The sequence below is a fragment of the Arthrobacter sp. NQ7 genome (genome assembly GCF_029581595.2).
In the GTDB taxonomy this organism is placed as follows: Bacteria; Actinomycetota; Actinomycetes; order Actinomycetales; family Micrococcaceae; genus Arthrobacter; species Arthrobacter phenanthrenivorans_B.
On record NZ_JARFXU020000005.1, the window covers coordinates 54979 to 112649 of the forward strand.

Sequence of the window (57671 nt, forward strand, 5' to 3'; positions counted from 1 at the left end):
CTGAGCCGTTGTAGCCGTAGCTGTTGATCGAGTTCTGCACGCCCTCGGAGCTGGTGCCGATGAACCACGGGCCGCCCGAGGAACCGCCGGTCATGTCACAGGGAATGCCCTGGGTGCCGAACTGCGGGTTGTTGGGATCCTTGGTCGCGGTGCCCGTGCAGCTCCACAGGGTCTTTCCGTCGAACGGTGCCGCTGCCGGGTAGCCGAAGGACTTGTAAGTGAGGCCGTAGCCCTGGTTGAAGGCCACTCCCGAGCCGCCGACGACCGACGTCAGGTATTTGCCGTTCAGGGGGGCGACGACGGCGAATCCGGTGTCGTAGGTCATGTCACCGTTCGCCACCCACTGGCTGGGGGCGTAGAGGGAGCGGGCGGTCCACTTGCCGTAGGGTGCCGCGCCGTTGTCATAGGCGGGCACGAAGACGAAGTTCGTGGCGTAAGCGCCGGGACCCTCGTTGACGCAGTGGCCGGCGGTGGAGACCGTGCTGCCGTTTACCGAGGAGACGGCGTTGCCGGAGCAAACGTAGTTCGTTCCGCCAAGGGTGAAGAACACCTTGCCGATGTGATTGACCGGGGTTTCGCTCTTGGCAATGGTGGGCTTGCCCTTGGTTGCCTTGGTGGTGGACGGCTTGCCCTTTTCGACCAGGGCTGCGTTGGAGCGGTTGCCGCGTTCCAGCGCCTTGCCGGCCAGGACGTCACCGCTGACCGCGCTTTGCATCCGTTCCGGAGTCCAGTAATCCGCGGCGCCGGCAGTGTCAACGCTGACGCTGGCCACCGAGGGGCTGGTTTCGTCGCCGGACGGTGCCGGGGCGGCGGATGCGCCGCCGGCCGAAGTGAATGCCAATACAGCCGCTGCCGAGAAGGTCAGGAGGCCGGAGGCCAGGGACCGGGTGCGTGTCATTGTTGTCCTGTCTGAACGGGGTTGGGCCCGGGTTGGGAGTGACCTAGCGAATTTATCGCCATATGACAGGTTTGTAAACAGTAGTGACGTATCATGTAGGGCCGTGCAGGCGGGCTGGTGCCGGCTCCAAAGGGGAGCGGCCGCCGCGTTCCGGCTCTGGGGTGCGTGCCGCCGTCGGCCGTTCTCCATCGCTGTAATCCTGCCCACTGAGGGGGTAACGCTGGGGCTCCGGTACGGTTCAACGCCGTGTCCTCGGGTAAGTTGTACATGGTGAAATAGACCGAATTTTCACAACCAAGCCGACCCACAGGGAGACGCCCGCGCATGTCCAAGATTATCTACACCCACACCGACGAAGCGCCGATGCTGGCTACCTATTCGTTCCTGCCCATCATCGAGGCGTTCGCTTCGACTGCAGGTGTGGAGGTGGAGACCCGCGACATTTCGCTCGCCGGCCGCATCATCGCCGTCTTCGGTGACTACCTGACCCCCGAACAGCAGATCGGTGACGCCCTTGCTGAACTCGGTGAGCTGGCGAAGACGCCGGAAGCCAACATCATCAAGCTGCCCAATATCAGCGCATCCATCCCGCAGCTGAAGGCCGCCATTGCAGAACTGCAGGGCCAGGGCTACGCACTGCCGGACTACCCGGACAACCCTTCCTCGGATGAGGAAACTGCCATCCGCTCGCGCTACGACAAGATCAAGGGCTCCGCCGTGAACCCGGTCCTGCGTGAGGGCAACTCGGACCGCCGCGCACCCCTGTCGGTCAAGAACTACGCGCGCCAGAACCCGCACTCCATGGGCGCCTGGACCCCGGAGTCCAAGACCAACGTGGCCACCATGGGCCAGGATGACTTCCGCTCCAACGAGAAGTCCGTGGTCATCGAATCCGAGGGCACCATCGCCATCCAGCTGGTCCGTGAAGACGGCTCCGTAAAGGTCCTGAAGAAGGCCTTCCCGGTTCTCGCCGGCGAGGTCATCGACGGCACCGTGATGCGCGCCGCCGCCCTGGACGAATTCCTCAAGGCACAGGTGGCCCGCGCCAAGGAAGAAGGCGTGCTGTTCTCCGCCCACCTCAAGGCCACCATGATGAAGGTCTCGGACCCCATCATCTTCGGCCACGTGGTCAAGGCCTACTTCACCGAGCTCTTCGACACCTATGGCAAGCAGCTCTCGGCAGCCGGCATCAGCCCCAACAACGGCCTCGCCGCCATCCTCAGCAGCCTCGAGGACCTCCCCGAGGACGTGCGCGACGGCGTCCAGAACCTGATCAAGAAGGGCCTGGAAGACGGCCCGGCCCTGGCCATGGTGGACTCGGACAAGGGCATCACCACCCTGAACGTCCCCAGCGACGTCATCGTCGACGCGTCCATGCCTGCCATGATCCGCAGCTCCGGCCACATGTGGGGCCCGGACGGCAAGGAAGCGGACACCCTGGCGGTGCTGCCGGACAGCTCCTACGCGGGCATCTACCAGGTGGTCATCGATGACTGCCGTGCCAACGGCGCCTACGATCCCACCACCATGGGCACCGTCCCGAACGTTGGCCTCATGGCCCAGGCCGCCGAGGAATACGGCAGCCACGACAAGACCTTCGAGATCCAGGAAGCCGGCAAGGTGCAGATCGTGGACGGCACCGGCAACGTCCTGGTCGAACACGAGGTTTCCGTGGGCGACATCTGGCGCGCCTGCCAGACCAAGGACGCCCCCATCCGCGACTGGGTCAAGCTGGCCGTCACCCGTGCCCGCGCCTCCCAGACCCCTGCCGTGTTCTGGCTGGACGAAGAGCGCGCCCATGACGCCAACCTCATCGCCAAGGTCAACGAGTACCTGAAGGAACACGACACCGAGGGCCTGGACATCCAGATCATGTCCCCGGTCAAGGCCATCGCCTTCACGCTTGAGCGCATCCGCAAGGGAGAGGACACCATCTCCGTCACCGGCAACGTGCTCCGCGACTACCTCACCGACCTCTTCCCCATCCTGGAACTGGGCACCAGCGCCAAGATGCTCTCAGTCGTCCCGCTCATGAACGGCGGCGGACTCTTCGAAACCGGTGCCGGTGGGTCCGCCCCCAAGCACGTCCAGCAGCTGCTCAAGGAAAACCACCTCCGCTGGGACAGCCTGGGTGAATTCCTCGCCCTGGCCGTCAGCTTCGAGCACCTGGCCACCACCACCGGCAACGCCCGCGCCCAGGTCCTGGCCGACACCCTGGACCGCGCCACCGGCACCTTCCTGCTGGAGAACAAGTCCCCGAGCCGCCGCGCCGGCGAGCTGGACAACCGTGGCAGCCACTACTACCTCGCCCGCTACTGGGCAGAGGAGCTGGCAAAGCAGGCGGACGACGCCGACCTGGCCGCCGCCTTCAGTTCGGTCGCCAACGAGCTTACCGCCAAGGAGGAAACGATCGTGGGCGAGCTGGCCGAGGTCCAGGGCTCACCCGTGGACATCGGGGGCTACTACCGTCCGGATGACGCCAAGGCTTCCGCCGTCATGCGTCCGTCCGCCACGTTGAACAAGGTCATCGGCAGCCTGGCCTAACAGCACGGCGGCCTGGGGCCGGGAAGCGGTGTTCCGGAGTTACCGGAGCACCGCTTCCCTATGTTTGGGGCGCCGGGCCCTAGTCTTTGCCCTTGCCTTTGTCCCCGTTGTTGCCCTTGCCGGCGTCCGCGCCGTTTCCGGATCCGTTTCCTGGCGCCGGTGCCGGTGCAGGCTGGGCGGAGGTGGGTTCGGGGGAGGGGGAGGAGCTTTGGCTGGCTGCTTGTTCCGCAGCGGTCCGGGCGTCTTCGGCTGCTTTGGCCGCTGCCGCCTGCTGCGCCGCGATGGCGTTGTTGAGGTCTGCGCGGACGGCGGTGGCCACGGTGGTGATGCTGCGCCGCCGTTCCTCGGACACCTGCCCCTTCGCCCGGGCCGCTGACAGGTCCGCTTCGAGGCCGTCGAGGGCTTTCAGGGCGGATGCTGGATCATTCTGGGACGAGGCCTGGGTGACTTCCAGGACCCGGGCCTGCAGTTGTGTGGCGACTTCCCGCTGCAGTCCGTTGTTGTTGGTGGCGCAGCCGGTGAGGATGGCCGCCGCGGCCACAAGCGTGACGCAGCCGGTCAGGACCCGGCCGCGGCAGCGTGCCGACGGAAGGGTCACGGCGCGACGCTCTTCTGCAGCTCCTGCAGGTGGTCGCCCAGGACGCCCGTCACCGTGGGGTACGGGACGACGTCGGCTGGCCGGGCGGAGATGCTCATCATCACTGCCGCGGCGGCCGCAGCAACCACCAGGATTCCGAGCACCACGGCAAGCCAGATCCGCTGGCTCCGTGACAGGAGGGGCTTCCGGGCGGTGTTGGCGGCTGATGTTCGGGCCGGGTCGATGGATTCCGGTGCCGCTCCAGGTTCCGGGGCAGCCGGGGCTGGAGAGTCAGCATTTGAGTCCGGGGCTGCCGCTGCCTCCCGGACTTCCTCCACCGATTCCTCGGCAGTGATGGTGGGCGGATGGAAGGGCATCGCGGGCAGCACGCGGGTGGTCTCCGGCGCCAGTTCGCCCGGCGTTGAGGCTGGGGAGACCAGGGCCTGGCGCAGTGCCGTCTCGATGTCGGCGGCCGTCGGCCGCTCCAATGGTTCGATGGCTGTCATGGAACGGATGAGGTCCGCCCATTCGGAGGGCACGTCATCGGGGATTTCCGGGGCGCGGTGCAGCCTGGCGACGGCGGACTCCACGGCGCTGCCCGGATACTCCACGGTGCCCTTGATGCACTCCAGCAGCACCAGTCCCAGGGAGTAGATGTCCGTCGCTGACGAGAGGGGCTTTCCCAGGGCCTGTTCCGGACTGAGATAGGCGGCCGTCCCCACCATGGTGCCCGTGGCAGTTAGCCGGGTGGAATCGACAATCCTGGCGATGCCAAAATCGGTAAGTTTGGGCCGCAACGGCTCACCCGGGCGGATTTGGACCAGGAGGATGTTCCCCGGCTTGATGTCGCGGTGGATGATGCCCAGGCCGTGAACGTAGGCCAGGGCGTCTGCGATTCCGGCGCCGATGACGGACAACTCCTCCAACGGAACACGGCTGTGCCTGATGCGGCTGCGCAGGTCCTGGCCCTCCACGAGCTCCATGGTCAGGAACGGCCGTGGTTCATCCGGGATCCGGTCGTCGATGCCTGCGTCGAAAAGTGTCACCAGGCCGGGATGGTTCAGGGTGGCGAGAAGCTGGATTTCCGCTTCCTGCCGCTTGAGTTCCTCAGCGTCAGGAGCCTGCGGGGCGAACAATTTCAACGCAACGTCGCGGCCAAGGTTCTCATCGCGGGCGCAGTAGACGGATGACATTCCGCCCCGCCCAATCACCTCACCTAAACGGTAGCGACCGCCGACAACTTCATTCTTGATGGAGCTAGGCGATTCCGCCACCATGACCGTTCCTCCCGGTGCTCTGCGGCACTGTCGTACCTCAAATTATACGGGCGCGACGGGGGAACCGGCGATTGACCGGCGCCTTTCCCGTAGCGGCAGGCCGACGGTCCGGCGGTGAAAGCGGATACCTTCACCGCCGGACCATGGGCTACAAGGACATGTGTGCTGATGACATGTTTTGTATGGTTGCTTCGTCTCCGGGCTGGTGTCCTCCTTCCGTCAGCCCGCTGAGTGCTGCCGCTTCAGGCGCCTCGTTGCGGGCATTTCCTGTTGCGGTGAAGTCAAGACACTTTGCGCTTGCGGATTACCAGGAGCCCGGCCGCCAGGAGCAGCAGGGCCAGGGGAACCAGCGAACCGTCCCAGCCGGTGTTGGCGAGCCCGGTGTGGGCGGAGCCGGTGTTGGCGAGCCCGGTGTGGGCGGAGCCGGTGTTGGCAAGGGTGGAACGGCCACTGGCCGGGGTGCTGCGGGGTGCCGTGACGGTGCTGATTGCTCCGCTGACGGCTGTCGATCCTGCGGGTGCAGCTGAAACATCACCCGTAGTCCCGCTGCCGCCGGTCATGCCGGTGGAATCATTCCCAGCCGTGCCGCCGTTGCCGGCCGTGTTGCCGTCACCCGGAGTGCTGGTGCCGGGATCGAGGGTTCCGGTGTCACCGGTGGTGCCGTCACCCGGGGTGCCGGTGCCCGGACCTGTGGTGCCCGGATCGGTCGTGCCGGATGTCCCGGTGCCGCCGCCGACACCGAGGTCGATGCCAAGGTCCACGCCGGCATCAATGCCGCCGGTTCCGGAGGTACCCGTGCCGAGATCAGCACCGAGGTCTACGCCGGCACCAATTCCACCGGCGGTGTCACCGGTGGTGATGCCTCCAACCGCGAGGTCGAGGGCGGCATCAACAGTAGCGCCCAGTCCGGCGGTGTCGCCGGTGGTGACGCCGCCCAGCCCGAGGTCCACGGCTGCATCCGCGGCGAGATCGGCCGTCGTACCGTCCGTGACTGCGGTGCCGTCGGTGACGGTGCCGAGGCCGAGGTTGACGTCCGCGGCGGCTGCCAGGTCGGCGGCCGTTGGGTCTGTGGTGGTGCCGCCCAGGCCCAGGTCGACGATGGCTGCTGCGGCGAGGTCGGCCGTCGTGCCGTCCGTGGCTGCGGTCCCTGTCCCGGTGCCGTCAGTGACGGTGCCGAGGCCGAGGTTGACGTCCGCGGCGGCTGCCAGGTCGGCGGCCGTTGGGTCTGTGGTGGTGCCGCCCAGGCCCAGGTCGACGGTGGCTGCTGCGGCGAGGTCGGCCGTCGTGCCGTCCGTGGCTGCGGTCCCTGTCCCGGTGCCGTCGGTGACGGTGCCGAGGCCGAGGTTGACGTCCGCAGCGGCTGCCAGGTCGGCGGCCGTCGGGTCTGTGGTGGTGCCGCCCAGGCCCAGGTTCACGGCTGCATCCACGGCGAGGTCCGCCGTCGTGCCGTCCGTGACTGCGGTCCCTGTCCCGGTGCCGTCGGTGACGGTGCCGAGGCCGAGGTTGACGTCCGCGGCGGCTGCCAGGTCGGCGGCCGTTGGGTCTGTGGTGGTGCCGCCCAGCCCGAGATTCACGGCTGCATCCACGGCGAGGTCCGCCGTGCCGTCCGTGACTGCGGTGCCTGTCCCGGTGCCGTCGGTGACGGTGCCGAGGCCGAGGTTCACGTCCACTGCGGCGGCGACATCCGTTGAGCTTGCCGGCGTTGGGTCACCCAGCAGGCCCAACGACGTCGAGTCAGCGGGTGCCGCCGCCGAGATGAGGGCGGAGGCGGAAAGGTCCGTCCCGCTGGTGGTATCCGCTGCATTGGCGGCAGCGGTGCCGAAGGCCAGAAGGCCGCCGGCAAAGAGGGTGCTGAGCAGCCCCCTGCGAAGGGTGCAGTTCATGATGATTCTCCTGAAAGTTGAATTGTGCGGGCGCTGGTCAGCTGCCCGTAGAGCCACGTGCTGCCCGGGGAAGGGCAGGGGGCTTCAACTAATCGGGGGAAGAACCGGGATCGAAAGACACCGGCGCAGGAGCATGCTCAGAGGGGTCCGCGGCTGGAAGAGTGCCGGGACGTTCAAGACCAAAGGCGAACGGGCTGAGCCAGGCCGGCGCACCGGAGGACCCGCTTGAGGATCCACCAGCGCCTGTGCCGGAGGCGGGGGCCGGAGGGGCCTGGGCGGGCAGCGGTGCAGGGTCGGCAGGACCAACAGGTTCTTCTGAAACAGAGCCTGAGGTTTCGGCGACGGCTGACCGTGCCCCGGCCGTGACTGCAAGAGGCGCACTGGGCAGGTTTGCCAAGCCGGAGCCGATACGTTCGGTTGCCCCGGCAGGCGCTGCAGCCTGATCTGCTTCCGAAGCCGTTGGCACGGCCGTTTGGTCCGGTGCCGGAGCCGCGGGAGCGGCCTCTGCGGAAACTGGCAAAGCCGCGACGGGAACTTCCGCCGGCGCGGTCGCGACCGGCACCCCGGGAAGCGGAACGGGCAGTTGGTCAGTGCCTGTCACGAGATCCGATACCGGCTGAAGGACCGGTTCCAGGACCGGCAACGCCTCGGCTGCCGGTTCGGCAACAGCGTCCACGAGCCCGATGGTCACCTCGTCGGCGAGTTCGGCGAGGGGAGCGGTGCCCGTGGAAACAGTTTCAACCGGAACAACCTGGCCCACGACGGGAACCGAAGCGATAAGATCGTCCGCCAGCCCGGAAACCTGGGCTGCCACGGGCTGCGCCAGCCCGGGTGCTGCCGCAGGATCGGTGGAGGATCCGGTTGGCGCCGGGGAGATGGCCTCCACAACGTTTTGCGACAGCGTCGAAACGGGATTGGCGACACTGCCCAGAAGTGAGGAGGAGTCATGGCCCGCATCGGCGGAAGCTGCGGTCGACGAAAGCGTGAGCCAGGTGACGGCCGCGGCGCCGGCCAGGAGCACTGGGCGCAGGGCACTCCACGGCGAACTTAGTCGAGCCATGCGTACCACCCCCCAGTGACCGGCGCAATCGATGCTGTCTAAAGGGTAAAACCGATTCTTACCGGAAGTCCAGAGTTCGCTCAAAGGATTTTACAAACTGGAGGCACCCGTGCCGTAGCTGTCACTGTGTAAGGCGGCCAGTCACATACGTGACCACCCTGATTAAAGCCGCGCCGCCGTCGTCCTTCCCTTAGCCTCCGCTAATGACCGTCGTTGGGGTAGCTCACGCCAAGCTGGGCGCGCACCCCGTCGAAAAGGCGCATGGTGTTCAAGGTATCGTCCAGCGGCATGACAGGGCTTTCGGTCAGGCCCTGCTGCACACAGCGCGTCACTTCCCGCAGCTCATACGCGTAACCCTTGCCGACCACGTCGAACGTTTCCGTCCGGCGCTCGTCCCAGCCCGTGGCGATGACCAGCTCCCGCGGGTTGTTGATGGAGCCGATGCTCTGCAGGAAACCCAGGCTTCCGGACACGGTGGCGGTGCGCGGACCGTGGGCCAGGAGCGATGACGTCAGCTGGACCTGGGCGGCATGGCCGTAGCCGAGCGTCATGGCATTCTGCGCATCCACGCCGTCGTCATTGACAAAGCCGGTGGCGCTCACGGTCTGCGGGAACCCGAGTGTCCCGAGCGCCCAGAGAAGAGGGTAAACGGACAGGTCCAGCAAGGCCCCTCCACCGTCCTTCCGGGCCCACAGCCTGGCCGTGGGGGAGTACGGCGCCGGGAATCCGAGGTCTGCGGTGATCCAGTGGATGTCGCCCAGTTCACCCGAGGCTGCGATCTGGAATGCGCGCTGCATGGACGGCAGGAAACGGCTCCACACAGCCTCCATCAAGAACAGCTTTTTGCTGCGCGCAAGCTCGATGAGCTCCGCTGCCTCCCGGGCATTGATGGTGAACGCCTTCTCGCAGAGCACGTGCTTGCCAGCATTGAGGGCGGCCAGGACGATTTCGTGGTGCTGGGCGTGCGGTGTGGCCACGTAGACAACATCCACGGCGTCGTCGGCGAGCAGCCGCTGGTAGCCGGGCACCCCGCCGTCGTCCCCATAGGCCTTGGCAAAGTCGTAGGCGACGGCGAACGCGTCCGCCGTGTCCTGGGTCCTGGAACTGACCGCGTACAGTTCGGCGTCGTCAAGCAGCGCGAGATCCTGCGAGACGGCCCGGGCGATGCTGCCTGTTGCGATGATTCCCCAACGCAGGGGAGCTCCGGTGGCGGACCGGGGGTCCTGGTTGGGCTGGCTGGACAGCCATGGCGTGGCGATGGGGGCAGTCATAGCAGCAATCCTGTCACAGCCCCGCGGGGGCGCCGGGGAACTGCGCACCCCGGGTGGTGTGGGGTAAGGGGAAGAGGCCGACGGCGGGAGGAGCCGCTGTGCGCTTCCCCCGCCGAAGGACCCGCTGCGTCAGGCCGTGGCCGCGACGGTGTTTCGGCTCCGGACCGGTTCTTCGGTCAGTTTCCCCTGTTGAAGGCGGAAGCGGCGGTCTGTCTTGTTGGCAAGGACCCTGTCATGGGTGACCACGAGGATGGTGGTGTTGTGGTCCCGGCTCAGGGAGCTCAGGAGCTCGATGATGTGGTCGCCCGTCTGCTCGTCCAGGTTGCCGGTGGGCTCGTCGGCCAGGATGAGCTTGGGCTCGTTGGCCAGGGCCCGTGCAATGGCAACGCGCTGCTGCTCGCCGCCGGAGAGCCTGTTGATCCGCCGGTCGTGCTTGGACGGATCAAGCTGGACCTGTTCCAGCAGGTCCTTGGCGCGCTGCAGCCGGGCGGCCTTGCGGACCCCGGCGAACTCCATGGGCAGCATGACGTTGTCCACGGCGGAGAGGTTCGGGATCAGGTTGAACTGCTGGAACACGAAACCGATGTCCCGGCGGCGGTACTCCGTCAGCCTGCCGTCCGGAAGACTGGCCAGGCTGACCCCATCCACCACGACGTCGCCGCTCGTGGGCTTGTCCAGGGCGCCCAGCAGGGACAGTAGCGTGCTCTTGCCGCTGCCGCTCTTTCCCACAATGGAGGCCAGCGTGCCCTGCTCCAGGGTGAAACTGACATCGTTGACGGGCTTGATGGTGCGGTCACCGGAGTTGAAGGTGCGGACCAAATTCTTTACTTCAATCATGGCTATTCTCCTCGCAGGACTTCGATGGGACGGATACGCGCTGTGAGCAGCGCGGGAACCAGGGCTCCGATGATGGCAACGCCAAAGACAGCGGCGATGCCTCCGGCGATCACGCCGGGGGAGGCGCTTGCCGTGACGGAATTCAGCAACTGGGAGGCGCCGCCGAAGGGTCCGCCCTGCCCGCCGGGGAATCCTCCGCCGGCACCCGGGACGCCCCGCCCTGCGGTGGGTGTCGTGGTGGTGTTGCTGCTGATCAGGGCGGAGGCGATGCTGCCGCTGGCAAAGGACGCGATGGCGGCGCCCACCGCACTGCCCAGGGCCGCCAGGACCAGGGCTTCGAGGACGAACTGCAGGCCGATGGTGCGGTTGGGAGCGCCGATCGCCTTCAGGACTCCGATCTCGCGGCGGCGCTCGCGGACCAGCATCACCATGATCAGCAGGATGATCAGGCCGGCTGTTCCAAGGGCTGCGATGAAGGCGATGAAGGAGATGTTCTTGACGCTGTCCAGGGAGCTGACCGCCGTCTGCAGGTTCTGTCCCTGGGTGACGTCGGCCTTGTCGGTGCCGAGCGCCGACTGGAGCGCAGTCTTGGTGGTGGCGACGTTGTCCATGGAGTTGACCGTGACGATCATGCTGGACAGCTCACCCGGTGTTCCGGCGAGGGCCTGGGCGGTGGGGAGCGTGACGTAGAGCGCGTTGTTGCCAAAGGCGGTGCCGGCGTCGAACAAACCGGAGACGGTGTAGGTCTGGTCGTTGATGGTGAAGGCGGACCCGATCGTGAGGTTGTTCTTTTCGGCAAGGGTCGTGCCCAGCAGGGCGCCGGTGGATGCAGCGGTGTAGTCGCCGAGCCCGGAGCCCTGGGTGATGTTCAGGGCCTTGCCCGTGGTGTCCACTTCGGCGCCAACACCGGTGGCGGTGATGGGGAGCGATCTGACGCGCTGCGTGGTTCCGGTGCTGCCGGAGGTACCGGCGGTGCCATTGGCCTGCTGGTTGCGGTTGCCCAGGGTGCCGGCATCCACAGCCGCGGTGAGGCTGGTGGTCAGGGTGGTTGCGGACTGGCCTCCGGGTCCACCCTGTCCTGCCTGGCCTGCCTGGCCGGCCGCCGCCTGCGCCGCTTGTTCAGCCGCATTGCGGAGCCGCAGGGATGAGGTCCCGACGACGGCACTGACGTTGGGCACGCCGGCAGCCGTGGCTGCCTGGTCCGCCGTGAGGGGCTCGCCACCGCCTTCGAAACCCTGCCCACCAGCGGGGTTGACGGTCAGGACGGTGCCCACGGAGGCATTCAGCTCCTGGACTTTGGCCCCCACCGCCTGGTTGGCCACGAGCATCGCCAATGCGAGACCAATGGCGACGGCCAGCACCGCGACAACCGCTGCGGTGCGGACCTTGTTTCTGAAGGCGTTGCCTACACTCCGGGCAAGGACGCTCACGTTACTCCTAAGACTCAGGTGCCGGCGCGGAGGGCCGGCTTCGGATCAACCTTCGCCGGAGATCCTGTGCAGTGATCCGGCCGTACCTGTGTTTGTCCTGTGAAGGACTCTTGACAGGAGAAACGGCGGGTGCGCGGCGTCGTTGCGGCGGACAGCGGTCCTTCGCCGTCGCTTAGACACCTCCCGCCGCACCGCTACGGTCGCTGGGCGACCTGCGCGCCGCTTTGGTCGGCGATGCGCTCCTACGCGAAGGAACCGCAGTCCTTCGCTCGGACGTCACCACGCGTCTTCGCTGAACCTGCGACGAAAGCGGGGCCCGGTCCTTCTCGTAGGAGCGCATCGCGGCGCATCGGGCCTCGGAGGTCGCCCAGCGACCGATGAGGCCCCTTATGCGTTGTGTCTAAGCGACGAAGAAGGGCCGGGCGCCCGCGGACCCCGCCACGGCTAAGTCCAAGCGGACCCGCCGGAAGCCGCTACGAAGTAGGCACGCTCAGTGAACTGAAAGCGGCCCTGGCCAATAACGGCCAGCCCACTGCACCCAAGGTCATCTACGTCAAGGGAACCATCGACGGAAACCAGGCACTGGACGGGCGCATCCTCGGCGAGCAGGACTACGCAGCAGGCTACGACATTGCCAAGTACATCTCCTGCTTCGGTCCGGACGGCAAGGTGTGGAGCGACCAGACCTTCGACTACTGCAAGAAGCAGCGGCAGTTGCGGCAGACCGGAAGCAACAACATGAAGCGACAGATCGAGGTCAGCATCCCCAGCAACACCACCGTGATCGGGCTGGGCCCGGACTCAGGCTTCGTGGGCGCCAATATCGTGATCCTAAGCGCCACGAACGTCGTGCTCCGGAACCTGAGCGTTGAGGCTCCGGTCGACTACTTCACGACTTGGTCACCCGACGATGGAAACGGTGCTTGGAACGCACGGTTCGATGCTGTTTCCTCTGTTACGTCCGACCATCTCTGGATCGACCACATGCGTCTGTCCGATGGCCGCTTCCCGGACAGTGAGGCGCCGCTGGGCCCCAACGGCAAACCGGCCAACCGGCACGACGGCCTGTTGGACCTCAAGGACGGCACGGATTTCGTGACGATTTCCAACAGCAGGCTTTCCAACCATGACAAGACCATGCTGCTTGGTTCCGGCGATGAACACGTGGACAAGGATGGTGGCAAGCTGCGGGTTAGCTACATCGGCAACTACTTCGAAAACCTGCAGCAACGTGCGCCCCGCGTCCGGTTCGGCCAGGTGCACGTGGTCAACAACTACTTCACGGGGAGCACCGATGATCCCTACTACCCGCTCACCAGCGAAGCCCAGGGCGGGAGCAGCTACTTCCTGGGAGCCGGCTACGAGTCCCGGATCTTCTCCGAACGCAATGCCTTCGAATTGACCGGGCCCGGCGCCGACCCGTCGATCATGGTCAGCAGTTACAACGGCCATCGCTTCAGCGACACGGGCTCCTGGTTCAACGGCCAGCCGGCGGACCTCGATGCGATCGCCAGGGCCTCCTTCGAACAGCACCGGGAAACGGCGCTCGCCGAAGCCGCGGCCAGCGGCTCGCCCGCTCCCGACTGGACGGGCTGGGAATTCACTACGGACGTGGGCTGGAACCCGGCGGATGTCTACGGCTACAAAGCGTTCACCACGCCGCAGGCGGTCAAGAACCATGCCGTGCAGTTCACCGGGCCGGGAGTACTGACCGTGAAGCAGTAACAGGAGCAGGAAAGCCCGCTTAAAGGGAACAGCCCGGACCCCATGAGGGGACCGGGCTGTTCTGTAAGGGAAGGTGCTACTTGGTGATCGGGCCGAGTACCGGATCGTCCGTGTAGGCCGTCTTGACGTTGGCGGAGGTCACGATGACCGGCTCCAGCAGGTAGGCGGGAACAACCTTGTTGCCGTTGTTGTAGGACTTGTCGTCGTTGACCTCAGGCTTCTTGCCGGCCTGCAGATCCTTCACCATGGTGATGGCGTGCTCGACGAGCTTGCGGGTGTCCTTGTTAATGGTGGAGTACTGCTCGCCCGCCATGATCGACTTGACCGACTCAACCTCTGAGTCCTGTCCGGTGACGACCGGGATCGGCTTGCCGGCGGCCTTGACGGAGGTCAGTACCGCGCGGGCCAGGGTGTCGTTGGGGGACAGAACGCCATCCAGGTTCGCGGACGTGTAGTTGCCGCTGAGCAGCGTGTCCATGCGGCGCTGGGCGTTTTCAGCCTTCCAGCCCTGGGTCACGGCCTGCTCGAAACTGCTCTGGCCCGACACGACCTTGAGGGTGCCGTCATCGATCTTGGGCTTCAGGACGCTCATGGCGCCGTTGAAGAAGACCTTGGCGTTGGCATCGTCAGGGGAACCGGCGAACAGTTCGATGTTGTACGGGCCGGACGGCTTCTTGGCCTTGAGCCCGTCCAGCAGGGCCTGGCCCTGAAGGACACCGACCTTGAAGTTGTCGTAGGCCACGTAGTAGTCGACGTTGTCCGTGTTCAGCAGAAGCCGGTCGTAGGCGATGACGGTGGCGCCGGCGTCCTTGGCCTGCTTGAGCTGGGTACCCAGCTGGGAACCGTCGATGGCGCCCACGATGATGACCTTGGCACCCTTGGTGACCATGGCACTGATCTGGTTCTGCTGCTCCGACACGCCGCCGTTGGCGAACTGGACGTCAGCCTTGAACCCGGCACCGTTGAGCCCGTCGTTGAAGAGCTTCTCGGCCAGGACCCAGTTCTCACTGGTCTTCTGCGGAAGGGCGACACCGATGGAGGAGTTCTGGTCGAATCCTCCGGCCCCTCCGCTGGCTCCGCCCGAGCTGCCGCTGTCCGAGCGGCCACAGCCCGTCAGCGCCAGTGCTGCGATGGCAGCAACCGCTGCGGCCTTTCCTGCTTTACCAAACATTCGCATTGTTGGTTCTCTTTCTTTGTGTGATGGAACAGTATTCAGGCTGCAAACTTCAGGCTTCCCTGGCGATCGCTTCCTTGGTGGAGGTGGTTTCGTCGGGCTGGATGGGGTTGCTGGGACCCGCAGTGGGACGGTTCATGTTCCGGGTCAGCATGCCGATGATCGAGCGCTTGCCCTGGGACTTGTTGTAGACGTCGAAGGCGACCGCGATCAGCAGGACCAGGCCCTTGATGATCTGGGTCAGGTCGGCGCCGACGCCCAGGAGCTGCAGGCCGTTGTTGAGTACCGCCATCACCAGGCCACCGATGATGGAGCCGACGACGGTGCCCACGCCGCCTGTCACTGCCGCGCCGCCAATGAAGACTGCGGCGATCGCGTCAAGTTCCCAGCCGACGCCGTCGAACGGACCCGAGGCGGTGGAGCGGCCCACGAAGATCATGCCCGCAAGGCCGGCCAGGATGGACATGTTCATCATGACCAGGAAGTTGACCTTCTTCGACTGGACACCGGACAGCTCGGCAGCGTGCCGGTTGCCACCCACGGCGTAGACGTGGCGGCCCAGGATGGTGCGGGAGGAGATGAAGCCGTAGATGAGGACCAGGACAGCCAGGATCAGGCCCGGGATCGGGAAGGAGGTGCCCGGACGGCCGGTGGCGAAGAGGTACGTGGCATAGAGGATGGCGGCGCAGATGAGGACCAGCTTCAGCACGGTGACCCACATTTCCGGTACCTCGGCGCCCAGCGCCTTGGCACGGGCCCGTGAGCGCAGCTCGCCCACAACGACGAAGACCGCGATGGCGATGCCCAGCAGCAGCGTCAGGTTGTTGTAGCCGGTGTTCGGTCCGACCTCGGGAAGGTAACCGGAGCCGAGGTACTGGAAGTCGCTGGGCACGGGGATTGTGTTGGACTTGCCGACGAACTGGTTGAATCCGCGGAAGAGGAGCATGCCGGCCAGGGTCACGATGAAGGCAGGGATGCCCACATAAGCGGTCCACCAGCCTTGCCAGGCGCCGATGACCGCGCCCAGGACCAGTCCCAGCAGGACACCGGCCCACCAGGGGATGCCCCAGTCGCGGATGGCAAGGGCGACGGTAACCCCGACGAATGCGGCGACCGAACCGACCGAGAGGTCGATGTGGCCTGCGATGATCACCAGCACCATGCCGATGGCCAGGATCAGGATGTAGGAGTTGCCGTTGAAGAGGTTGATGACGTTGCCGGGGGTAAGGGTCCGGCCTTCGGTGGCGAACTGGAAGAAAATGATCAGGGCCACGAGGGCGAAGATCATGCCGAATTGGCGGGTGTTTCCGCCAAACAGCTTTTTGAGGGCGTTCATGGTGTCAGTCCTTGTGTCCGGAAGGTTCTGGATGGGCCAGAGGGTCAGGCGGCTTTTCGGGTGGCGGAGGTCATCAGCTTCATCAGGCTTTCCTGGCTGGCCTCTTCTTTGGTCAGGACACCGGTGATGGCGCCTTCGAAGATGGTGTAGATGCGGTCGGACAGTCCCAGGAGCTCAGGCAACTCGGAGGAAATAACAATGACTCCCTTGCCCTGGTTGGCCAGCTGCTGGATGATGCCGTAGATCTCGTACTTGGCTCCGACGTCGATGCCTCTGGTGGGCTCATCCAGGATCAGCAGGTCCGGGTCGGTGAACATCCATTTGGCCAGGACCACCTTCTGCTGGTTGCCGCCGGAGAGCTTGGCCACCCCTTCCTCGACGGACGGCGTCTTGGTGCGCAGCGACTTGCGGTACTGCTCAGCCACCGTGAACTCCTGGTTGGGGTCAACTACGGAGTTGCGGCTGATCTTCTTCAGGGCTGCCGAGACCGTGGTGGTCTTGATGTCATCGAGCAGGTTCAGGCCGAGCGACTTGCGGTCCTCCGTCACGTAGCCCAATCCGGCGTCGATGGCATGGCGGACGTTTTTGAGGACCACTTCCTTGCCGTCCTTGTAGATGTGCCCGTCAATGAACCGCCCGTATGAGCGGCCGAAGACGGAGCGGGCCAGCTCGGTGCGGCCGGCGCCCATGAGGCCGGCGAAACCGACGATCTCGCCGCGGCGGACGTAAAAGCTGGAGTTCTTGCAGACCAGCCGGTCCGGGATGTTCGGGTGGCCCACGGTCCAGTTCTTGACCTCGAAGAACACCTCGCCGATTTTGGGGGTGTGGTCGGGGAAACGGGACTCCAGGGTGCGGCCCACCATGCCCTTGATGATCCGGTCCTCGTCCACGCCGTCCTTCTTGACGTCCAGGGTCTCGATGGACTTGCCGTCGCGGATGATGGTGATGGAATCGGCGATCTGCTCGATCTCGTTGAGCTTGTGGGAAATGATGATGCAGGTGATGCCCTTGGCCTTCAGGCCGAGCATCAGGTCCAGCAGGTGCTGGGAGTCGGACTCGTTCAGCGCGGCGGTGGGCTCGTCCAGGATGAGGATCTTCACGGACTTGTTCAGCGCCTTGGCGATTTCCACCAGCTGCTGCTTGCCGACGCCGATTTCCTTGATGGGGGTGTCCGGATCGTCGCGGAGCCCCACGCGTGCCAGCAGGTCCAGGGAACGCAGCCGGGCCTCGGCCCAGTCGATGACGCCCCGCTTGGTGGGTTCATTGCCCAGGAAGATGTTTTCCATGATGGACAGTTCGGGGATCAGGGCCAGTTCCTGGTGGATGATCACGATGCCGGCGTGCTCGCTGGCCCGGATGTCCTTGAACTGCTGGACCTGCCCCTGGTAGACGATGTCGCCGTCGTAGCTTCCGTAGGGGTACACGCCCGACAGGACCTTCATGAGGGTGGACTTGCCGGCGCCATTTTCGCCGCAGATCGCATGGATCTCGCCCGCCTTCACCCGAAGGCTTACGTTCGACAAGGCCTTAACGCCGGGGAATTCCTTGGTGATGGACCGCATCTCAAGGATGACCGGGTCCGTTTGCGTGGTCTGGGACGTCATGAGCCCTAACCCTCCAATGCAATGACTTCTTTGTCCGGCCGGCAAAGCGCAGGGCCGTCTGAACCAAAAGTAAACTGGATCACAGCTGTTGTCGTCAAGTCTTTAACGCAATTGCCGGGTAACGAATTGGTCTACGGCTTGCGGATTCCCGCGTGCTGGAAGACCAGCGCGGCTGCTCCGAGGGCCTCCGCGCGGTCGCCCAGCGAGGACATGGCAAGGGTTGTGGTCTCGCCGATCACGGGCACCGCATGCCGGATCAAACCCCTCCGGATGGGGTCCAGCAGGATGTTTCCCAGCCCTGCCAGAGGGCCGCCAACCACGATCACCTCTGGATTGATCAGGTTGGCTACATTGCCCAGCGCACGCCCTACCGCAAGGCCGGCGTCGTCCACCACGCGCAGCGTGGCTGAATCCCGGTTCAACGCCTTGCGGACGATATCGGCGGGGGTCATGGGGCGGTCCTCGCCGCGGCTGAGGAGTTCGATCATGGTGGTGGTTGAGGCGATGGTTTCGAGGCAGCCGCGGTTGCCGCAGCGGCACACCAGGCCCTGTTCGTGGATGGTGGCATGCCCGATCTCGCCGGTGATGCCAACGTTGCCGTAATAGGGGGCGCCGTTGAGGATCAGGCCGGCGCCGATGCCCGATCCGATCTTCAGGAACAGCAGGTTGCTGACCCCCGAATGCTGCCCCCAGGTCACCTCCGACCAGGCGCCCAGGTTGGCGTCGTTGTCAACAAACACGGGGATTCTCAAGGTTTCCTCAAGGTGCTGAAGGATGTTGATGCCTACCCACTCCGGGAGGATGGCGCCTTGGGCGACCGTTCCCGTCCGCCGGTCGATGGGGCCCGGAATGCCGACGCCGGCCCCGACGACGGAGGAGCGTTCCACCCCGCTTTCCCGCAGCAGCTTCTCCAGCAGGGCCACGGCGGCCTGGATGCCGTCGTCCGCCTGGTGGCCCAGGGGGAGCATTACCGACTCCTCCGCAATGACGTGGTAGCTCAATGAGGCGAGGACCACCCGCAGGTGCCGCCGGCCGAAGTCGATCCCGACTGCCACGGCCCCGTTGCTGTTCAGCCTGACGTTCAGGGCCCGTCGCCCCGAACTGGTGATGGGCTCTGTTGACGCCAGACCGGAATCGAGCATGATCTTGACGATGTTCGAGACGGTGGCGGTGGACAGTCCCGTCTGCCGGGCGAGCTCCGCCTGCGTCGACGGGCCGCCCATCAAAGTCTCGATGATCCGCTGCTGGTTCAGTTGCCGGAGGGCGGACTGGGAGCCCGGATTCTTGGGTTTGCTCCTCGTTGAGCGCGGGGTTGGGGACATGCTAAGAAGATTGCCCTATCGCTGCTCTTGTAGTCAAGAAGTTAACGCATTAGGCGAATGGATGGACATTCACTGAACGTGGAGACGGGCATATCGGACCGCGCCGTGCATTCCGACCCGGCCGGAGGGTTGCCGGGTCCAAAAGACCCGGAGGCCTGCCGGAGTGCTGGCTACGCTGGAAGTGAGAACGCTCCGGTGCGCCCGTTCCGCGGACCGGCCAACAGAAGGTGGTAATGATGCTGCTGTCCGTCCTGCAGGCGAACGCCGTGGTCCTGGACGTCGAGGCCAATCTCCGGACAATGGATGATGCCGCGCGCCGGGCTGCGCAGGAAGGTGCCGGCGTACTCCTCACCCCCGAACTGTTTCCTTGCGGGTATGCCCCGGCCAGGCTGCGGGCCGAATTGGACCCGGCCCGGCTTCCCGGTATCCGCGAACACCTCGCCGGCATCGCCCGCCGGAACGGCATCGCGCTCGTGTACAGCCTGCCGGCCCTTACCGGCGCGGCCCGCAGCGCCGGCAAGGATGAGGCGGGCGGCGAGCCGGCATGGCATATATCGGCAAGCCTGGTGGATGCCTCCGGCGCAGAGCTTCTGAGCTACGCCAAGGTGCATCTCTTTGGTGACGAGGAACGCGCGGCGTTCATCGCAGCAGCGCAACCTCCCGCCGTCGTGGATTTCCAGGGCCTCCGGACTTCCCTGCTGATCTGTTACGACATCGAGTTTCCCGAGGCCGCCCGGGCAGCGGCGGCCCGGGGCGCGGAACTGCTCCTGGTGCCCACCGCCCTGTCCACCGGTTTCGACGCCGTACCCCAGGTGCTTGTCCGTGCGCGGGCGCTGGAGAGCCAGCTCAATATCGCCTATGCCAACCACTGCGGGCATGAGGATGTCTACACGTTCGGCGGCGGAAGCGTGGTGGCAGGACCCGACGGCGGACTCCTCGCCCAGGGCGGGACGGATCCTGACCTGCTGTTCGCCAGGGTTGACGCCGCCGGCGTCCGGCGGGCACGCAAGGACGTGCCTTACCTGCGCGAGCGCCGGCCGGACCTCTACCGGGAATGGGAGGCAGGCCTGCCGGGGGCACCGGGCCGGGTGGTGGACAGCACGTCTTAGGCCCCGCTATGCCGGTGCGCCGCCGGTCAGCACGTCGGCGTAGTGGAGCGCAATCCACAGTTCGGCCCGCACCTGTGCCTGGTTCAGGTCCATCTGCAGGAGTTCGCCGAGGACGCCGATCTGCCGGCGCACGCTGTTCCGGTGAAGGCCCAGGCGTTTGGCCGAGCTGTCCCAGCTGCCGTTTTCGCCCAGCCAGCCCCGAAGGACCGCCAGCAGGGGATCGCGCCGCTCCGGTTCGAGCTCCAGGACCGGCTGCAGGAGCCGTTGCGCCAGAAGCGTTCCGGCCTCACGGCCCAACAGGCCCGCCACGGACCATGGCACCTCCTCTGCCCGGACGCTTTGTCCGCTCCTCTGAACCTGGCCGCGCAGGGACGTGGCGCGCTGGTAGGCGGCGGGAAGGCTGGCCAGCTCGGTCGGTTCGCCGACCACCAGGCGCCAGCCAAGCTTCTCGACGTCTGCCAGCAGGGCGTCGTCCACCTTGAGCCGGGTCACGGCCGCGAAGCCGTAGTCCGTGATCTCCACCAGCTTGGTGTCGAACATGCGCCGCCACTGCAGCAGTTCCCTGACGGGGCTTTCCCCCGCGGGCCATTCCGGCGCCTCGACCTTGATGCCCTGCACCACGCGCATGGGTGCCGATCGGGTGGAGGACAGGCTTTGGGCCAGCAGGTCCTTGAGGGCGTTGACATGTTTGGTGCCGCCGTTGGTGAGGCTCCCGGGGTGCAGCAGCACGGCCGTTGCCAGCTGGCCGGGGGCCAGCGACCCGCTGGTGCGCTGCCGCACCAAGAGCTCAAGGAGTCCGACGGCGGACTGGACCACGTTGTTCTGCGCGGGCGTCAGCGGGACGTCCGAGCCCAGGATCAGCGCTCCCAGGTTTGCGTCCCTGGTGCTGCGCAGCGGGTGGCCCACCACCAGTGCGGACCCGGGCTGGTCAAAGCCGTCCATTTCCACGCGCGGTCCGTGGCCGGACAGCAGCCGTTCCAGCATGGGCGCCAGCATGGCCAGGTCGACGGCGGTGCTGCCGCCGGCGCCGGTACCGCGTGCCCGGACCCGGCCGTCCGCGCCCACCATCACGGCCCAGACCGGAACGCGCTGCACCAGTGCGGCCAGCAGTTCGTGCTCCGGTTTGGGGGAGAGGACGGCACGCATGAGTTGGCGGTTGGTCTCCGCCAACTGCCGGAAGACCCGGGCGTTGTCGGTTTCCAGCAGCTGTGAGAACTGCAGTCCGATCGCCGCGAACGGAAGGGATTCCGGGACCTCGAACAAGGTGAGGTTGTGCCGCCGGCACGCCTCCACAACCACGTCGGGAACGGCATCGAAGTAGGGCCGGACCCCGAAGCCCAGGGCCGCCACCTTGGCCTGGACCAGCCGCTGCACGTAGGCGTCCACGTGGGCGGGCGAACCGCCGGCGCCAAGGAACGGGAGGCCCGCGGTGAGCAGGAACTCGCCCTCCGGCAGATAGGGAGTGGGGTCCTCCAGTTCGCTGGGCTCAACCCAGCGCAGGAGCCGGCCGCCGCTGCCGCCGTCGTGAAGGGTCTTCAGCACGGGCGGCAGCTGGTCGAGGAACTGCTGGAGGGTGACGAAGCTCAGCCGTCCGGACTCCGTGGCATCAGCCGTCATGGCCGGGCCCGGCGTGGACCGGCTGCCGCCTGCCGGGACGCAGGGCTCCCGGCCCGGCGGCAGCACTTGCCGGTTTGCCGGATCCGCTGCGATTGTGCATAAAGTCTCATGGTGGATCACTATAAGTCATTTTGCACCGTGTTGAGAGTTGGCTCACATGCCACCCTTGGTGAGGGGAAACCGACAACTACTCTGAAGGGACGTCAACGGTGACTGTGCCTGTGACCACCGAAAAACCCATTGCGCCAAGCATCGGACGGCCCGGCCTCCGGGCGCAGCTGCTGCGGCGCAAGCCGATTGGACAAATGGTCAGCGAAGCCGAAGGCGCCGGTGGCGGTGCCCGCCTGGTGCGCAGCTTCGGCGTCCTGCACCTGACCATGATCAGTGTGGGTGCCACCCTGGGGACGGGCATCCTGGTGATCCTCGGCGAATCAGTTCCGCTGGCCGGGCCTGCCATCTGGATTTCGTTCGTCATCGCCGGCCTGGCGGCGCTGCTCTCCGCGGTGTCGTACGCCGAAATGGCGGGACTGGTTCCTGCCGCGGGCTCGAGCTACTCCTATTCCTACGCCACCATGGGCGAGGGCATGGCCTGGATCTGCGGCTGGTGCCTCGTCCTCGAATACGCCGTCTCTGTGGCCGCCGTGGCGGTGGGCGCGGGCCAGTACGTCAACGAGACGCTCGCCGCGTTCGGGCAGGTACTTCCCGACGCGATGTCCCAGCCTCCGGGCGACGGCGGCCTGGTGAACGTACCGGCGATGGCCATTGTCGTGCTCGCCACCATCCTGCTGGTCCGCGGTGCCCGCGAGAGCGCCTGGATCAATACGGCCATCGTCGTCGTAAAAATAGGCATCCTGCTGTTCTTCTGCGCCGTGGCCTTTACCGCCTTCAACGCCGGAAACTTCGAGCCGCTCATGCCCATGGGGGCCGCAGGCGTATCCGCCGCCGCGTCCAGGGTGTTCTTCTCCTACATCGGGTTCGATGCCGCGTCCACCGCCGGCGAGGAAGCCCGGAACCCCAAGCGCGACCTGCCCCGCGCCATCCTGCTGTCCATGGTGATCGTGACCAGCATCTACGTCCTGGTGGCCGTCGCTGCCATCGGTGCCCGCCCCTGGGGCTGGTTCGACGGAACCGAAGCCGCGCTGGTCCAGATCCTCGAGGAGACCACGCACCAGCCGTGGATTGCCCTGGTCTTCTCCGTGGGCGCAGTCCTCGCCATTGCCAGCATCGTGCTCACCGTCCTTTACGGGCAGACCCGCATCCTCATGTCGATGTCCCGGGACGGACTGGTGCCGGCGGTCTTCAGCCGCGTCTCACCCCGTACCGGCACCCCGGCCGCAGGCACCCTTGTGGTGGGCATCGCCGTCGCCCTGACCGCAGGCCTGGTCCCGCTCGGCGCCCTGGCCGACGCCACCAGCATCGGGACCCTTTTTGCCTTCGCACTGGTCAACGTCGCGGTCATCTACCTGCGCCGCAACCGCCCCGACCTGACGCGCAGCTTCCGGGTGCCGCTGTACCCCGCCACCCCCGTGCTGGGGACGCTGATGTGCGCCTACCTCATGGCGAACCTCGGCGCCGACACCTGGCTTGTGTTTGGTGCCTGGATGCTGGTGGGGATCGCCATCTACTTCGGCTATGGACGCCGGAACTCGAAGGTAGCGGCTCTCAGCGAGCTCGACTACCGTGAACTGACCGCCAAGGCCCCGAGCCAGGAACCTGTGAAAGCAGAACTCTCATGACCACCGCCACCGAACTGCCTGCCTTCGACCCCTCCAGCACTTCCACCCGGCCGGCCGAAGCCTCCGGCCGGGAGGCCGGCGCACACGCTGCGCCCATCACCATGCTGAACCCCGACTTCCCGTTCAGCTACGACCACCACCTGGCCCATCCGGACGGACTGGGAACCGTCCCGCCGGAGCTGCACGGCACCGAAGTGGCCGTTATCGGCGCCGGACTCTCCGGCCTGGTGACCGCCTACGAACTGATGAAGCTCGGCCTGCGGCCCGTGGTCTATGAAGCGGACCAGATCGGCGGCAGGCTCCGCACCGCAGCCTTCCCCGCCGCCCCCGGTGTGGTGGCCGATCTCGGCGGCATGCGGTTCCCGGTGTCCGGCAAGGCCTTCTACCACTACGTGGACCTGCTGGGGCTTGAGACCCAGGACTTCCCCAACCCGTTGGCCGAAGCCACCTCCAGCACGGTGATCGAGCTGGCCGGGAAGAAGCACTATGCGGAAAAGCCCAGCGACCTTCCGCCGTTCTTCCGCGAGGTGGCCGACGCCTGGAAGGCGGCGGTCAACGACGGCGCCAAGTTCGTGGAGATGCAGGAAGCCATCCGTGCCCGGGACATGGCCCGGATCAAGGACCTGTGGAACGAACTGCTCCCGCTTATGGACGAGCAGACGTTCTACGGCTTCATCGCCGCCAGCGACTCCTTCAAGAAGGCAGGGTTCGCCCACCGGGAGGCCTTCGGCCAGGTGGGGTTCGGCACCGGCGGCTGGGACACCGACTTCCCCAACTCGATCCTGGAAATCCTCCGCGTGGTCTACACCGACGCCGACGACCAGCACCGGCTCATCCGCGGGGGAGCGCAGCGGCTGCCCGAGGCACTGTGGCAGCACGCGCCGTCGGACCTGGTCCACTGGCCCGCCGGCACCTCCCTGGCCTCGCTGCACTCGGGCTCGCCCCGCGGCGCGGTGGGAAAGATCAGCCGGGACCCGGACGGAAACCTGCGGGTCCGTGAACGGTGGGGCCGCGAGGCCAGCTACCCGGCCGTGGTGACCACGTGCCAGTCGTGGCTGCTGTCCACCCGCATCCACACCGAGGAAGCGCTGTTCCCGGCCGAGCTGTGGACCGCCATGGAGAAATCGCACTACATGCAGTCCTCCAAGACCTTCGTCATGGTGGACCGCCCGTTCTGGAAGGACATCGATCCGGAAACGGGCAACGAGGTCCTTTCCATGACCCTGACCGACCGGCTCAACCGCGCCACCTACCTGCTGGACAACGGCCCGGACCAGCCCGCCGTCATCCTGCTGTCCTACACCTGGAACGACGACGCGCTGAAATGGCTGGCCCTGGACGCGGACGAGCGCGTGGAACTGATGCTGCACTCCCTCGAGCAGATCTATCCCGGCGTGGACATCGCCGGGCACATCGTGGGCCAGCCCATCACGGTGTCCTGGGAGGCGGACCCCAACTTCATGGGCGCCTTCAAGGCCAACCTGCCCGGGCACTACCGCTACCAGCAGCGGCTGTTCAGCCACTTCAAGCAGGACAAACTCCCGGAGTCCCAGCGCGGCATCTTCCTGGCCGGCGACGACGTCTCCTTCACCGCAGGCTGGGCCGAAGGCGCCGTCACGACGGGCCTGAACGCCGTATGGGGCGTGGTGAAGCACCTGGGCGGCTCATCCGCGCCTGGCAACCCGGGTCCCGGCGATCTCCTGGACGAGTTCGGCCCGGTCAGCCTCGACTAAGCGTGGAGCCCGCGGTGCTGCGCCGCGAGCTCCACGTACCGCTCCGCGTTGGCGCGGACGCCGTCGAACTCCTCCTCGGTGAGCTCGCGCCGCACCTTGGCAGGCACGCCCGCCACCAGGGAGCGGGGCGGGACCACAGTGCCCTCGAGCACCACGGCGCCGGCCGCCACCAGCGAGCCGGCGCCGATCACCGCCCCATTGAGGACGGTCGCGCCCATGCCGATCAGGCAGTCGTCCTCCACTGTGCAGCCATGCACGACGGCGGCGTGCCCCACGCTGACACCCCGGCCCACCGTGCAGGGGAAGCCGGGGTCCGCATGCAGCACCACGTTGTCCTGCAGGTTGCTTCCGGCGCCCACCGTGATCGCCGCGGTGTCGGCCCGGACAGAGACGCCGTAGAAGGCGCTGGAATCCTGGCCCAGGCTGGCCTTGCCGATGATGGACGCTGAGGGCGCCACAAACGCTGTTTCATGGACGGCCGGGGAGTTGCCGGCAAAAGGGTAAAGAGGAGCCATGGGTTCACCCTAAGCCACCCCTGCCCGGCCGCCGGTCCCGCGCGCATTAAGACTGTTGCCCTTAGGTGGACGGGCGGTGCGGAGGACCCTGAGCCGGTGATGCTGCCGAAGCTAGTTGAAGACCACCGTACGGTTGCCGTCCAGGAGCACCCGGTGTTCGGCGTGCCACTGCACGGCCTGGACCAGGGTGCGGCCTTCCACGTCGCGGCCCATCTGCACGAACTGCTCCGGCGTGCGGGCATGGTCCACCCGGATGACTTCCTGTTCGATGATCGGGCCCTCGTCCAGGGCAGCGGTCACGTAGTGTGCCGTGGCACCGATCAGCTTCACACCCCGGGCGTGCGCCTGGTGGTACGGCTTGGCGCCCTTGAAGGACGGCAGGAACGAGTGGTGGATGTTGATCGCCTTGCCGGTCAGGTCGGTGCAGAGCTCGTCGGAAAGAATCTGCATGTAGCGGGCCAGGACGGTCAGTTCAATGTCGTGCTCGGCGATGATGGCCCGCAGCTTGTCCTCCGCCTGCTCCTTGGTGTCCTTGGTCACCGGGATGTAGTGGAACGGGATGCCATAGAACTCGGCGAGCCCGGCCAGGTCCTGGTGGTTGGACACAATGGCTGGGATCTCGACCGGCAGGGTCCCGGAGCGCTGCTGGAACAACAGGTCGTTGAGGCAGTGGGCCGAGGTGCTGGCCATCACCAGGGTGCGGACCTTGTCGCCGACACTATGAAGGTTCCACTGCATGGAGAATGCTTCCGCCACGGGCTCCAGCGCGGCCCGCAGCTCCGACTTCGCCGCTGCCGTGGTCACCTCCACGCGCATGAAGAAGTTGCCGGTTGCCGGGCTGCCGTACTGCTGCGAATCCGTGATGTTGCATCCCGCCACCAGCAGGGCTCCGGCCACGGCATGGACAATGCCGGGACGGTCCGGGCAGGACAGGGTTACTACGTACGCTTGGTTCAGCAGCTGTTCATTCACGCGTAATAGCCTACCCGCGCGGCGGGCCGCGGTTTTGGTAGGCTGGAAGGGTCGCAACTGGCGTTGGGTGGCGAACCACCAGGGAGCGGCAATCACGAAGACCACGGATCGTACGCCTGGGCCGAGGGTCATGTTTTGCCGGAAATTGGGGCTGCGCCCGCGTCAGCACAGCAGCGCCGTGCCGTGTTTTCACGCCCTGTCATCAACGCGGTGCGAAAACGCGCCAGCCGGTAGCCTGACCTAAGCAGTGCCCGTATCCCTAGCCAGGAGTTCTTCGTGACTACTACAGCCACCTCAACCACCGAAGTCAGCAACCAGCCGCTGGCCGAACTCGACCCCGAAATCGCCGCAGTCCTCGAGCAGGAGCTCGGCCGCCAGCGCGGCACCCTGGAAATGATTGCATCCGAGAACTTCGCACCCCGCGCGGTCATGGAGGCCCAGGGCTCCGTCCTGACCAACAAGTACGCCGAGGGCTACCCGGGCCGCCGCTACTACGGCGGCTGCGAGTACGTCGACGTTGCAGAGCAGCTGGCCATCGACCGGGTCAAGGCACTGTTCGGCGCCGAGTACGCCAACGTCCAGCCGCACTCCGGCGCGCAGGCCAACGCCGCCGCCCTCTCCGCCATGATCACCCCCGGCGACAAGATCCTGGGCCTGTCCCTGGCTCACGGCGGCCACCTGACGCACGGCATGAAGCTGAACTTCTCCGGCAAGCTCTACGAAGTGGCTGCCTACCAGGTGGAAGAGGACACCTTCCGGGTGGACATGGACAAGCTCCGCGAGCAGGCCATCAAGGAAAAGCCCCAGGTGATCATCGCCGGCTGGTCCGCCTACCCGCGCCACCTGGACTTCGCCGCCTTCCGCTCCATCGCCGATGAAGTGGGTGCGCTGCTCTGGACCGACATGGCACACTTCGCCGGCCTGGTTGCCGCCGGACTGCACCCGAGCCCGGTGCCGTACTCCGACGTCGTCACCTCCACCGTGCACAAGACCCTGGCCGGTCCCCGCTCGGGCGTGATCCTGGCCAAGGAACAGTGGGCCAAGAAGCTGAACTCCAACGTCTTCCCGGGCCAGCAGGGCGGGCCGCTGATGCATGTGATCGCCGCCAAGGCCGTGGCCTTCAAGATTGCCGGCACGCAGGAATTCAAGGAGCGCCAGGAGCGCGTCCTGGAAGGCGCCAGGATCATCGCCGACCGCCTGAACCAGGCCGACGTCGCCGAGGCCGGCGTCTCGGTCCTCACCGGCGGCACCGACGTGCACCTGGTCCTGGTGGACCTGCGCAACTCGCAGCTTGACGGCCAGCAGGCCGAGGACCTCCTGCACTCCGTGGGCATCACCGTCAACCGCAACGCGGTGCCGTTCGACCCCCGCCCGCCGATGGTCACCTCCGGGCTGCGCATCGGCACCCCGGCACTTGCCACCCGCGGCTTTGGTGCGGCCGAATTCACCGAGGTGGCCGAGATCATCGCCACCGCACTCAAGGCCGGCAACAGCGCCGACGTCGAGGCCCTGCAGGCACGCGTGGACAAGCTGGCAGCCGACTTCCCGCTCTACCCCCAGCACGAGCAGTGGTAACCGATGACTGAAACCACAACCGCACAGATCCTTGACGGCAAGGCCACCGCCGCCGCCATCAAGGCCGAGTTGACCGAACGCGTGGCCGCACTCAAGGCCAACGGCGTCACTCCCGGCATCGCCACTGTGCTGGTGGGCGCCGACCCCGCCTCGCAGCTGTACGTCTCGATGAAGCACAAGCAGTCCGTGCAGATCGGGATGAACTCCATCCAGCGCGAGCTCCCGGCGCACGCCACCCAGGAACAGGTGGAGGCCCTCATTGACGAACTCAATGCGGACCCCGCCTGCCACGGCTACATTGTGCAGCTGCCGCTGCCCAAGCACCTTGACACCGATGCCATCCTGGAACGGATCGATCCCGCCAAGGACGCCGACGGCCTGCACCCCACCAACCTCGGCCGGCTGGTGCTGAACGTCAACCACAAGATCACCACCCCGCTGCCGTGCACCCCCCGCGGGGTCATCGAGCTCCTCGAACGCAACGGGTACAGCCTGGCCGGCAAGCATGTTGTGGTGGTGGGACGCGGTGTCACCATCGGCCGCTCGATCGGCCTGCTGCTTACGCGGCGGGACGTCAACGCCACCGTGACCCTGACCCACACCGGCACCACCAACCTGTCGGAGCTGCTCCGCCAGGCGGACGTCATCGTGGGCGCGGCGGGTGTGAAGCACATCGTCAAGGCGGGCGACGTGAAGCCGGGGGCGGCCCTGCTGGATGTGGGGGTTACCCGCGAGACCGACCCGGAGACGGGCAAGAGCAAGGTCTACGGCGACATCGATCCGGCTGCCGCGGAAGTGGCCGGCTGGATCTCGCCGAACCCCGGTGGTGTGGGCCCCATGACCGTCGCGCTGCTCATGACCAACGTGGTGGAGGCTGCCGAGCGCGCAGCCGGCGTGGACGCATAGCCCGCCGCCGGGCAGGGCGCCGGCACCGGGTTCCTGTACTGAGCACCTGAACAGCGGGCCGGGGCACAACGAAGTACGACGGCGGCACGGCACCTTCCCCATGGAAGGAGCGGTGCCGCCGTCGGCCTCTTTAACCTGGGCCGGAACGGCACGCACCGTACTCCCGGGGGAGTACGGGCACTACGCCCCATCCGGCGACTTTCAACGCCGGCGGGCATAGGCTCGGAGCATGCAGCGCCGTTTCCGGGGACCGCCTACCGCCGCCATCGTTGTGGTGGTCGCCGTGATCCAAGTCGCCGGGTCGGCGTTCGCTTCGTCGCGGCAGCCGGGCCACCCACCCCTTGATGCCGTGGCACTGGTCCTGCTGCTGCTGGGCCCGGCAGCGCTGGCGTTCCGCCGGCGCGCACCCCTGGTGATGCTGCCCGTTGCCGCTGCCGCGACCGCGGGCTACCTTGCCTTGGGCTACGCGTGGGGCCCTGTGGTCCTGTCCCTTGCCGTCGCATTGATCCTCACCGCGGCGGCCGGGAAAAGGACGGTTGCCTGGTCCGTGGCCGCACTGGGAACACTGGTGCTGTTTCTCGGCGCAGCCCGCAGCGGCGACGAGGGGACGTTCATCCGCGCATTTGCCGGGTCCTCATGGCTGGCCATCCTGGTCCTGATCGGAGAAGGCGTGCGGCTTCGTGGCGAACGCGTCGCCGAACGGTACCGGCAGCAGGCCGCCGCCGAGCAGGCTGCCCGCGACGAGTACCGGCTGGCTCTGGCGCGGGACATCCACGACGTGGTGGCGCACTCGCTGTCCCTGATCAACGTGCGGGCCTCGGTGGCCCGGCATCTGGGCGAGAAGGACCCGGCCCAGTTCAGGCCTGCCCTGGAGACCATCAAGGCAGCCAGCAAAGAATCACTGGCTGAAGTCCGGCAGCTGCTCGGCGTGCTCCGGGAGGACGCTCCGCTGAGCCCCACCCGCCGGCCCGGCCTCGGCCAGGTTACGGAGCTCGTGGAAAACGCGCGGCGCGCCGGGCTGGACGTCAGGCTGCAGGCCGATCCGGCTGCGGACTCCGCTCCCGGTGCAGTGCAGGAAGCGGCCTACCGGATCACCCAGGAGGCACTGACCAACGCCGTCCGGCATTCCGGGGCGCAGACGGCCGGAGTCTCCATCAATGCGGCAGGAGCAGAACTGGTGGTGACCATCGACGACGACGGCGCCGGGGCGGCCACAGCCCCCGAAGGTAACGGCATCACCGGCATGCGGGAGCGTGTGGCGGCTTTGGCGGGCCGGCTTGAGCTGGGACCCGCGCCGTCCGGCACAGGCTGGCGGGTCCGGGCGGTCCTCCCGCTGGACGGGCATCCACAGGTGGATCCGCAGTGATCAGCATCCTGCTGGCAGACGACCAGAATCTCATCCGGGCAGGCTTCCGGGCCTTGCTGGACGCGGAGCCGGACATGAAGGTCGTGGCTGAATGCGGCACCGGGCGTGAGGCTGTGCGCCTGGCCCGCCAGCACCGTCCGGACGTGGTCCTGATGGACATCCGCATGCCCGATGGTGACGGTCTTGACGCGACCAGGCAGATCCTCTCCGATCCTGCGCTGTCCGGAACCCGCGTGGTTATGCTCACCACTTTCGAGCTCGACGAGTACATTGCGGAGGCTGTGCGGGCAGGCGCCGCCGGCTTCCTGGTCAAGGACACCGAGCCCGCGGAGCTTTTGCGCGCGGTCCGCATCGTGCACGACGGTGACGCGCTCCTTTCGCCGTCGGTGACCCGGCGGATCATGGCCCAGTTGGCACGGCACTCCCGCGCCGCCCAACGGCCTGTGGCGCTGGACCGCATCACGGACCGTGAGCGGGAAGTCCTCCAGCTTGTGGGGGAGGGGTTGAACAACGTCGAGATCGCGGAGCGGTTGTTCATCACACCACTCACGGCAAAAACGCACGTCTCCCGGATCATGGCAAAGCTGATGGTGCGGGACAGGGCCCAGCTGGTGGTGCTTGCCTATGAATCCGGCCTGGTCCGGCCGGGGTGGGCAGGCTGACTGGTGGTCGGTGCACCCGCCGGACTCCCTGGGGAGTACGGGGCCGGTTCCAGGTGACTCCTGCCGCCGGACGCGCCCGCAGGCTCCGCCAACAAGACTCGATACCAGGCCGAAACCGCGGCCGGTCAAAAGAGGCCGGTCAAAAGAGTCTGGAGAATGAAATGTTCACTTCCGTTACCACCGCAATCTCCGCGGCAGCAATGTCTGCCGCGTCCCGGGTGCCGGCCGATACGGTCGTCTACGGGCCGTGGCATGGCGCCTTTGCACCGTGGTTCCTGTTGATCCCCCTGTTCTGGATCCTGGTCATAGCGCTGTTCATCTTCGTGGCCCGCCGGACCTGGCGCAGGAACCAGCACTGGGCCGCCGGCCAGGGCGCCGAAGGCGTGCTGCGTGAGCGCTATGCCCGCGGCGAGGTCGACGAGACGGAATTCCGGCAACGCCTGGAGGTCCTGCGCAGCGGAGAACGGCGGCAGAAGTGACCGCCGGCCGCCGGGCCGTTCGCCGGGGGTGGAAGGAGGCGGAAGCACAGCCCGCCGTTTGAGACAATGGCTGCATGCGAACTTTGGGCAGCTCCACGTCATCCTCCAAACCCGCCAGGGGCGGCTTTTCGATGTTCCGGATCAGCGGGCCCGGCCTGATGGTCCTGGTGACGGCGTTCGTGGTGGCCGTGATCTTCGCCGCAAACCAGAACGACGTGGTGGGCTGGGTTGTCGCCGTCATCGCCGCCTTTTGGCTGGCATTGGCGCTCTTCGTGGTCTTCAGTATCCAGAAGGCTGCCCGGAAGGCCGGCGCCAAGCTGTCCGAAGCCCACGATGCCTTCAACACGGCAGCCGGCCGCGCGCCGTCGCACGCTTCCGCCGACCATGGCGGCACCCGCGTCCTCTACGAACGCTCACAGGCCGATGAGGTGCGCGACCTGAAGCTGGACCATTCCTTCAAGATCGTCCAGGTCCAGGTCCGTGTGGTGGAGGAGGAGCGCGCCAAGGGTGCCGCCGCCAACCAGGACACCATCAACCGCGCACTCGAAACCATCGAGATCACGGCCACCAACGCCCGGGACATGATCAAGTCGTCCGGTGGAAGCGGAGAGCCGGTGACCGGAACCATCATCGACTAGAGTGGAGCGGGTGAGCTCGGCATTGAAGAAGGACCACCTTCGCATCGCATCCGTCAACGTAAACGGCCTCCGGGCTGCCTACAAAAACGGGATGGCGGCCTGGCTGGAGCCGCGCGAAGTGGACATCCTCTGCCTGCAGGAAGTCCGTGCGCCCGACGCCGTCGTCCGGCAGCTGCTGGGGGACGACTGGCACATCCTGCACGCCGAGGCTGAAGCGAAAGGCCGGGCCGGCGTCGCCATTGCGTCACGGCAGGAGCCCCTCGCCACCAGGAACGGCATCGGTGATGACTACTTCGCCACCGCCGGGCGCTGGGTCGAAGCGGACTTCCGCTTCCCCGATGCCGCCGGGAACCCGGTCCAGCTCACCGTCGCCAGCGCCTACGTGCACTCCGGCGAAGTAGGGACCCCCAAACAGGATGACAAGTTCCGGTTCCTTGACGTCATGACCACCAGGCTCCCGGAGCTGACCAAGCACAGCGACCACGCCCTGGTGGTGGGGGACCTCAATGTTGCCCACACGCCCCGGGACATCAGGAACTCAAAGGGCAACCTCAAGAAGGCAGGGCACCTGCCGGAGGAACGCGCCTACTTTGACCGGTTCTTTGGCGAAGACATCGGCTGGCACGACGTGCACCGGAACCTGGCCGGGGATGTTGACGGCCCCTACACCTGGTGGTCCTGGCGCGGCAAGGCCTTCGACAACGACACCGGCTGGCGCATCGACTACCACCTGGCCACCCCCGAACTCGCGTCCTCCGCCATCTCGGCAGTCGTCGACCGTGCAGCGACCTGGGATACCCGCTTCTCCGATCACGCCCCGCTGGTAGTGGACTACCAGCTCTAAGCCCCGAAAGTTTTTCCATGACCACCCAGACTTCCCCCACCGCCAAGAAGCGCATCCTCTCCGGCGCCAAGCCCACCGCCGATTCCCTGCACCTGGGCAACTACATCGGAGCAGTGTGCAACTGGGTGCAAATGCAGGCCGAGTACGACGCCGTCTTCTTCATCCCGGACCTGCACGCCATCACCGTCGACTTCGATCCCGCAGAGCTGGCCAAGCGCACCCGCATCGTGGCGGCCCAGTACATCGCCGCCGGGATCGATCCCGACAAGAGCATCTTCTTCGTGCAGTCCCATGTCCCTGAGCACGCCCAGCTCGCCTGGGCGCTGAACTGCATCACCGGGTTCGGTGAAGCCTCACGGATGACCCAGTTCAAGGACAAGACCCAGAAGTCCGGCGCAGACTCCGCCACGTTGGGCCTCTTCGCGTACCCCACGCTGATGGCCGCGGACATCCTCCTGTACCAGAGCGACCTTGTCCCCGTGGGCGAGGACCAGCGGCAGCACCTGGAGCTGACCCGGAACCTGGCACAGCGGTTCAACACCCGGTTCGGCCACACGTTCACGGTTCCCGAGGCCACGATCGTCAAGGAAAGCGCCAAGATCTACGACCTCCAGAACCCCAGCGCCAAGATGTCCAAGACGGGTGAGTCGCCCAACGGTGCCATCCAGCTGCTGGAGGATCCCAAGATCGCGGCCAAGCGCATCAAGTCCGCGGTGACCGACGCCGGCACTGACATCCGCTTCGATCCCGAGGAAAAGCCCGGGGTGTCCAACCTGCTCACCATCTACTCATCCCTCACGGGCAGGACGGTGGCGGAGCTCGAAGCCGAGTACCAGGGCAAGATGTACGGCCACCTCAAGGTGGATCTTGCCGAGGTGGTGGTGGACTTCATCACGCCGCTGCGGAACCGGACCAACGAACTCATGGGCGACCCCGCCGAGCTTGACCGGCTGCTGGCCCTGGGCGCGGAACGGGCGCGCGAGATCGCTTCCGTAACCCTTGGCCAGGTGTATGAGCGCATGGGTTTCCTGCCGTCCCTCAGCCTCGCAGGGGTCCGCTAGCGCCATGTCGTCGGGAAACGCCACCGCCAGGGGAGGTGCCCGCCCTGCGCGCCAGGCCGAGCGGACCGCAGCGGCCCGCTTCGGTGAACAGACCGGCCGGAACGCGGCGGCGGAGCAGGACGTGGACCGCAGCGACGAGATCAGTGTGGGCGTCATCCTGGGCTTTCCCGCCGAGATTGCAGAGGAACTGCAGCGCTGGCGGGCCTCCTTCGGCGACCCCCTCGCCGAGGTGGTGCCGGCGCACATCACGCTGGTCACCACCACCCCCACCAGTGACTGGGAAGCCACCCGCCAGCACGTCCGCGAGGTGGCCCGCTGCCAGAGCCCGTTCATGGTGACCATCGCCGGGACGGGGACATTCCGGCCGGTGTCGCCCGTGGTGTTCATCAACGTCGAAGCCGGCTTCCAGGATTGCGTCGACCTGCACAACAAGCTTCAACGGGGTCCGCTGGAGCGCGACCTGCCCTTCGCCTACCATCCCCACGTCACGATCGCCCACGATGTGGCACCGGAAAGCCTGGATGAGGCCGAAACGGTGCTGAAGAACTACAAGGCCACCTTCCCCGTGGTTAGCATGGGACTCTATGAGCATGATGCCGACGGCATCTGGCAGCTACGGGAAGAGCTGGACTTTGGGACCGAAACTGACAACCACGCCGGCACCAGCTGCACGGACGCTGCCGCGGACACCACCAACGAAGGCCGCTGAGCGGCAACCGCTGCCCACCGAGCACGCCCAGCTGAAGCTGGCCGTCATCCAGAAGCGCATGGAATGGGGAAAGGCCAGGAGAGCCGGCGGCGGCGCGGTGCCCGGCGTTATGGCACTGATCCAATGGCTGCTGGCAAAGCTCAACACCTTTCGCCCCATGCGGGCATTCCAGCACTACAACCTGCAGCACGGACCCCTGTTGAGCGCGGGCATCGGCTTCCGGATGTTTTTCTCCATCACCGGTCTGCTGACCACGGGTTTTTCGATTGCCGGGCTGGTCCTCAGCGGGCAGCCGGCCCTCCTTGACACGATTGTGGCCACGGTGGCGCAAAGCGCCCCCGGCCTCCTCAAGGTCGGCAACGGGGACGGCCTGGTGGACCCGAAAGACCTCCTAAACCCCGGCAGCCTCGGCTGGACGGCGGTGATAGCGGCCGTGGTCACCATCGTCACGTCGCTGGGCTGGATCAACGGAATGAGGGACGGCCTGCGCGGCGTCCTGCAACTTCCGCCGCTCGTGGCCAACCCCATCCTGGTGAAACTGCGCGATGCCGGAACGCTTCTGCTCCTTGGGCTTGCCCTGGTGATCAGCGCGGGCGCTTCCCTTGTCTTCGGCACCCTGGCGGGCTGGGTGGTGGGATTGCTGCATCTGAGCGATGCCGTGGCAGGGCCCCTGACCACGTCCGTCAAGATCGTTGTACCGCTGGTCCTGAACTGGGTTACGGCGCTGATCATGTACCGCTTGGCTGCCGGCCTCAAGCTGTCCCGGCAGGCATTGCTGGAAGGCACCGTCCTGGCGGCGGTCGGCACCACGGTCCTGCAAATCTTCAGCACCGAGCTGTTGGCCGGAGCCAGCCGCAACCCGATCCTCGCGTCGTTCGCCATCATCATCGGCCTGCTGATCTGGTTCAACCTGGTCAGTCAGGTCTACCTTGTCTCTGCTGGCTGGGCGGCCGTCCGCGAGGCGGACCTGGAGTCCGGCGGTGCTCCGCGCAAAACCATCCTGGGTGCCCGGCGGGCGACGCCCCAGACCTAATCCCACAAGGGCCTGCCGCAACGGCCGGGGCCAGCGAACGCAGCGAACGTCAGGGGGCGCGGATGAGGCCTTCGCAGGCCACCGACCAGTCGGCCGGGAAGCCGGGCGCATGCCTTCCCGGCCCGCCATCCCACCCTGCCGCCATCAGCGCTGCAGCAGCGAGCAGCCCCCCGTTGCCGGGCAAATACAAAGGCAACGAATCCGTTTGACGGTTATGCCCATTGGGCAGGACCGTATTCTTTGCTGCACCGAGCAGGAGCGCGTCCACTGCAGCCTCCGGGTCGCCCAGGCGCGCTGCCGTCATGGCCATCACAGGGTAGTCCCAGCCCCAGGTACTGTCCCAGTCCCAATCGGCCAGGACATCATCGAGGGTGGCGCGCATGGTGGATTCGTCGATCAGGTCCGTCAGCGGAAGGACACCGAGCGCGCAAAGCATGGAGGGGTGATCGGTCCTGATGGTAAAGGGCGCCACGTCCATGGCCGCATAGACTCCATCAATCACGCGCGGCCGTACCAGCCCATCCGCAACCGCCGCCCAGGACGGGACCGGTTCCAGTCCCAGCCGTTCCCGCCAGGCAGAAGCGGTCCGGAGGGCCCATTGCCAGTAAGCCAATTCGAACGTGGGGTTGCTGACGGACGCCCGCAGGGATCCGTAACTTTCCTGCGCCGGAATGAGGGGTGGCCCCAGTTCGAAGCCCCTTGCGGTGGGGTGCGCGAAGCTGGCCATGAACGCCGCCGACTCGAATACCACCTCCGCGAACTCAGCCAGCACCTCACGCGTGGGATTGGCCCGATACACCAGTTCCGCCAAGTGGATGGGATGGGGCTGCTGCCAGATCAGGAACGTCCCGATCGGGCTGGGGCTCTCCCTGCCGTCCGGACCTACCTGCTTTGGCCAGCGGGCGCCGTCGAAACCCTGCGCCTTTGCCGTCTGCCGTGAACTCTCCAGCACCGATCCATACCACCGCAGGGAGGGCAGCAGGAGTTCCACCCGGTCCCACAGCGCAAAGTGGGCAGCATGCCACCAGTGCATCTCGAGATGGAAGCGCCCCCGCCAGGAATTGCAGACGAGACCTGTTTCCTGCGGCGGCAGCGATCCTGAGCAGTTGACGGCGGTGACGTACTGGGAGAGCACGATCCGGCGCTCCAGTTCACGGGCCCGCGGATCTGCGGTGCCGGCCAGTTCGATCGCACCCCCGGATGCCCAAAAGCGGGGCCAGTGGGCACGCGATGCGGCCGCTACGGTACTGCCGGGCAGCGCGCCGTCGCGGGCGGAATGTTCGACGGCGGGGCCCGGGGGAGTGCCAACGCCGGCCGGCGCCGGCATGAATGCAATGGAGAGGTCCAGGAAGTCCCGGCCGCAATCCGTGCCGGGTTGTACCAGGATCCGGTGTGTCTCCGTCTGCTCCACCCTCAGGCCAGGGCCGGTGAGCACCACCTGGTACCGGGAATCATCGAGTTCGCGCTGAATGGTCCAGCTGGTCACGCCGGGGTGGAACGTTGAACTATGGGGTCCATGAAGGGAAGTGGTGTGCGCTCCGGGTTGGTCCCAGGCGGCAGCATCATGCCACGCCTCCGAACCGTACGGAAAGTCGAGGGCGATGGCCAGGCCCTGCCGCAACGCGCCGGACTCCACCCGGACGCCCAGTTCATCACGATGCGGATGGCAAGCGGTGGTCACGGTGACGGGATGAGCGGCAAGGGTGAACCTGCTGGTGACAGTCCCGGTCCAGAGATCGAGTATTTGACTGGCGTCGGAGAGCTCCGAGGCGCTGATGCTCCGGCTGGACTGGTCCTTCGCCATCTGGAATCCGATGCGGCCCAGGTCCAGCCGGTGCGGGTTGGCACGCAACCACGTTTCCGCTGCCGTCGTGCCGGTTTCCCGGTCGTTCACTATCCCGCCCACCATGTCCACGTACGGAACTGGTCCGTGGGGCGAGTTATAGATGACCGTTGAGCCGACAAGGCTGTAATCATCGCCGCCAGGAATGGAGTGCCATCCCCAGGTGGACTGGGTGCCCAGCAGGGTGCCGGGAGGAAGTCCGTCCCGTGCGCCCACCGGGTACTCCGCCGGCAGGGTCTGCAGCCCCGTGAGGTCCATCGTGAATGCGAATTCACCGTTGCCGACGGAGACGGGACTGCGTGGGTCGAGGCTCTCCTGCAGGACGTTATGGCGCCGCACCAGGGCGTGCCGGTCGATGGGTTCCGGGCCTTCCGGGGAAGTTGCCCCGTGCGGTGGGATGCTCCTGCGGCTGTGCACGGTGCATGCTCTCCTGATAGTCGGATAGGGGCAGCTGAGAAACCGCTTTCAGCACTCTATCCTTGGGTCGGTTGGATGCTCTGTCAAGACGTGGGGCCTGCGTCCAGCCGCACGAAATTTTTCGGGCACCTTCCTGGACCACAGCAACAAGCACCGGACCCTTGACGATGACAAAACGGTGTTGATACGTTTCACGAAAACGCTTTCCCATTTGCAGAGGAAGAGGCCTGCCCGATGACGAGCCAAGGTATCCGCCGCATTCGCACCTCCATTGCCATCCTTTCGGCCACCGCCATCCTGGCCGTTACCGCCGGCTGTTCCAGCCCTTCGGGGAATACCGCGGAAGACGGGCCGGTGGAAATCAGGTTCTCCTGGTGGGGAAACACCGGCCGGGCCGAGCTGACCAACAAAGCCATCGCGGAGTTCGAGGCGGCCAACCCCAACATCAAGGTGAAACCGGAATACGGCGATATCGGCGGCTATTTCGATAAGCTCGCCACCCAGATGGCCGCCAACGATGCGCCCGACGTCATCACCATGGGCGGCGCCTATCCGGCCGAGTACGCCAACCGTGGAGCCCTCCTGGATTTGTCGAAGGTGTCGGGCTCGCTCGACCTCTCGAAAATTGACCAGGGGGCGCTGGAAAACGGGCAGGTCAAGGGCAAGCAGTACGGGGTCTCCACGGGCGCCAACGCGCTGGCGATCGTGGTCAACCCCGCTGTCTTCGCTGCAGCCGGGGTCCCGCTGCCGGACGACAACAACTGGAGCTGGGAGGACTTTGCGAGGACTGCAGCAGCCATCACGGCGAAGAGCCCCCAAGGGACGTACGGAACGGCCACCGTCCTCACCCATGACTCCCTGGATGCCTTTGCCCGCCAGCGTGGCGAATCCCTCTACACCCAGGACGGGCAACTGGGGCTGGCCAAGGAGACGGTGCAGGACTACTTCGACTATTCCCTCAAGCTCAGTGACTCCGGAGCTGCCCCAAGCGCGTCCGAAACTGTGGAAAAGCTTAACGTCAGCACAGAGCAGACGCTTATGGGTATGGGGAAGGCGGGGATGATGCTCACGTGGAGCAATTCGCTGACGGCCCTCAGCAAAGCCTCCGGCGCTGACTTGAAGTTGCTGAAGCTCCCCGGCGAAAAGCCCACGCCGGGAATCTGGCTCCAGTCATCGCAGTTCTACACCATCTCCGCACGCAGCAAGCACACGGACGCCGCGGCCAAACTGGTGAACTTCCTGGTGAACAACCAGGCCGCGGCCAAAATCATCCAAAGCGACAGGGGCATTCCCGGCAACGCCGGCATGCGCGCTGCCATCCAGGACCTGCTGACCCCGCAGGGGAAGGTCGAAGCTGAGTACATCAACCAGATCGGCAAGATGGACTTCGCCCCCACCTACATCGGGCCCACCGGCTCCACAGCTGTTTCCGAGATCACAGCCCGGATTAACACCGAGGTCCTCTTCAAACGGCTGACGCCCGCCCAGGCCGCTGAGCAGTGGATCAGCGAGAGCAAGGCTGCCATCGGCAAATAGCCCCGCTACTGCCCTGCATCCAGGTACTGGTCCGCCCAGGCGGCGATGATCCGGGCGGCCCGGGCAGCCTGGCCCTTGCCGGTCAGCAGGTGGTCGCTTCCCTCGAGGGACACAAAGTTCCGGGGATGGCGGGCCGTCTGGAAGATGGTGCTGGCATTCTCGATCCCCACGGTGTTGTCGGTGGGGGAGTGCAGCACCATCAGCGGCTTGTGCAGCTGACGGATGCAGTCTGTAAGGTCCGCGTTCTCCAGGTCCTCCACGAAGTGCCGGCGGATTTCCACCCGCTTGCCGCCAAGGTCCACCTCCGCGCTGCCCTCACTGAGGATCCTGTCCAGCGCCGCGTCGAAGACGTGGGCCACGTGCTTGGGGGAGAAGGGTGCTCCCACCGTGGCGACGGCATCAAGCTCCGGGATGTCCCGGGCGGCTGCCAGCACAGCTGCCCCGCCGAACGAGTGCCCCACCAGCAGGGAGATCTCCCTGCCCTGGCTGCGCATGAACTCCGCGGCCTTCACCGTGTCTGCCACTTTGTGGCTGAACGAACCGGCCGACCATTCCCCGGCGGATCCGCCAAGGCCGAGGTTGTCGAAACGCAGCATCCCGATCCCGCTGTCAGCAAGTGCCTTGCACATCCGCGACGCGGAGGGGCTGTCCTTGCCAAGGGTGAATCCGTGCGAAAACACTCCCCAGCCCTTGACGGGACCTTCGGGCAGGTCGACGATTCCTGACAGCATCTCGCCTGTGGAACCGGCGAAGGACACTTTCTCGGAGCGGGACATGCTGTCGCCTTTCGTGCGTACGGGCCAGGTTGCTCTGGTGGTTGGTACGGAAACGACGACGGCGCCGCCACCACACGTGGTGAGCGACGCCGTCGGCCGTTGAAACTGTTGGTGGAACTGCCTAGATCTTACGGGCCAGGATGGCCTGCTTGACCTCCGCGATGGCCTGGGTGACCTGGATGCCGCGGGGGCACGCCTCGGAGCAGTTGAAGGTGGTGCGGCAGCGCCACACGCCTTCCTTGTCGTTGAGGATCTCCAGGCGCATGTCGCCGGCGTCATCACGGGAATCGAAGATGAAGCGGTGGGCGTTGACGATCGCGGCGGGTCCGAAGTACTGCCCGTCCGTCCAGAACACGGGGCAGGAGGACGTGCACGCAGCGCACAGGATGCACTTGGTGGTGTCGTCGAAGCGCTCCCGGTCCTCGGCCGACTGCAGGCGTTCCCGGGTGGGCTCGTGGCCCTTGTTGATGAGGAACGGCATGACCTCGCGGTACGACTGGAAGAAGGGTTCCATGTCCACGATGAGGTCCTTCTCCACCGGCAGGCCCTTGATGGGCTCCACAGTGATGGGCTTGGACGTGTCCAGGTCCTTCAGCAGCGTCTTGCAGGCAAGGCGGTTGCGGCCGTTGATGCGCATGGCGTCCGAGCCGCAGACGCCGTGGGCGCAGGAGCGGCGGAAGGACAGGGTTCCGTCCGTCTCCCACTTGACCTTGTGCAGGGCGTCCAGGACACGGTCCGTGCCGTACATGGTCAGGTGGAAGTCGTCCCAGGTGGCTTCCGCGGAAACTTCCGGGTTGTACCGGCGGACCCGAAGGTGCACATCGAAGGTGGGGATTTCCCCGCCCCCGCCGACGCCGGCAGGAAGTTCAACCTTTGAGGCTGGCTCAGCGATTTCAGCGGACATCTTAGTACTTCCTCACCATCGGCTCGTAGCGGGTAAAGACAACCGGCTTGGTGGCCAGCCGGATGCCGGCGATTGATTCCGCCGATCCGTCAGCCGGCGCATGGTCATCCTTGTACGCCATGGAGTGCTTCATGAATTTCTCGTCGTCACGCTCGGGGAAGTCCTCGCGGAAGTGTCCGCCGCGGGATTCCTCGCGGTGCAGGGCGGCCACGGTCATGACCTTGGCCAGTTCCAGCAGGAAGCCGAGCTCAACGGCCTCGAGCAGGTCCAGGTTGAAACGCTTGCCCTTGTCCTGGACGTTGATGCGCTTGTACCGCTCCTCGAAGGACGCGATGTCCCGCAGCACCTGGTTCAGGGTATCCGCCGTACGGAACACCTGCATGTTGGCGTCCATGGTGTCCTGCAGTTCCTTGCGGATCTGCGCCACCTTCTCGTCGCCGTTGCCGTTGCGGGCAATGTCCAGCAGTTCTGTGGTGTAGGCCAGCGGGTTCTCCGGCAGTTCCACGAACGGGGCACTCTTGGCGTATTCCGCGGCGGCGATGCCGGCGCGCTTGCCGAACACGTTGATGTCCAGCAGGGAGTTGGTGCCCAGGCGGTTGGAGCCGTGGACGGAAACGCAGGCAACTTCACCGGCGGCGAAGAGGCCAGGAACAACGGTGTCGTTGTCCTGCAGGACCTCGGTCTCGATGTTCGTCGGGATGCCGCCCATGGCGTAGTGGGCGGTGGGGAACACCGGTACCGGCTCGGTGTACGGCTCCACGCCCAGGTAGGTGCGGGCGAACTCGGTGATGTCCGGAAGCTTGGCATCGATGTGCGCCGGCTCCAGGTGGGTCAGGTCCAGGAGGACGTAGTCCTTGTTCGGGCCGCAGCCGCGGCCCTCGCGTACCTCGTTGGCCATGGAACGGGCCACGATGTCACGCGGCGCGAGGTCCTTGATGGTGGGGGCGTAGCGCTCCATGAAGCGCTCACCCTCGGAGTTGCGCAGGATGGCGCCTTCACCGCGGGCGGCCTCGGAGAGCAGGATGCCCAGGCCGGCAAGTCCGGTGGGGTGGAACTGGAAGAACTCCATGTCCTCCAGGGGAATGCCGCGGCGGAAGGCGATGCCCATGCCGTCACCGGTCAGGGTGTGGGCGTTGGACGTGGTCTTGAAGACCTTGCCGGCGCCGCCGGAGGCGAACACCACGGACTTGGCCTGGAACACGTGCAGTTCACCGGAGGCGAGGTCGTAGGAAACCACGCCGGCCACGCGCTTTTGCTTGTAGGGCGTGCCGTCTTCGCGGACAGCGTCCTCTTCGACCGTCAGCAGGTCCAGGACGTAGTACTCGTTGTAGAACTCAACGTTGTGCTTGACGCAGTTTTGGTACAGGGTCTGCAGGATCATGTGGCCGGTGCGGTCCGCGGCGTAGCATGCACGGCGGACCGGAGCCTTGCCGTGGTCGCGGGTGTGGCCGCCGAACCGGCGCTGGTCGATCCGGCCTTCCGGGGTTCGGTTGAAGGGCAGGCCCATCTTTTCCAGGTCCAGCACGGCGTCGATGGCTTCCTTGGCCATGACCTCGGCCGCGTCCTGGTCAACCAGGTAGTCGCCGCCCTTGACGGTGTCGAACGTGTGCCATTCCCAGTTGTCTTCCTCGACGTTGGCAAGGGCTGCGCACATGCCACCCTGCGCCGCACCTGTGTGCGAGCGGGTGGGGTAGAGCTTGGTCAGTACTGCTGTGCGCGCGCGCTGACCGGATTCGATCGCGGCGCGCATGCCAGCGCCACCGGCACCGACGATGACGACGTCGTACTTATGGACCTGCATACCAGACGCTCTTTCTCTCAAAATTCGCTATGAAACAACGGGGCGGCTTTGCCTGCTCCGCAAAACAGGGCCCGCGGATAAGCCCGCGGGCCCCGGGGGTGTGCCAGTGCTAGGCAGGGCAGAATCCGCCCGGAAGGGCAACGCCGTTCACCACGGGGCACGGGTTGAAGGTGAAGATGACCAGGGTGCCCAGGAGGATGATGACGACGGCGGCAGCGTAGAGAACGGTCTTCAGCCAGCGGCGGGTGGACGTCTTCTCTGCGTAGTCGTTGATGATGGTGCGCACACCGTTTGTGCCATGCAGCATGGCCAGCCAGAGCATGGCCAGGTCCCAGACCTGCCAGAACGGGTCTGCCCACTTGCCGGCCACGAAGCCGAAGTCGATGGCGTGGATGCCTTCGCCCACCATGAGGTTCACGAACAGGTGGCCGAAGATGAGGACCACCAGCACCACGCCGGACAGGCGCATGAACAGCCAGGCAATCATTTCGAAATTGCCCTTGGAGCCGCTGCTGCGGCGGTACTGGGGAGCGATCCGCCCGCTGCGGGGGCTCTCGATGGTTGCAGTCATGGCTTAGTGACCTCCGAGGGCGAGGGACAGGTGGCGGATGGAGAAGGCGACCATGGTCACGACCCACAGGGCCAGGACTGCCCACAGCATCTGCCGCTGGTACTTGGCGCCCTTCTTCCAGAAGTCGACGGCAATGATCCGCAGGCCGTTGAAGGCGTGGAAGACGATGGCGGCAACGAGGCCGGTCTCGCCCAGCGCCATCAGGGGGTTCTTGTAGGCGCCGATCACAGCGGTGTAGGCCTCCGGTGACACACGCACCAAGGAGGTGTCCAGGACGTGGACCAACAAGAAGAAAAAGATCACTACACCGGTAATGCGGTGTCCTACCCAGGACCACATGCCTTCACGGCCGCGGTACAAGGTGCCAGCTGGTTTTGTCGGCACTGATAAACCTCCCTGCAACACAGCGGCGCTGGCATGAGATCCATGCGGGGGGAACGCCTGCTGCGAGAGCACTCGTAGCTCAGGCCTAAATCTAGGCTTCGCTACCAGCTTATTCAATTTCAGTGATTGTTGGTGCCCAGTACTGGAGCGGATTTTCCGGCGAAATGAGACGAACACCACATGATTGCGGCTGTTTAGGTGCAGGCCCGCGGCGAATCGGGCCCTCCGCGCCGCCAAGGGGGAGGGTTGCGGCCCGTCGGCTAAAGTAGGCCGTGATGAGTACAGACAAAGTGACAAGCCCGGCTTCACCCCTTGACCGTTTCATAGCGGTGATTCCGGCAGGCGGAGTGGGGACCCGCCTCTGGCCCCTGTCACGTGCAGCAGCTCCCAAGTTCCTTCACGATCTCACCGGGTCGGGCAGCACCCTGCTGCGCGCCACCTATGACCGGCTGCACCCGCTCGCGGGCAACCGGATGCTGGTGGTCACCGGCCAGGCCCACCGGGACGCCGTGTGCCGCCAGCTCCCCGAGGTCCATGACGCGGACCTCGTCCTTGAGTCGGAGCCCAAGGATTCCGGCGCGGCCATTGGCCTCGCCGCGGCGATCCTGCATGAACGCGACCCGGACACCATCATGGGGTCCTTCGCCGCCGACCAGGTGATCAGCCCCGACCAGCTGTTCCAGGAGGCCGTCCGTGAAGCGATCCACACCGCCGCGGCCGGCAAGATCGTGACGATCGGCATCAAGCCCACCCACCCGTCAACCGGCTTCGGATACATCCGCTCCGGCAAGGCGCTGAACATCGAGGGTGCGCCCAGCGCCCACGACGTCGTGGAATTCGTTGAAAAGCCCGATGAAGTGGTGGCCCAGCAGTACGTGGACAGCGGTGACTATGTCTGGAACGCCGGCATGTTCGTGGCGCCCGTGTCCCTGATGCTTAAGCACCTTGAGGCCAACCAGCCCGAGCTGTTCCAGGGCCTGCAGGAAATTGCCCGGGCCTGGGACACCCCCCAGCGCGACGAGGTCACGGCGCGGATCTGGCCCACCCTGCCGAAGATCGCCATTGACTATGCAGTGGCCGAGCCCGCCGCCGAAGCCGGGGACGTCGCCGTCGTGCCCGGGACCTTCCGCTGGGACGACGTCGGCGACTTCGCCTCCGTGGGCCGCCTGAACAGCGCCAAGGAAGTGGATGACGTTACCGTCCTCGGCGAGGGCGCGCGGGTGTTCACCGAGAACTCAAGCGGCGTGGTGGTTACGGACACCAAGCGGGTGATCGCCCTGATCGGCATCGAGGATGTGGTCATCGTCGACACCCCGGACGCCCTGCTGGTGACCACCATGGCGAATTCGCAGCGCGTGAAGGCGGCCGTGGATGCGCTCAAGGCCAGCGGGGACACCGACGTCCTCTGACCGGCCGTTTTCCCGTGGGTCCTGCCGGCGCGGCACCTGCCGGCAGGACCCGGATGTAATGCTGCGTCAGTGAATGGGCGCTTAACCCAACACCCTCGCTAGAGTGAAACAGTGCGCAATTACACGACTGAAGCCGAGCCCACCGCTTTGGTGGCTCCGTGGCTCGAACCGCTCCTGCCGGAACTGATCGAATTCCGGCGGGACCTGCATGCGCACCCGGAGCTGTCCTTCAAGGAGTTCCGCACCACCGACAAGCTCGCCGAGCGGCTGGAGGCCGCAGGGCTGAGCCCCCGCCGCCTGGAAGGCACCGGCCTGACGGTGGATGTGGGGGAGGGGCCTATCGCCACTGCCCTCCGCGGCGACATCGACGCCCTGCCCATTATCGAGGAAACCGGGCTCCCGTTCGCGTCCAAGAACCACGGCGTCACCCACGCCTGCGGCCACGACGTGCACACCACCACCATGCTGGGCATCGCCCTGGTCCTGCACCGCATGCACCAGGAATCTCCCCTCGGCGCCACCGTCCGCATCATCTTCCAGCCCGCCGAGGAAACCATGCCCGGCGGTGCGCATTCCTGCATTGAGCAGGGCGTGCTCGACGGAGTGCCCCGCATCCTGGCGCTGCACTGCGATCCGCGCATCGAAGTGGGCAAGGTGGGAACGCGCATCGGTGCCATCACCTCCGCCTCGGACACCATCCGGATTGAACTGTCAGGCCGCGGCGGCCACACTTCCCGCCCGCACCTCACCGAGGACCTGGTGTTCGCGCTGGCGCAGATCGCCGTGAACGTTCCGGCTGTCCTGTCCCGCCGCGTGGACGTCCGCAGCGGCGTGTCCGTGGTCTGGGGCCAGATCACGGCCGGCTCGGCACCGAACGCCATACCCGGCAGCGGCTACATGGCGGGAACCATGCGCTGCCTGGACCGGGATGCCTGGCATGCCGCCGGCGAACTCCTTGACGAAGTGGTCCACCAGGTGGCCGCGCCGTACGGCGTGGACGTCCACCTGGAGCACACCAGGGGCGTGCCTCCGGTGGTGAACTCCGAGCACGAGACTGCCATCATCGAGGCTGCAGCGCGGGCCGAGATCGGCGAAAGCGCCGTGGTGCTGACGCCGCAGTCGATGGGTGGGGAGGACTTTGCATGGTTCCTCGCCGAACTTCCCGGGGCCATGATGCGCCTGGGCACCAAAACGCCGGGCGGCGAGGATTACGACCTGCACCGCGGCGACTACATCCTGGACGAGCGCTCCCTCGGCCTGGGCATCCGGGTGCTGACGGCAGCGGCCCTCCGGACCATCCGCGACCTGGAGCAGGGCCCGGTCTCCTGACAACCGTGCCTGGTATCCCCGTGACCCGGCGGGGATACCAGGCACTGCTGTTCCAGGACGGCAAGCAGAGTACCCGGCTGCTCCCCAGGGCGCCTGACCTTGCGGTAAGTTGTGCACAACTTAGTTGTGCGTTACTGTTGTGTCATGACCGAAGCACCCCGCCTTGACCGGCAAGTATGTTTTGCGCTCTATTCGGCATCCCGCGCCGCCACCGCCGTCTACCGGCCGGTCCTGGATGAGCTGGGACTCACGTACCCGCAGTACCTGGTGATGCTGGTCCTGTGGGAAAGCGAACCCCGGGGCGTGAAGGAGCTTGGCGGGGAACTTGGCCTCGATTCCGGCACCCTGTCGCCGCTGCTCAAACGGCTGGAAACGCTGGGGCTGGTGGAACGGCGGCGGTCCGGCGAGGACGAGCGCCGCGTTGCGATCCACCTGACGCCCGCCGGACGGAACCTCAGCGGCCCGGCGAGTGCCATTCCGCAGCGGCTGGCCGATGCCGCCGGACTCTCCCTGGAAGAGCTTGAACAACTGCGGACCACGCTCGGCAAGCTCACGGCGGCACTGCACGAATCACTGTGAACCCTGAATACTGCACCATCCCAACAACAGGACGGATATCTTTCGTGAAGACTCTCTACACCGCAGAGGCCCTGGCCTCGGGCGAAGGCCGTGACGGCGCTGCCCGCAGCAACGACGGCAAACTCGCAGTGGCCCTCGCCAGCCCGGTCGAACTCGGTGGCAGCGGCCAGGGCACCAACCCTGAACAGCTCTTTGCCGCAGGGTACGCCGCCTGCTTCCACTCGGCCCTGCGCCTTGTCGGCCGCAAGGCAGGCGCCGACCTGACGGATTCGGCAGTGGCAGCGAAGATCCATCTGGGACAGCTGGACGGGGGCGCCGGCTTCGGACTGGCCGCCGAACTGGAAATCGCCCTGCCGGCACTGGACCTGGCCACGGCTGAAGACCTCGTCGCCAAAGCGCACGAAGTCTGCCCCTATTCGAACGCCACGCGCGGCAACATCGCCGTCGACCTCAAGATCCTGGAGTACGCAGCATGAGCACCGCCCTTGCCACCACCACCCGTGAAATCCGCCTGGCCTCCCGCCCCGTGGGGCGCCCGTCCGGTGAGAACTTCGAACTCGCAGAGTCACCGCTGCCCGCACTTGAAGACGGCCAGATCCTGGTGCGCAACCTCTTCATGTCCGTGGACCCCTACATGCGGGGCCGCATGAACGACGTCAAGTCCTACTCCGCCCCCTTCGCGGTGGGCAAAGCGCTCGACGGCGGTGCGGTGGGTGAGGTGATCGCGTCCCGTTCGTCGGCACACCAGGAGGGCGACGTCGTCGTCCACTCCCTGGGTTGGCGGGAGTATGCGGTGGTGGACGGCAATGCTGCCACCCCTGCCCGCACTGACCTGGCACCGGCGTCGGCTTTCCTCGGCGCCCTGGGCATGACCGGGCTGACGGCCTACACCGGCCTGTTGAAGGTAGCGGAATTCAAGCCGGGGGACGCCGTATTCGTCTCCGGCGCCGCAGGTGCGGTGGGCTCCCTGGTGGGCCAGATCGCCAAGGCCATGGGCGCCTCGCGGGTCATCGGCTCTGCAGGCTCGCCCGCCAAGGTGGCCCGGCTCCTGGAACTCGGCTTCGACGCCGCCTTCGACTACCACGACGGCCCCGTCCTCGAGCAACTGGAGAAGGCCGCTGGCCCGGCCGGCATCGATGTCTACTTCGACAATGTGGGCGGCGAGCACCTCGAAGCCGCCCTGGCCGTCCTGAACGTCGGGGGCCGCGTGGCAATGTGCGGCGCCATCGCCCAGTACAACTCCACCGAACCCACCCCCGCCCCCCACAACCTCATGCAGGCCATCGGCAAGCAGCTGACCCTGCGCGGCTTCCTGGTGGGCGGGCAGCGGCAGCACGCGGCCGAGTTCGCGGAGAAGATGGCCGGCTGGCTGGCCGACGGGACCGTGCGTTACGACGAGACGATCGTGGACGGGCTGGAGAACGCTCCGCAGGCCTTCATGGACCTTCTGGACGGCGCCAACACCGGCAAGATGCTGGTCCGGCTGTAGCCGGCTGCAGCACGAACCAATATGAGGGGCACCGCATGGCGCGGTGCCCCTACTGCTTGGTAACAACTTGTAAACAATCTCCCGGATGGGCTCCCGCCGTGCTATGGGGACGTGGCGCAGGCCACTAAAGTAAGTGCCATCAGTGCGCTCCGGCGCAGTGCTGCGTGCCTTCAGTGAAAACAGAATTTCAGCGCCGAAACGGACACTCATTGAATTCCAGCCCGTAGCGCCACTCGCATCATCCCTGGAGGAAAATTGAAGAAATCACTGCGTGCCAGCTTCAAGCGCGGTTCAATGGCCGGCGTGGCCACCCTCGGTGCGTCCGCCTTGCTGCTCAGCGGTTGCGGAGCCCCTCCCTCCTCGTCCGGCCCCTCAGGTTCAGCCACCGCATCGGATTACACAGCGTGCATGGTGTCCGACTCAGGCGGATTCGACGACAAGTCGTTCAACCAGTCCGGCTACGAGGGCCTGCAGAGCGCCGTTAAGGATCTCGGCATCCAGGAGAAGCACGTCCAGTCCAAGGCTGACACCGATTACGACCCCAACCTCCGCTCCATGGTCCAGCAGGGCTGCAAGCTTACGGTCACCGTAGGCTTCCTGCTCGGCGACGCCACCAAGTCCATTGCGACCGCCAACCCTAACAGCCACTTCGCCATCATCGACTACAACGACCCCACCTTCCCCAAGAACGTCAAGCCGATCGTCTATGACACGGCCCAGGCCGCGTTCCTGGCGGGCTACCTCGCCGCCGGCACCTCCAAGACCGGCAAAGTGGCCACCTTCGGCGGCATCAACATCCCCACCGTGACCATCTTCATGGACGGCTTCGCCGACGGCGTGAAGTACTACAACGAAAAGAAGGGCAAGAGCGTCCAGCTCATCGGCTGGGACAAGGACAAACAGGACGGCACCTTCGTTGGCGACTTCAAGCAGGTGGACAAGGGCAAGGTCCTGACCCAGGGCTTCCTTGACCAGGGAGCCGACATTGTCCTCCCTGTGGCGGGACCCGTCGGCGGCGGCGCAGGCAGCGCGATTCTCGACGCAAAGTCCAAGGGCAAGGACGCGAAGCTCATCTGGGTTGACTCGGATGGCTACCTGACTGCCCCGGATTACAAGTCCGTCATCCTCTCCTCCGTCCAGAAGACCATGGCCACTGCTGTGGAATCGGTGATCAAGGACGACAAGGACGGCAAGTTCGACGCCTCCCCGTACATCGGAACCCTGGCAAACGGCGGGGTGGCCCTGGCTCCATTCCATGATCTCGATTCCGCCGTGCCGGCGGACCTCAAGAGCGAACTGGACCAGCTCAAGAAGGACATCATCTCCGGCACCGTCAAGGTCGAGTCGAAGTCCAGCCCCACCAAGTAAGCACCGAACCGCGGGGCGCGCTGCCCTTCCGCCGTTACCCCGGCAGGAGGGCAGCGCGTTCTGCTTTGCTGGCAACGTACGGTTGCCAGCACCATGCCGGCAGTCCCTTTTTGCCGCATGGCTGCCCTGCCCAGGAACCATCCGTGACACTAGGCTGGGACTACCCGCTGCCTTGCCGCCGACAGCGCGCCGGAGCAGATCCATACACACACAGATTGGTTGGGGTTTTGAAACTCGAACTGAAAGGGATCACGAAGCGATTCGGGTCCCTGGTAGCCAATGACCACATCGATTTGGTCGTCGAACCGGGGCAGGTGCACTGCCTCCTGGGAGAGAACGGCGCAGGCAAATCCACCCTGATGAACGTGCTCTACGGACTGTACGATCCGACCGAGGGCGAAATCCTTGTCGATGGCAGGCCTGTGGTCTTCAAAGACCCCGGCGAGGCGATGGCCGCCGGCATCGGAATGGTTCACCAGCATTTCATGCTCATCCCTGTCTTCTCAGTGGCCGAGAATGTGGCGCTGGGCAATGAGACCACCAAAGCCGCCGGTCTGCTCAATCTGGAAGCCACACGCGAGAAAATCCGCCTTATCTCGGACCAATACGGGTTCGACGTCGACCCCGACGCCATGGTGGAGGACCTGCCGGTCGGGGTCCAGCAGCGGGTAGAGATCATCAAGGCGCTGGTTCGTGATGCCGAGGTGCTTATCCTCGACGAACCCACTGCCGTGTTGACGCCGCAGGAGACCGATGAACTCCTGGACATCATCCGGCAGCTGAAGCGCGACGGTAAGTCGATCGTCTTCATCTCCCACAAGCTGCGTGAAGTCAAAGCCATCTCGGACACCATCACGGTCATCCGCCGAGGCAAGGTGGTCGGGCAGGCCGACCCTACGGCTTCCCCCACCGAACTGGCGTCCGCGATGGTGGGCCGCACTGTGAGCCTGACACTCGACAAGGCGCCGGCCAAGACTGGTGAGGTGACCTTCAAGGTCCGCAACCTGACCGTGACGGACCACAACGGCCAGCACGTGGTCGATAACCTGTCCTTCGACATCGCCAAGGGCGAAGTGCTCGCCATCGCCGGAGTGCAGGGCAATGGCCAGACGGAACTGACCGAGGCGATTCTAGGCGTGCAGCCGCACGTGGCCGGGTCCATCACGCTCGACGGTGTTGAACTGCTGGGAAAGAGCGTCAAGAACGTCCTCGGTGCCGGGGTGGGCTTCGTCCCCGAAGACCGCACCCTTGACGGCCTGGTGGGCACGTTTACCATCTCCGAAAACATGATCCTGGACCTCTACGACAAGGCACCCTTCGCGCGCGGTGTGGGGATGAAACCCGGCGTGATTGCGGAGAACGCCGCCAGGAAGGTCGAGGAATTCGACGTCCGCACCCCGTCGGTCTCGGCAGCGGTGGGGACCCTCTCAGGCGGAAACCAGCAAAAGGTCGTGCTGGCCCGCGAACTCTCACGCCCGCTGCGCCTCTTCATCGCTTCACAGCCCACACGCGGCCTTGACGTCGGCTCGATTGAGTTCGTCCATAAGCGCGTCATCGCCGAACGTGACCACGGAACGCCGGTCATGATCGTGTCCACGGAACTGGATGAAGTACTGCAGCTGGCAGACCGGATCGCGGTGCTCTACCGCGGCCGGCTCGTGGGGATCGTACCCGCCACCACCTCCCGGGACGTGCTGGGCCTGATGATGGCGGGTGTCCCGGCCGCGGAAGCGGAAGCCAGCGCCTCCGCCCATGCCTCCGGCGCCACGACCACAGCGGCGGTTTCGGAGCCTGCCGGCCACGAAGGAGAATCCCATGTCTGAGAAGATAACCCCGGAACCGCAGGCCACGAACCACAGCGGCGCCCAGGAGAGCGCCGGCACCCAGGTGCCCGGCGGCACCACCTCCGAGGCTGTCGCCTCAGACGTCGTGCTGGACACCGCAGGTGGCCAAATGCCGCCGTCAGCCGTTCCCGCAGCCACCCAGCGTCATGGCCGGGACCATGACCGGGACAGCAGCGGATCGGTTCTGCACCAGATCTTCACCGGCAACGCCATGGTCTCCTTCCTCTCCGTGCTGCTTGCCATCGTGCTTGGCGGCATCCTGATGGCAGTGACCAACCCCAAGGTCGCCGTCACGGCCGGATACTTCTTCGCCCAGCCCGGAGACCTCCTGACCGAAGTCATCCGTCCGTACACTGCCCTCGTGCAGGGATCCATCTTCAACTGGGCCGGCGCCGACCTCGCCGCGCAGCTGTACCCGATCACCGAGACCCTCACCGTCGCAACCCCGCTGATCTGTGCGGGGCTCGGCGTCGCGCTGGCGTTCCGCGCCGGCCTGTTCAACATCGGTGCCCAAGGGCAGATCATCTTCGGTGCGCTCTTCGGCGCCTACGTCGGCTTCGCCTGGCACTTGCCCATCGGTCTGCACCTGCTGGTCGTCATCCTGGCCGGACTGGTCGGCGGCGCGGTCTGGGGCGGCGTCGTCGGCCTGCTGAAGGCACGGACTGGCGCGCACGAGGTAATCGTGACCATCATGCTCAACTACATCGCCAACTTCCTGCTGCTGTTCCTGCTCACCACCCCGGCTTTCCAGCGCAAGGGTTCCACCAACCCGATCTCACCGTTCCTTGACTCCACCGCGTTGTTCCCCGAACTGCTCGGACCGCAATTCCGCCTGCACGCCGGCTTTCTGATGGCGATAGCGGCCACCGCCTTTGTCTGGTGGCTGCTGAACCGCTCCACGATCGGTTTTGAGTTCCGCGCCGTCGGCGCGAACCCCAGCGCGGCCCGCACCGCCGGCATCAACGTCGCCCGCAGTACCATCCTGGTGATGGCGATCGCCGGTGCGCTGGCCGGCCTGGCCGGCGTGGCCCAGGTGTCCGGCACGGAAAAGTACCTTTCCGGCGGTGTCGCCGCCTCCATCGGTTTTGATGCCATCACGGTGGCGCTGCTGGGACGCTCGACGCCGTGGGGAACCTTCTTCGCGGGCCTGCTGTTCGGCGCCTTCCGCGCCGGGGGCGTGGCAATGCAGGCCCAGACACAGACGCCGATCGACATCGTGCTGGTCATCCAGTCCTTGATCGTGCTGTTTATTGCAGCACCGCCGCTGGTCCGTGCGATATTCGGACTCAACCCCCGTAAGAAGAAGACCACCACAAGTGGAACCGCAGGTTCGCGTACCGGCGGCGTCAAGAGCGGAGCGGCAGCATGAGCGCCACCACACAATCTCCCGCCAGCAAACAGCCAGGCACCGGAAAGGGAACCGGCAAGACAACCGGAACCAACCGTGCCGGCCGCCCGGCAGGCACAACGGAACTGGTGAGCTGGAAGGCCGGCATTGGCCTGGGCCTGCTCGCCATCCTGGGCACCGTGCTGTTCGGGCTCCTGGCCAACACAAAATCTGCCGGGTTCCGGATCGCCGAAGCGCGTGATCCGAACGCCTCCTCCACCGCAGCGTGGATCACCCTGGCCGTGGCGCTGGCGGCCGCCGCCTACGTCGGCTACCGCTGGATCAGCCAGCGGCGCGAGGGCGGGGGAGTGGACCGCTGGATTCCCGCTACAACCATCGCTGCCGTCGTCGTCTTGGGCCTGGCCGCCCTGGGCGTGGCACGGGTGGAGAAGGTCACCGTACCGTCGATGGCGCTGGGCTGGATCTGCTCGATCCTGCTGGTCGCCCTGGCGGCATACTCCTGCTTCCTGACCGTGCAGCGGCGGCGCACCCCCGGATGGGTTGGGGGTCTTTTCGCGGTGGTCTTCCTCGTCGGGTTCATGATCTGGATCGTCGCAGGCGGCCGTGACCCCGAGCCGTCCATTTCCCTCGGCGGCCTCCTGGCCGGCGCCGTGACGCTGGCCGTACCCCTGGTATTCGGCTCGTTGTCGGGAGTGCTGTGTGAACGTGCCGGCGTGGTCAACATCGCCATCGAAGGCCAACTCCTGCTCGGTGCCTTCTCCGCCGCCGTAGTCGCCACCGTGACTGGCAACGTCTATGTGGGCCTTATCTCTGCTGCCATCGCCGGTGCTCTTGTGTCCCTGGTCCTCGCAGTGGTGAGCATCAAATACCTTGTCAACCAGATCATCGTCGGCGTGGTGCTCAACGTTCTGATCAGTGGCCTCACCAGCTTCCTGTTCTCCACCCTGCTTACCGCAGACCCGGAACACCTCAACAAGCCCGGCCGGCTGCAGGCTGTGGATATCCCGTTCCTTGCCGACATCCCGATCATTGGCCCTATCCTGTTCCGGCAGTCCCTGGTCGGCTACCTCATGTACGTGGCCGTGATCGTCGTATACGTGGGGTTGTTCCACACCAAGTGGGGCCTGCGGGTGCGTGCCGTCGGCGAGCACCCACAGGCGGCGGACACTGTGGGCATCAACGTCAACAGGACCCGCTTCATCAACGTCCTCATGGGCGGCGCGATCGCCGGAATTGGCGGTTCCTTTTTTACCCTTGTGTCGGTGGACGCCTTCAGCAAGGACATGTCCGGCGGCCGAGGCTATATCGCCCTTGCCGCCATGATCTTCGGGCGCTGGAACCCCATCGGGGCGTTCCTGGCCGCGCTGCTGTTCGGATTCGCCGACAACCTTCAAAGCATCATCACCATCATCGGCTCGCCGGTGCCCAGCCAGTTCATGGCGATGCTGCCGTATGCCCTGACCGTCATCGCGGTGGCCGGCCTGGTGGGACGGTCCAGGCCGCCCGCCGCCGACGGCATCCCCTACGTCAAGGGGTGACGGCCATGGACAAGGTAGCCGACTCTCAGGGACAGGGCGTGGACTGGCAAATGCTGGAGTCCGCGGCCGTCGCCGCCATGAAGAACGCCTACGCCCCGTATTCGAAGTTTCCGGTGGGCGCTGCGGCGCTCACCGGGGACGGCCGCATCGTCACCGGCTGCAACGTGGAGAACGCCAGCTATGGGCTGACGCTCTGCGCCGAGTGCACGCTGGTGGGAAACCTGCAGATGACCGGGGGCGGACTGCTCCGGGCCTTCTACTGCGTGGACGGGGCCGGCAACGTCCTCATGCCCTGCGGCCGGTGCCGGCAACTGCTCTACGAATTCCGGGCCCCGGGCATGCAGCTCATGACCACCGCCGGCATCAAAACTATGGACCAGGTGCTTCCCGACGCCTTTGGTCCCGAACACCTGGAGGAGACCCGGTGACCGAGAACAAAGCAGAAGCGTTCGACGCCGTCGACATCATCCGCATCAAGCGGGACAAGGGGACGCTGAGCCCCGAACAGATCGACTGGACCATCGACGCCTATACCCGCGGAGCCATTGCTGATGAGCAAATGGCCGCCCTGAACATGGCCATCCTGCTCAACGGCATGGACCGCGCCGAAATCGCCCGCTGGACCGCGGCCATGATTGCTTCCGGCGAGCGGATGGATTTCTCCAGTCTCCGGCGCCCCGACGGCGGCCTGAAGTACACCACGGACAAACACTCCACGGGAGGCGTGGGGGACAAGATCACCCTGCCGCTGGCCCCGCTGGTGGCGGTGTTCGGCGTCGCCGTCCCGCAACTGTCCGGCCGCGGGCTGGGCCACACCGGCGGGACCCTGGACAAACTTGAATCCATTCCGGGCTGGCGGGCGAACCTCAGCAACGACGAAATCCTGGCCCAGCTGCAGGACGTGGGGGCGGTGATCTGTGCTGCCGGAGCCGGGCTGGCACCGGCGGACAAGAAGCTCTACGCGCTGCGTGATGTCACGGGCACCGTGGAAGCGATTCCGCTGATCGCGTCGTCCATCATGAGCAAGAAAATCGCCGAGGGCACCGGCTCGCTGGTCCTGGACGTCAAGGTAGGCAGCGGCGCCTTCATGAAGGATGAGGCCCGCGCCCGCGAACTCGCCGAAACCATGGTGGCGCTCGGCAAGGACGCCGGGGTCAACACCGTAGCGCTGCTGACCAACATGAACACTCCATTGGGCCTCACCGCCGGCAATGCCATCGAAGTCGAGGAATCCCTCGAGGTCCTGGCCGGTGGCGGCCCGGATGACGTAGTGGAGCTGACAGTCCGGCTCGCTGGGGAGATGCTCGCCTGTGCAGGCGTGCACGACGCCGACCCCGCGGCCGCGCTCAAGGACGGCCGCGCGATGGACGTCTGGAACCGGATGATCGCCGCCCAGGGCGGCGACCCCCGGGCCGCCCTTCCCGTCGCCAAAGAATCCGACGTGGTCTACGCCCCGGCGGACGGCGTGCTGGTGGAACTGGACGCCCTGGCCGTCGGGGTGGCTGCGTGGCGGCTGGGCGCCGGCCGCGCCCGCAAGGAGGATGCCGTCCAGGCAGGGGCCGGGGTGCGCATGCACGCCAAGCCCGGCGCCACCGTCCGCGCTGGGGAGCCGCTGATGACGCTGCTCACCGACACCCCCGAGCGGTTCGCCCGTGCCCGGGAAGCCCTGGAACACGCCGTCGTCATCGCCCCGGAAGGCTCCCGGCCTGCCCAGCAGCTCATTATCGACCGCATAGCGTAGCGACCCATGCAGGCCATCAACGACTTCATCCTCGCCGCCGCCGGACAGCCGTGGGTGCTGGTCCTGGTGCTGGCCTGCTGTGTCATCGACGGTTTCTTCCCGCCCATTCCCAGCGAGTCCGTCGTGGTGGGCCTGGCAGCCGTCGCCGCCACGGCGGACGTACCCAACCCGCTGCTCCTGGCCATGGTGGCGGCAGCGGGTGCCTTTTCGGGGGACAACATCGCCTACCTCCTGGGCAGGCGGGTCGGAACCCGCCGGTGGGCGTGGATGCGCGGACCGCGGATGCAAAGCGCGTTCCGCTGGGCAGGCCGCGAATTGCGGAAGCGCCCGGCCTCACTGATCCTCGTGGCCCGCTTCGTGCCCATCGGCAGGGTGGCGGTGAACCTCACCGCGGGAGTCACGCACTATCCCCATCTGCGGTTCGTCGGCCTGACCATCCTGTCGGCTACCCTGTGGGCCGGCTACTCCGTGGCCATCGGACTTTTCTTCGGCCAGTGGTTCGAGGACAACCACCTCCTGGGCGCGGCAATAGCCATCGTCTGCGCCGTCGCGCTGGGCATCGTCGTGGACCTGGTCATCAACAAATTCCGCGGCAAACCCAACGTGGTGGAACGGATCCGGGAACCGGAGGTGTGACCGGCACGTTCAAGGAGTAATTCCCGGCTCGGAGGCGTAGCGTACTTCGCCTCCCTCATGGGACACTTAGGAACGATTTCCGCTTTGGCTGCGGCACTTTGGCTGTGTCATTTTTCATACAGGAGCAACACCGCGTGGAGTTTATTAATGAGGCCGTGCTCCATGCAGCGGGCCAATGGTGGATCTACCCCATCCTGCTGGTGTTCTTCTTCGTGGACGGCTTCGCCATGGTGGTCCCCAGCGAGACCCTCATTGTGGCGCTGGC

50 protein-coding genes and 1 riboswitch (2 of these 51 only partly in view) are annotated in these 57671 nt (G+C 66.0%); of the genes, 29 read left to right on the plus strand and 21 right to left on the minus strand.

The features are described 5' to 3' along the window. Nucleotides 1-898 carry the 5' portion of a trypsin-like serine peptidase gene (locus PUN71_RS07900; RefSeq protein WP_277797973.1) on the minus strand. It extends 68 nt beyond the left edge of the window, so only the first 898 of its 966 coding nucleotides appear in the window; its start codon is at nt 896-898; its stop codon lies off the left edge, out of view. A 324-nt stretch (nt 899-1222) separates the two neighbouring features. Here PUN71_RS07900 and PUN71_RS07905 point away from each other — a divergent pair, with 324 nt between their 5' ends. Then, on the plus strand, nt 1223-3442 hold the full coding sequence (locus PUN71_RS07905) for an NADP-dependent isocitrate dehydrogenase (RefSeq protein WP_277797974.1): 2220 nt from the start codon (nt 1223-1225) through the stop codon (nt 3440-3442). A 79-nt stretch (nt 3443-3521) separates the two neighbouring features. On the opposite strand, the gene PUN71_RS07910 is transcribed toward PUN71_RS07905, so the two are convergent. The 7 genes from PUN71_RS07910 to PUN71_RS07940 form a co-directional block, all read right to left on the minus strand. After that, nucleotides 3522-4040 (minus strand): hypothetical protein, encoded by a 519-nt coding sequence (locus PUN71_RS07910; RefSeq protein WP_277797975.1) that lies wholly within the window; start codon nt 4038-4040, stop codon nt 3522-3524. Further along, nucleotides 4037-5296: a serine/threonine-protein kinase gene (locus PUN71_RS07915; protein WP_277797976.1), complete on the minus strand. Its 1260-nt coding sequence runs from the start codon at nt 5294-5296 to the stop codon at nt 4037-4039. Before PUN71_RS07915 ends, PUN71_RS07910 begins: the two co-directional genes overlap by 4 nt. A gap of 281 nt (nt 5297-5577) precedes the next feature. Further along, the gene (locus PUN71_RS07920; protein WP_277797977.1) at nt 5578-7179 is read right to left on the minus strand and encodes a hypothetical protein; all 1602 of its coding nucleotides are present in this window, start codon (nt 7177-7179) and stop codon (nt 5578-5580) included. Nucleotides 7180-7267: 88 nt separating this feature from the next. Further along, on the minus strand, nt 7268-8239 hold the full coding sequence (locus PUN71_RS07925) for a hypothetical protein (RefSeq protein WP_277797978.1): 972 nt from the start codon (nt 8237-8239) through the stop codon (nt 7268-7270). Between the two features lie 200 nt (nt 8240-8439). Then, nucleotides 8440-9510: a Gfo/Idh/MocA family protein gene (locus PUN71_RS07930; RefSeq protein WP_277797979.1), complete on the minus strand. Its 1071-nt coding sequence runs from the start codon at nt 9508-9510 to the stop codon at nt 8440-8442. Nucleotides 9511-9639: 129 nt separating this feature from the next. Next, nucleotides 9640-10347, minus strand: coding sequence for an ABC transporter ATP-binding protein (locus PUN71_RS07935; RefSeq protein WP_277797980.1), 708 nt, complete (start codon nt 10345-10347; stop codon nt 9640-9642). 2 nt (nt 10348-10349) lie between these two features. Further along, nucleotides 10350-11777 (minus strand): ABC transporter permease, encoded by a 1428-nt coding sequence (locus PUN71_RS07940; protein ID WP_277797981.1) that lies wholly within the window; start codon nt 11775-11777, stop codon nt 10350-10352. Nucleotides 11778-12173: 396 nt separating this feature from the next. Between PUN71_RS07940 and PUN71_RS07945 the strand changes: the two genes are divergently transcribed. Beyond that, complete coding sequence (locus PUN71_RS07945; RefSeq protein ID WP_277797982.1) at nt 12174-13502, plus strand: pectate lyase family protein; 1329 nt, start codon at nt 12174-12176, stop codon at nt 13500-13502. Between the two features lie 76 nt (nt 13503-13578). On the opposite strand, the gene PUN71_RS07950 is transcribed toward PUN71_RS07945, so the two are convergent. The 4 genes from PUN71_RS07950 to PUN71_RS07965 all read right to left on the minus strand — a co-directional run bounded on the left by PUN71_RS07950 (nt 13579) and on the right by PUN71_RS07965 (nt 18938). Then, the gene (locus tag PUN71_RS07950) at nt 13579-14679 is read right to left on the minus strand and encodes a substrate-binding domain-containing protein (RefSeq protein WP_043450559.1); all 1101 of its coding nucleotides are present in this window, start codon (nt 14677-14679) and stop codon (nt 13579-13581) included. Between the two features lie 49 nt (nt 14680-14728). Continuing rightward, a complete protein-coding gene (mmsB, locus tag PUN71_RS07955) occupies nt 14729-16012 on the minus strand; it encodes a multiple monosaccharide ABC transporter permease (RefSeq protein WP_043450557.1) in 1284 nt (427 codons plus the stop codon). Nucleotides 16013-16056: 44 nt separating this feature from the next. Further along, nucleotides 16057-17616, minus strand: a complete 1560-nt coding sequence (gene mmsA / locus PUN71_RS07960) for a multiple monosaccharide ABC transporter ATP-binding protein (RefSeq protein ID WP_043450555.1) — start codon at nt 17614-17616, stop codon at nt 16057-16059. Between the two features lie 131 nt (nt 17617-17747). Beyond that, entirely contained in the window at nt 17748-18938 is a 1191-nt protein-coding gene (locus PUN71_RS07965; protein WP_043450553.1) for an ROK family transcriptional regulator, read from the minus strand. 233 nt (nt 18939-19171) lie between these two features. Between PUN71_RS07965 and PUN71_RS07970 the strand changes: the two genes are divergently transcribed. Then, complete coding sequence (locus PUN71_RS07970) at nt 19172-20047, plus strand: carbon-nitrogen hydrolase family protein (protein WP_277797983.1); 876 nt, start codon at nt 19172-19174, stop codon at nt 20045-20047. A gap of 6 nt (nt 20048-20053) precedes the next feature. Here the strand turns inward: PUN71_RS07970 and PUN71_RS07975 are convergent, their stop codons facing one another. Then, nucleotides 20054-21664 (minus strand): PucR family transcriptional regulator, encoded by a 1611-nt coding sequence (locus PUN71_RS07975; protein ID WP_277797984.1) that lies wholly within the window; start codon nt 21662-21664, stop codon nt 20054-20056. Nucleotides 21665-21873: 209 nt separating this feature from the next. Between PUN71_RS07975 and PUN71_RS07980 the strand changes: the two genes are divergently transcribed. Further along, nucleotides 21874-23400, plus strand: a complete 1527-nt coding sequence (locus tag PUN71_RS07980; RefSeq protein WP_205622225.1) for an amino acid permease — start codon at nt 21874-21876, stop codon at nt 23398-23400. Next, nucleotides 23397-25133, plus strand: coding sequence for a flavin monoamine oxidase family protein (locus PUN71_RS07985; RefSeq protein WP_277797985.1), 1737 nt, complete (start codon nt 23397-23399; stop codon nt 25131-25133). The genes PUN71_RS07980 and PUN71_RS07985 overlap by 4 nt, the downstream gene beginning before the upstream one ends. On the opposite strand, the gene PUN71_RS07990 is transcribed toward PUN71_RS07985, so the two are convergent. Both PUN71_RS07990 and purU read right to left on the minus strand, forming a co-directional pair. Next, complete coding sequence (locus PUN71_RS07990; RefSeq protein ID WP_277797986.1) at nt 25130-25648, minus strand: gamma carbonic anhydrase family protein; 519 nt, start codon at nt 25646-25648, stop codon at nt 25130-25132. The two genes, PUN71_RS07985 and PUN71_RS07990, sit on opposite strands and share 4 nt — an antisense overlap. Before the next feature lie 111 nt (nt 25649-25759). Further along, nucleotides 25760-26620, minus strand: coding sequence for a formyltetrahydrofolate deformylase (gene purU / locus PUN71_RS07995; protein WP_277797987.1), 861 nt, complete (start codon nt 26618-26620; stop codon nt 25760-25762). A gap of 43 nt (nt 26621-26663) precedes the next feature. Then, nucleotides 26664-26749, plus strand: a riboswitch (ZMP/ZTP riboswitch). Nucleotides 26750-26896: 147 nt separating this feature from the next. Between purU and glyA the strand changes: the two genes are divergently transcribed. The 10 genes from glyA to PUN71_RS08045 all read left to right on the plus strand — a co-directional run bounded on the left by glyA (nt 26897) and on the right by PUN71_RS08045 (nt 35893). Then, nucleotides 26897-28195, plus strand: coding sequence for a serine hydroxymethyltransferase (gene glyA, locus PUN71_RS08000; protein ID WP_110542756.1), 1299 nt, complete (start codon nt 26897-26899; stop codon nt 28193-28195). Nucleotides 28196-28198: 3 nt separating this feature from the next. Continuing rightward, complete coding sequence (locus PUN71_RS08005; protein WP_277797988.1) at nt 28199-29101, plus strand: bifunctional methylenetetrahydrofolate dehydrogenase/methenyltetrahydrofolate cyclohydrolase; 903 nt, start codon at nt 28199-28201, stop codon at nt 29099-29101. Between the two features lie 229 nt (nt 29102-29330). Beyond that, nucleotides 29331-30467 (plus strand): sensor histidine kinase, encoded by a 1137-nt coding sequence (locus tag PUN71_RS08010; RefSeq protein ID WP_277797989.1) that lies wholly within the window; start codon nt 29331-29333, stop codon nt 30465-30467. Beyond that, on the plus strand, nt 30464-31129 hold the full coding sequence (locus PUN71_RS08015; RefSeq protein ID WP_277797990.1) for a response regulator: 666 nt from the start codon (nt 30464-30466) through the stop codon (nt 31127-31129). Before PUN71_RS08010 ends, PUN71_RS08015 begins: the two co-directional genes overlap by 4 nt. Nucleotides 31130-31290: 161 nt before the next feature. After that, nucleotides 31291-31608, plus strand: coding sequence for an SHOCT domain-containing protein (locus tag PUN71_RS08020; RefSeq protein WP_277797991.1), 318 nt, complete (start codon nt 31291-31293; stop codon nt 31606-31608). Between the two features lie 74 nt (nt 31609-31682). Then, nucleotides 31683-32246, plus strand: a complete 564-nt coding sequence (locus PUN71_RS08025; RefSeq protein WP_043450546.1) for a hypothetical protein — start codon at nt 31683-31685, stop codon at nt 32244-32246. Nucleotides 32247-32256: 10 nt separating this feature from the next. Beyond that, nucleotides 32257-33090 (plus strand): exodeoxyribonuclease III, encoded by an 834-nt coding sequence (locus PUN71_RS08030; RefSeq protein ID WP_043450570.1) that lies wholly within the window; start codon nt 32257-32259, stop codon nt 33088-33090. Nucleotides 33091-33107: 17 nt separating this feature from the next. Further along, a complete protein-coding gene (gene trpS / locus PUN71_RS08035) occupies nt 33108-34151 on the plus strand; it encodes a tryptophan--tRNA ligase (protein WP_277797992.1) in 1044 nt (347 codons plus the stop codon). A 4-nt stretch (nt 34152-34155) separates the two neighbouring features. Beyond that, nucleotides 34156-34860 (plus strand): 2'-5' RNA ligase family protein, encoded by a 705-nt coding sequence (locus tag PUN71_RS08040; protein ID WP_277797993.1) that lies wholly within the window; start codon nt 34156-34158, stop codon nt 34858-34860. Between the two features lie 58 nt (nt 34861-34918). Continuing rightward, nucleotides 34919-35893 carry a YihY/virulence factor BrkB family protein gene (locus tag PUN71_RS08045; protein ID WP_082006977.1) on the plus strand — a complete coding sequence of 325 codons (975 nt, stop codon included), beginning with the start codon at nt 34919-34921 and terminating at the stop codon, nt 35891-35893. 49 nt (nt 35894-35942) lie between these two features. Here the strand turns inward: PUN71_RS08045 and PUN71_RS08050 are convergent, their stop codons facing one another. After that, nucleotides 35943-37994, minus strand: coding sequence for a hypothetical protein (locus PUN71_RS08050; protein WP_502860333.1), 2052 nt, complete (start codon nt 37992-37994; stop codon nt 35943-35945). Nucleotides 37995-38387: 393 nt separating this feature from the next. Here PUN71_RS08050 and PUN71_RS08055 point away from each other — a divergent pair, with 393 nt between their 5' ends. Next, the gene (locus PUN71_RS08055) at nt 38388-39689 is read left to right on the plus strand and encodes an ABC transporter substrate-binding protein (RefSeq protein ID WP_277797995.1); all 1302 of its coding nucleotides are present in this window, start codon (nt 38388-38390) and stop codon (nt 39687-39689) included. Between the two features lie 5 nt (nt 39690-39694). On the opposite strand, the gene PUN71_RS08060 is transcribed toward PUN71_RS08055, so the two are convergent. From PUN71_RS08060 to sdhC, 5 genes are all read right to left on the minus strand, one after another. Further along, nucleotides 39695-40465 carry an alpha/beta hydrolase family protein gene (locus PUN71_RS08060; protein ID WP_043450541.1) on the minus strand — a complete coding sequence of 257 codons (771 nt, stop codon included), beginning with the start codon at nt 40463-40465 and terminating at the stop codon, nt 39695-39697. Between the two features lie 121 nt (nt 40466-40586). Beyond that, nucleotides 40587-41369: a succinate dehydrogenase iron-sulfur subunit gene (locus tag PUN71_RS08065; protein ID WP_043450540.1), complete on the minus strand. Its 783-nt coding sequence runs from the start codon at nt 41367-41369 to the stop codon at nt 40587-40589. A gap of 1 nt (nt 41370) precedes the next feature. Continuing rightward, nucleotides 41371-43170: a succinate dehydrogenase flavoprotein subunit gene (gene sdhA / locus PUN71_RS08070; RefSeq protein WP_043450539.1), complete on the minus strand. Its 1800-nt coding sequence runs from the start codon at nt 43168-43170 to the stop codon at nt 41371-41373. A gap of 109 nt (nt 43171-43279) precedes the next feature. Further along, a complete protein-coding gene (locus tag PUN71_RS08075) occupies nt 43280-43741 on the minus strand; it encodes a succinate dehydrogenase hydrophobic membrane anchor subunit (protein WP_043450538.1) in 462 nt (153 codons plus the stop codon). Nucleotides 43742-43744: 3 nt separating this feature from the next. Continuing rightward, nucleotides 43745-44125 (minus strand): succinate dehydrogenase, cytochrome b556 subunit, encoded by a 381-nt coding sequence (sdhC, locus tag PUN71_RS08080; RefSeq protein WP_081620212.1) that lies wholly within the window; start codon nt 44123-44125, stop codon nt 43745-43747. 275 nt (nt 44126-44400) lie between these two features. Here sdhC and PUN71_RS08085 point away from each other — a divergent pair, with 275 nt between their 5' ends. From PUN71_RS08085 to PUN71_RS08145, 13 genes are all read left to right on the plus strand, one after another. After that, nucleotides 44401-45534, plus strand: coding sequence for a mannose-1-phosphate guanylyltransferase (locus PUN71_RS08085; protein WP_043450537.1), 1134 nt, complete (start codon nt 44401-44403; stop codon nt 45532-45534). Between the two features lie 111 nt (nt 45535-45645). Next, a complete protein-coding gene (locus PUN71_RS08090; RefSeq protein ID WP_277797996.1) occupies nt 45646-46863 on the plus strand; it encodes an amidohydrolase in 1218 nt (405 codons plus the stop codon). A gap of 144 nt (nt 46864-47007) precedes the next feature. Beyond that, the gene (locus PUN71_RS08095) at nt 47008-47442 is read left to right on the plus strand and encodes a MarR family winged helix-turn-helix transcriptional regulator (protein ID WP_043450533.1); all 435 of its coding nucleotides are present in this window, start codon (nt 47008-47010) and stop codon (nt 47440-47442) included. Nucleotides 47443-47486: 44 nt separating this feature from the next. Further along, complete coding sequence (locus tag PUN71_RS08100) at nt 47487-47918, plus strand: organic hydroperoxide resistance protein (RefSeq protein ID WP_043450531.1); 432 nt, start codon at nt 47487-47489, stop codon at nt 47916-47918. Beyond that, on the plus strand, nt 47915-48931 hold the full coding sequence (locus tag PUN71_RS08105; protein ID WP_277797997.1) for an NADP-dependent oxidoreductase: 1017 nt from the start codon (nt 47915-47917) through the stop codon (nt 48929-48931). The genes PUN71_RS08100 and PUN71_RS08105 overlap by 4 nt, the downstream gene beginning before the upstream one ends. A 255-nt stretch (nt 48932-49186) precedes the next feature. Next, a complete protein-coding gene (locus PUN71_RS08110; protein ID WP_043450528.1) occupies nt 49187-50299 on the plus strand; it encodes a BMP family lipoprotein in 1113 nt (370 codons plus the stop codon). Nucleotides 50300-50526: 227 nt separating this feature from the next. Beyond that, nucleotides 50527-52122: an ABC transporter ATP-binding protein gene (locus PUN71_RS08115; RefSeq protein ID WP_043450527.1), complete on the plus strand. Its 1596-nt coding sequence runs from the start codon at nt 50527-50529 to the stop codon at nt 52120-52122. After that, nucleotides 52115-53512: an ABC transporter permease gene (locus PUN71_RS08120; protein WP_277797998.1), complete on the plus strand. Its 1398-nt coding sequence runs from the start codon at nt 52115-52117 to the stop codon at nt 53510-53512. Before PUN71_RS08115 ends, PUN71_RS08120 begins: the two co-directional genes overlap by 8 nt. Then, nucleotides 53509-55029 (plus strand): ABC transporter permease, encoded by a 1521-nt coding sequence (locus PUN71_RS08125; RefSeq protein WP_043450523.1) that lies wholly within the window; start codon nt 53509-53511, stop codon nt 55027-55029. Before PUN71_RS08120 ends, PUN71_RS08125 begins: the two co-directional genes overlap by 4 nt. A 5-nt stretch (nt 55030-55034) precedes the next feature. Next, nucleotides 55035-55457 carry a cytidine deaminase gene (locus PUN71_RS08130; RefSeq protein ID WP_277797999.1) on the plus strand — a complete coding sequence of 141 codons (423 nt, stop codon included), beginning with the start codon at nt 55035-55037 and terminating at the stop codon, nt 55455-55457. Beyond that, nucleotides 55454-56770 carry a thymidine phosphorylase gene (locus PUN71_RS08135; RefSeq protein WP_277798000.1) on the plus strand — a complete coding sequence of 439 codons (1317 nt, stop codon included), beginning with the start codon at nt 55454-55456 and terminating at the stop codon, nt 56768-56770. Before PUN71_RS08130 ends, PUN71_RS08135 begins: the two co-directional genes overlap by 4 nt. Before the next feature lie 6 nt (nt 56771-56776). Further along, the gene (locus tag PUN71_RS08140) at nt 56777-57406 is read left to right on the plus strand and encodes a DedA family protein (RefSeq protein ID WP_043450518.1); all 630 of its coding nucleotides are present in this window, start codon (nt 56777-56779) and stop codon (nt 57404-57406) included. A gap of 134 nt (nt 57407-57540) precedes the next feature. After that, on the plus strand, nt 57541-57671 hold the 5' end (the start) of the coding sequence (locus tag PUN71_RS08145; protein WP_277798001.1) for a DedA family protein. It continues 595 nt past the right edge of the window; only the first 131 of its 726 coding nucleotides appear in the window; its start codon is at nt 57541-57543; its stop codon lies beyond the right edge, outside the window.

Bases quoted from the DNA above. Each gene is read 5' to 3' on its own strand.
- PUN71_RS07905 (WP_277797974.1), top strand. From the start codon at position 1,223: ATGTCCAAGATTATCTACACCCACACCGACGAAGCGCCGATGCTGGCT.
- PUN71_RS07915 (WP_277797976.1), bottom strand. From the start codon at position 5,296: ATGGTGGCGGAATCGCCTAGCTCCATCAAGAATGAAGTTGTCGGCGGT.
- PUN71_RS07920 (WP_277797977.1), bottom strand. From the start codon at position 7,179: ATGAACTGCACCCTTCGCAGGGGGCTGCTCAGCACCCTCTTTGCCGGC.
- PUN71_RS07925 (WP_277797978.1), bottom strand. From the start codon at position 8,239: ATGGCTCGACTAAGTTCGCCGTGGAGTGCCCTGCGCCCAGTGCTCCTG.
- PUN71_RS07930 (WP_277797979.1), bottom strand. From the start codon at position 9,510: ATGACTGCCCCCATCGCCACGCCATGGCTGTCCAGCCAGCCCAACCAG.
- PUN71_RS07935 (WP_277797980.1), bottom strand. From the start codon at position 10,347: ATGATTGAAGTAAAGAATTTGGTCCGCACCTTCAACTCCGGTGACCGC.
- PUN71_RS07950 (WP_043450559.1), bottom strand. From the start codon at position 14,679: ATGCGAATGTTTGGTAAAGCAGGAAAGGCCGCAGCGGTTGCTGCCATC.
- mmsB (WP_043450557.1), bottom strand. From the start codon at position 16,012: ATGAACGCCCTCAAAAAGCTGTTTGGCGGAAACACCCGCCAATTCGGC.
- mmsA (WP_043450555.1), bottom strand. From the start codon at position 17,616: ATGACGTCCCAGACCACGCAAACGGACCCGGTCATCCTTGAGATGCGG.
- PUN71_RS07965 (WP_043450553.1), bottom strand. From the start codon at position 18,938: ATGTCCCCAACCCCGCGCTCAACGAGGAGCAAACCCAAGAATCCGGGC.
- PUN71_RS07970 (WP_277797983.1), top strand. From the start codon at position 19,172: ATGATGCTGCTGTCCGTCCTGCAGGCGAACGCCGTGGTCCTGGACGTC.
- PUN71_RS07975 (WP_277797984.1), bottom strand. From the start codon at position 21,664: ATGACGGCTGATGCCACGGAGTCCGGACGGCTGAGCTTCGTCACCCTC.
- PUN71_RS07985 (WP_277797985.1), top strand. From the start codon at position 23,397: ATGACCACCGCCACCGAACTGCCTGCCTTCGACCCCTCCAGCACTTCC.
- PUN71_RS07990 (WP_277797986.1), bottom strand. From the start codon at position 25,648: ATGGCTCCTCTTTACCCTTTTGCCGGCAACTCCCCGGCCGTCCATGAA.
- PUN71_RS08005 (WP_277797988.1), top strand. From the start codon at position 28,199: ATGACTGAAACCACAACCGCACAGATCCTTGACGGCAAGGCCACCGCC.
- PUN71_RS08010 (WP_277797989.1), top strand. From the start codon at position 29,331: ATGCAGCGCCGTTTCCGGGGACCGCCTACCGCCGCCATCGTTGTGGTG.
- PUN71_RS08020 (WP_277797991.1), top strand. From the start codon at position 31,291: ATGTTCACTTCCGTTACCACCGCAATCTCCGCGGCAGCAATGTCTGCC.
- PUN71_RS08025 (WP_043450546.1), top strand. From the start codon at position 31,683: ATGCGAACTTTGGGCAGCTCCACGTCATCCTCCAAACCCGCCAGGGGC.
- trpS (WP_277797992.1), top strand. From the start codon at position 33,108: ATGACCACCCAGACTTCCCCCACCGCCAAGAAGCGCATCCTCTCCGGC.
- PUN71_RS08040 (WP_277797993.1), top strand. From the start codon at position 34,156: ATGTCGTCGGGAAACGCCACCGCCAGGGGAGGTGCCCGCCCTGCGCGC.
- PUN71_RS08045 (WP_082006977.1), top strand. From the start codon at position 34,919: ATGGAATGGGGAAAGGCCAGGAGAGCCGGCGGCGGCGCGGTGCCCGGC.
- PUN71_RS08050 (WP_502860333.1), bottom strand. From the start codon at position 37,994: ATGGACCTCACGGGGCTGCAGACCCTGCCGGCGGAGTACCCGGTGGGC.
- PUN71_RS08055 (WP_277797995.1), top strand. From the start codon at position 38,388: ATGACGAGCCAAGGTATCCGCCGCATTCGCACCTCCATTGCCATCCTT.
- PUN71_RS08060 (WP_043450541.1), bottom strand. From the start codon at position 40,465: ATGTCCCGCTCCGAGAAAGTGTCCTTCGCCGGTTCCACAGGCGAGATG.
- PUN71_RS08065 (WP_043450540.1), bottom strand. From the start codon at position 41,369: ATGTCCGCTGAAATCGCTGAGCCAGCCTCAAAGGTTGAACTTCCTGCC.
- sdhA (WP_043450539.1), bottom strand. From the start codon at position 43,170: ATGCAGGTCCATAAGTACGACGTCGTCATCGTCGGTGCCGGTGGCGCT.
- PUN71_RS08075 (WP_043450538.1), bottom strand. From the start codon at position 43,741: ATGACTGCAACCATCGAGAGCCCCCGCAGCGGGCGGATCGCTCCCCAG.
- PUN71_RS08085 (WP_043450537.1), top strand. From the start codon at position 44,401: ATGAGTACAGACAAAGTGACAAGCCCGGCTTCACCCCTTGACCGTTTC.
- PUN71_RS08095 (WP_043450533.1), top strand. From the start codon at position 47,008: ATGACCGAAGCACCCCGCCTTGACCGGCAAGTATGTTTTGCGCTCTAT.
- PUN71_RS08105 (WP_277797997.1), top strand. From the start codon at position 47,915: ATGAGCACCGCCCTTGCCACCACCACCCGTGAAATCCGCCTGGCCTCC.
- PUN71_RS08120 (WP_277797998.1), top strand. From the start codon at position 52,115: ATGTCTGAGAAGATAACCCCGGAACCGCAGGCCACGAACCACAGCGGC.
- PUN71_RS08125 (WP_043450523.1), top strand. From the start codon at position 53,509: ATGAGCGCCACCACACAATCTCCCGCCAGCAAACAGCCAGGCACCGGA.
- PUN71_RS08130 (WP_277797999.1), top strand. From the start codon at position 55,035: ATGGACAAGGTAGCCGACTCTCAGGGACAGGGCGTGGACTGGCAAATG.
- PUN71_RS08140 (WP_043450518.1), top strand. From the start codon at position 56,777: ATGCAGGCCATCAACGACTTCATCCTCGCCGCCGCCGGACAGCCGTGG.